General features: G+C 65.3%; 51 protein-coding genes and 4 tRNA genes (1 of these 55 only partly in view). 29 read left to right on the forward strand and 26 right to left on the reverse strand.

The features are described from left to right. Positions 1-294: 294 nt before the first annotated feature. From ABS88_RS02090 to ABS88_RS02100, 3 genes are read left to right on the forward strand one after another with little or no spacing between them, the layout of a single operon-like run. Positions 295-1,608: an amidohydrolase family protein gene (locus tag ABS88_RS02090; RefSeq protein ID WP_083675099.1), complete on the forward strand. Its 1,314-nt coding sequence runs from the start codon at positions 295-297 to the stop codon at positions 1,606-1,608. Between the two features lie 18 nt (positions 1,609-1,626). Next, positions 1,627-1,902 (forward strand): DUF3311 domain-containing protein, encoded by a 276-nt coding sequence (locus tag ABS88_RS02095; protein ID WP_076075728.1) that lies wholly within the window; start codon positions 1,627-1,629, stop codon positions 1,900-1,902. After that, positions 1,899-3,353: a sodium:solute symporter family protein gene (locus tag ABS88_RS02100; RefSeq protein ID WP_067107427.1), complete on the forward strand. Its 1,455-nt coding sequence runs from the start codon at positions 1,899-1,901 to the stop codon at positions 3,351-3,353. The genes ABS88_RS02095 and ABS88_RS02100 overlap by 4 nt, the downstream gene beginning before the upstream one ends. 6 nt (positions 3,354-3,359) lie before the next feature. On the opposite strand, the gene ABS88_RS02105 is transcribed toward ABS88_RS02100, so the two are convergent. Next, the gene (locus tag ABS88_RS02105; RefSeq protein WP_067107519.1) at positions 3,360-4,280 is read right to left on the reverse strand and encodes a LysR family transcriptional regulator; all 921 of its coding nucleotides are present in this window, start codon (positions 4,278-4,280) and stop codon (positions 3,360-3,362) included. Positions 4,281-4,405: 125 nt separating this feature from the next. Between ABS88_RS02105 and ABS88_RS02110 the strand changes: the two genes are divergently transcribed. From ABS88_RS02110 to ABS88_RS02155, 10 genes are all read left to right on the forward strand, one after another. Then, positions 4,406-5,329, forward strand: a complete 924-nt coding sequence (locus ABS88_RS02110; protein WP_234002619.1) for a dihydrodipicolinate synthase family protein — start codon at positions 4,406-4,408, stop codon at positions 5,327-5,329. A gap of 5 nt (positions 5,330-5,334) precedes the next feature. Further along, on the forward strand, positions 5,335-6,534 hold the full coding sequence (locus ABS88_RS02115; RefSeq protein WP_104959538.1) for an NAD(P)/FAD-dependent oxidoreductase: 1,200 nt from the start codon (positions 5,335-5,337) through the stop codon (positions 6,532-6,534). After that, the gene (locus ABS88_RS02120) at positions 6,527-6,823 is read left to right on the forward strand and encodes a (2Fe-2S)-binding protein (protein WP_286748929.1); all 297 of its coding nucleotides are present in this window, start codon (positions 6,527-6,529) and stop codon (positions 6,821-6,823) included. Before ABS88_RS02115 ends, ABS88_RS02120 begins: the two co-directional genes overlap by 8 nt. Further along, the gene (locus ABS88_RS02125; protein ID WP_158682150.1) at positions 6,820-8,196 is read left to right on the forward strand and encodes an FAD/NAD(P)-dependent oxidoreductase; all 1,377 of its coding nucleotides are present in this window, start codon (positions 6,820-6,822) and stop codon (positions 8,194-8,196) included. The genes ABS88_RS02120 and ABS88_RS02125 overlap by 4 nt, the downstream gene beginning before the upstream one ends. A gap of 120 nt (positions 8,197-8,316) precedes the next feature. Then, positions 8,317-8,805: a VOC family protein gene (locus ABS88_RS02130; protein WP_104959540.1), complete on the forward strand. Its 489-nt coding sequence runs from the start codon at positions 8,317-8,319 to the stop codon at positions 8,803-8,805. Positions 8,806-8,820: 15 nt separating this feature from the next. After that, positions 8,821-9,228, forward strand: a complete 408-nt coding sequence (locus ABS88_RS02135) for a RidA family protein (RefSeq protein WP_104959541.1) — start codon at positions 8,821-8,823, stop codon at positions 9,226-9,228. Positions 9,229-9,292: 64 nt separating this feature from the next. Further along, on the forward strand, positions 9,293-12,292 hold the full coding sequence (locus ABS88_RS02140; protein ID WP_286748933.1) for a TonB-dependent receptor domain-containing protein: 3,000 nt from the start codon (positions 9,293-9,295) through the stop codon (positions 12,290-12,292). A 154-nt stretch (positions 12,293-12,446) separates the two neighbouring features. Then, on the forward strand, positions 12,447-14,243 hold the full coding sequence (locus ABS88_RS02145; RefSeq protein ID WP_104960331.1) for a DUF885 domain-containing protein: 1,797 nt from the start codon (positions 12,447-12,449) through the stop codon (positions 14,241-14,243). 40 nt (positions 14,244-14,283) lie between these two features. Further along, positions 14,284-16,017, forward strand: coding sequence for a DUF885 domain-containing protein (locus tag ABS88_RS02150; protein WP_286748936.1), 1,734 nt, complete (start codon positions 14,284-14,286; stop codon positions 16,015-16,017). Next, positions 16,002-17,801, forward strand: a complete 1,800-nt coding sequence (locus ABS88_RS02155) for a DUF885 domain-containing protein (protein WP_286748937.1) — start codon at positions 16,002-16,004, stop codon at positions 17,799-17,801. Before ABS88_RS02150 ends, ABS88_RS02155 begins: the two co-directional genes overlap by 16 nt. A gap of 41 nt (positions 17,802-17,842) precedes the next feature. Here the strand turns inward: ABS88_RS02155 and ABS88_RS02160 are convergent, their stop codons facing one another. Together ABS88_RS02160 and ABS88_RS02165 are read right to left on the reverse strand one after the other, a co-directional pair. Next, positions 17,843-19,537, reverse strand: coding sequence for an amidohydrolase (locus ABS88_RS02160; protein ID WP_067107444.1), 1,695 nt, complete (start codon positions 19,535-19,537; stop codon positions 17,843-17,845). 65 nt (positions 19,538-19,602) lie between these two features. Beyond that, positions 19,603-19,797 (reverse strand): hypothetical protein, encoded by a 195-nt coding sequence (locus ABS88_RS02165; RefSeq protein ID WP_067107446.1) that lies wholly within the window; start codon positions 19,795-19,797, stop codon positions 19,603-19,605. Between the two features lie 175 nt (positions 19,798-19,972). Between ABS88_RS02165 and ABS88_RS02170 the strand changes: the two genes are divergently transcribed. The 3 genes from ABS88_RS02170 to ABS88_RS02180 all read left to right on the forward strand — a co-directional run bounded on the left by ABS88_RS02170 (position 19,973) and on the right by ABS88_RS02180 (position 24,253). Continuing rightward, positions 19,973-20,057: transfer RNA gene (locus ABS88_RS02170), tRNA-Leu, on the forward strand. A gap of 91 nt (positions 20,058-20,148) precedes the next feature. Beyond that, complete coding sequence (gene tig, locus ABS88_RS02175) at positions 20,149-21,738, forward strand: trigger factor (RefSeq protein WP_104959545.1); 1,590 nt, start codon at positions 20,149-20,151, stop codon at positions 21,736-21,738. A gap of 157 nt (positions 21,739-21,895) precedes the next feature. Next, positions 21,896-24,253 (forward strand): serine/threonine-protein kinase, encoded by a 2,358-nt coding sequence (locus ABS88_RS02180; protein WP_158682152.1) that lies wholly within the window; start codon positions 21,896-21,898, stop codon positions 24,251-24,253. A 28-nt stretch (positions 24,254-24,281) separates the two neighbouring features. On the opposite strand, the gene ABS88_RS02185 is transcribed toward ABS88_RS02180, so the two are convergent. Then, a complete protein-coding gene (locus ABS88_RS02185) occupies positions 24,282-24,899 on the reverse strand; it encodes a DNA-3-methyladenine glycosylase family protein (protein WP_067107452.1) in 618 nt (205 codons plus the stop codon). Between the two features lie 100 nt (positions 24,900-24,999). Between ABS88_RS02185 and ABS88_RS02190 the strand changes: the two genes are divergently transcribed. Beyond that, entirely contained in the window at positions 25,000-25,317 is a 318-nt protein-coding gene (locus ABS88_RS02190) for a 2Fe-2S iron-sulfur cluster-binding protein (protein WP_067107528.1), read from the forward strand. 82 nt (positions 25,318-25,399) lie between these two features. Here the strand turns inward: ABS88_RS02190 and rlmB are convergent, their stop codons facing one another. Continuing rightward, on the reverse strand, positions 25,400-26,167 hold the full coding sequence (rlmB, locus tag ABS88_RS02195; RefSeq protein ID WP_104959547.1) for a 23S rRNA (guanosine(2251)-2'-O)-methyltransferase RlmB: 768 nt from the start codon (positions 26,165-26,167) through the stop codon (positions 25,400-25,402). 80 nt (positions 26,168-26,247) lie between these two features. On the opposite strand from rlmB, the gene ABS88_RS02200 reads away from it, so the two are divergent. Then, positions 26,248-26,334 (forward strand) — tRNA-Tyr (locus ABS88_RS02200). A 173-nt stretch (positions 26,335-26,507) separates the two neighbouring features. On the opposite strand, the gene ABS88_RS02205 is transcribed toward ABS88_RS02200, so the two are convergent. From ABS88_RS02205 to ABS88_RS02245, 10 genes are all read right to left on the reverse strand, one after another. Further along, positions 26,508-26,717 (reverse strand): hypothetical protein, encoded by a 210-nt coding sequence (locus ABS88_RS02205; protein ID WP_286748941.1) that lies wholly within the window; start codon positions 26,715-26,717, stop codon positions 26,508-26,510. Then, positions 26,717-27,778, reverse strand: coding sequence for a phage portal protein (locus ABS88_RS02210; protein WP_286748943.1), 1,062 nt, complete (start codon positions 27,776-27,778; stop codon positions 26,717-26,719). Before ABS88_RS02210 ends, ABS88_RS02205 begins: the two co-directional genes overlap by 1 nt. 1 nt (position 27,779) lies before the next feature. Next, complete coding sequence (locus ABS88_RS02215) at positions 27,780-28,298, reverse strand: hypothetical protein (RefSeq protein WP_286748945.1); 519 nt, start codon at positions 28,296-28,298, stop codon at positions 27,780-27,782. After that, positions 28,295-28,903 (reverse strand): HK97 family phage prohead protease, encoded by a 609-nt coding sequence (locus tag ABS88_RS02220; protein ID WP_286748947.1) that lies wholly within the window; start codon positions 28,901-28,903, stop codon positions 28,295-28,297. The genes ABS88_RS02215 and ABS88_RS02220 overlap by 4 nt, the downstream gene beginning before the upstream one ends. Further along, positions 28,903-30,168, reverse strand: a complete 1,266-nt coding sequence (locus ABS88_RS02225) for a phage major capsid protein (RefSeq protein ID WP_286748949.1) — start codon at positions 30,166-30,168, stop codon at positions 28,903-28,905. The genes ABS88_RS02220 and ABS88_RS02225 overlap by 1 nt, the downstream gene beginning before the upstream one ends. An 11-nt stretch (positions 30,169-30,179) precedes the next feature. Beyond that, entirely contained in the window at positions 30,180-30,491 is a 312-nt protein-coding gene (locus ABS88_RS24995; RefSeq protein ID WP_353745037.1) for an HNH endonuclease, read from the reverse strand. After that, positions 30,488-31,999 (reverse strand): terminase large subunit domain-containing protein, encoded by a 1,512-nt coding sequence (locus ABS88_RS02230; protein ID WP_286748951.1) that lies wholly within the window; start codon positions 31,997-31,999, stop codon positions 30,488-30,490. Before ABS88_RS02230 ends, ABS88_RS24995 begins: the two co-directional genes overlap by 4 nt. 738 nt (positions 32,000-32,737) lie before the next feature. After that, positions 32,738-32,980 carry a hypothetical protein gene (locus ABS88_RS02235; protein ID WP_286748952.1) on the reverse strand — a complete coding sequence of 81 codons (243 nt, stop codon included), beginning with the start codon at positions 32,978-32,980 and terminating at the stop codon, positions 32,738-32,740. A 215-nt stretch (positions 32,981-33,195) separates the two neighbouring features. Then, positions 33,196-34,392 carry a hypothetical protein gene (locus ABS88_RS02240; RefSeq protein WP_286748954.1) on the reverse strand — a complete coding sequence of 399 codons (1,197 nt, stop codon included), beginning with the start codon at positions 34,390-34,392 and terminating at the stop codon, positions 33,196-33,198. A gap of 60 nt (positions 34,393-34,452) precedes the next feature. Further along, complete coding sequence (locus ABS88_RS02245; protein WP_082737179.1) at positions 34,453-34,689, reverse strand: helix-turn-helix domain-containing protein; 237 nt, start codon at positions 34,687-34,689, stop codon at positions 34,453-34,455. Positions 34,690-34,823: 134 nt separating this feature from the next. On the opposite strand from ABS88_RS02245, the gene ABS88_RS02250 reads away from it, so the two are divergent. From ABS88_RS02250 to ABS88_RS02265, 4 genes are all read left to right on the forward strand, one after another. Next, positions 34,824-35,990 carry a tyrosine-type recombinase/integrase gene (locus ABS88_RS02250; RefSeq protein WP_286748955.1) on the forward strand — a complete coding sequence of 389 codons (1,167 nt, stop codon included), beginning with the start codon at positions 34,824-34,826 and terminating at the stop codon, positions 35,988-35,990. A 272-nt stretch (positions 35,991-36,262) separates the two neighbouring features. After that, on the forward strand, positions 36,263-37,507 hold the full coding sequence (locus tag ABS88_RS02255) for a tyrosine-type recombinase/integrase (protein ID WP_234002621.1): 1,245 nt from the start codon (positions 36,263-36,265) through the stop codon (positions 37,505-37,507). 78 nt (positions 37,508-37,585) lie between these two features. Then, on the forward strand, positions 37,586-37,822 hold the full coding sequence (locus ABS88_RS02260) for a sigma factor (RefSeq protein WP_104959549.1): 237 nt from the start codon (positions 37,586-37,588) through the stop codon (positions 37,820-37,822). Between the two features lie 75 nt (positions 37,823-37,897). Beyond that, on the forward strand, positions 37,898-39,667 hold the full coding sequence (locus tag ABS88_RS02265; RefSeq protein WP_083675097.1) for a tetratricopeptide repeat protein: 1,770 nt from the start codon (positions 37,898-37,900) through the stop codon (positions 39,665-39,667). A 63-nt stretch (positions 39,668-39,730) separates the two neighbouring features. Here ABS88_RS02265 and ABS88_RS02270 read toward each other — a convergent pair whose 3' ends face one another. The 4 genes from ABS88_RS02270 to ABS88_RS02285 form a co-directional block, all read right to left on the reverse strand. Beyond that, positions 39,731-41,842, reverse strand: coding sequence for a prolyl oligopeptidase family serine peptidase (locus tag ABS88_RS02270; protein ID WP_076077904.1), 2,112 nt, complete (start codon positions 41,840-41,842; stop codon positions 39,731-39,733). A gap of 98 nt (positions 41,843-41,940) precedes the next feature. Next, on the reverse strand, positions 41,941-42,363 hold the full coding sequence (locus tag ABS88_RS02275) for a DUF4112 domain-containing protein (RefSeq protein ID WP_076075710.1): 423 nt from the start codon (positions 42,361-42,363) through the stop codon (positions 41,941-41,943). A gap of 42 nt (positions 42,364-42,405) precedes the next feature. Next, the gene (locus tag ABS88_RS02280; RefSeq protein WP_076075708.1) at positions 42,406-43,899 is read right to left on the reverse strand and encodes an ABC transporter substrate-binding protein; all 1,494 of its coding nucleotides are present in this window, start codon (positions 43,897-43,899) and stop codon (positions 42,406-42,408) included. A 17-nt stretch (positions 43,900-43,916) separates the two neighbouring features. After that, positions 43,917-44,003, reverse strand: a tRNA-Leu gene (locus ABS88_RS02285). Positions 44,004-44,093: 90 nt separating this feature from the next. Here ABS88_RS02285 and ABS88_RS02290 point away from each other — a divergent pair. Further along, complete coding sequence (locus tag ABS88_RS02290; RefSeq protein ID WP_076075705.1) at positions 44,094-45,053, forward strand: ABC transporter ATP-binding protein; 960 nt, start codon at positions 44,094-44,096, stop codon at positions 45,051-45,053. Then, positions 45,050-45,817 carry an ABC transporter permease gene (locus tag ABS88_RS02295; protein WP_067184276.1) on the forward strand — a complete coding sequence of 256 codons (768 nt, stop codon included), beginning with the start codon at positions 45,050-45,052 and terminating at the stop codon, positions 45,815-45,817. The genes ABS88_RS02290 and ABS88_RS02295 overlap by 4 nt, the downstream gene beginning before the upstream one ends. A 38-nt stretch (positions 45,818-45,855) precedes the next feature. Here the strand turns inward: ABS88_RS02295 and ABS88_RS02300 are convergent, their stop codons facing one another. The 4 genes from ABS88_RS02300 to aroA all read right to left on the reverse strand — a co-directional run bounded on the left by ABS88_RS02300 (position 45,856) and on the right by aroA (position 50,545). Then, positions 45,856-46,134 carry an integration host factor subunit beta gene (locus tag ABS88_RS02300; RefSeq protein ID WP_067107492.1) on the reverse strand — a complete coding sequence of 93 codons (279 nt, stop codon included), beginning with the start codon at positions 46,132-46,134 and terminating at the stop codon, positions 45,856-45,858. Positions 46,135-46,335: 201 nt separating this feature from the next. Beyond that, a complete protein-coding gene (gene rpsA, locus ABS88_RS02305; RefSeq protein WP_067107495.1) occupies positions 46,336-48,045 on the reverse strand; it encodes a 30S ribosomal protein S1 in 1,710 nt (569 codons plus the stop codon). Positions 48,046-48,590: 545 nt separating this feature from the next. Continuing rightward, positions 48,591-49,220, reverse strand: a complete 630-nt coding sequence (gene cmk, locus ABS88_RS02310; protein ID WP_067184272.1) for a (d)CMP kinase — start codon at positions 49,218-49,220, stop codon at positions 48,591-48,593. After that, on the reverse strand, positions 49,217-50,545 hold the full coding sequence (aroA, locus tag ABS88_RS02315) for a 3-phosphoshikimate 1-carboxyvinyltransferase (RefSeq protein WP_067184269.1): 1,329 nt from the start codon (positions 50,543-50,545) through the stop codon (positions 49,217-49,219). Before aroA ends, cmk begins: the two co-directional genes overlap by 4 nt. Before the next feature lie 125 nt (positions 50,546-50,670). Between aroA and ABS88_RS02320 the strand changes: the two genes are divergently transcribed. Further along, positions 50,671-50,991: an FYDLN acid domain-containing protein gene (locus ABS88_RS02320; protein WP_067107503.1), complete on the forward strand. Its 321-nt coding sequence runs from the start codon at positions 50,671-50,673 to the stop codon at positions 50,989-50,991. A gap of 122 nt (positions 50,992-51,113) precedes the next feature. Beyond that, a tRNA-Ala gene (locus ABS88_RS02325) sits at positions 51,114-51,189 on the forward strand. A gap of 75 nt (positions 51,190-51,264) precedes the next feature. Here ABS88_RS02325 and ABS88_RS02330 read toward each other — a convergent pair. Further along, complete coding sequence (locus ABS88_RS02330) at positions 51,265-51,711, reverse strand: RrF2 family transcriptional regulator (RefSeq protein WP_067107506.1); 447 nt, start codon at positions 51,709-51,711, stop codon at positions 51,265-51,267. A gap of 148 nt (positions 51,712-51,859) precedes the next feature. Here ABS88_RS02330 and ABS88_RS02335 point away from each other — a divergent pair, with 148 nt between their 5' ends. After that, a complete protein-coding gene (locus ABS88_RS02335; protein WP_067184267.1) occupies positions 51,860-52,417 on the forward strand; it encodes a hypothetical protein in 558 nt (185 codons plus the stop codon). Next, positions 52,401-53,114: a COG3904 family protein gene (locus tag ABS88_RS02340; protein ID WP_067184265.1), complete on the forward strand. Its 714-nt coding sequence runs from the start codon at positions 52,401-52,403 to the stop codon at positions 53,112-53,114. Before ABS88_RS02335 ends, ABS88_RS02340 begins: the two co-directional genes overlap by 17 nt. Before the next feature lie 195 nt (positions 53,115-53,309). Here the strand turns inward: ABS88_RS02340 and ABS88_RS02345 are convergent, their stop codons facing one another. Together ABS88_RS02345 and ABS88_RS02350 are read right to left on the reverse strand one after the other, a co-directional pair. Further along, positions 53,310-54,113: an enoyl-CoA hydratase-related protein gene (locus ABS88_RS02345; protein WP_067184262.1), complete on the reverse strand. Its 804-nt coding sequence runs from the start codon at positions 54,111-54,113 to the stop codon at positions 53,310-53,312. A gap of 748 nt (positions 54,114-54,861) precedes the next feature. Further along, positions 54,862-55,500 carry a hypothetical protein gene (locus ABS88_RS02350; protein ID WP_067184259.1) on the reverse strand — a complete coding sequence of 213 codons (639 nt, stop codon included), beginning with the start codon at positions 55,498-55,500 and terminating at the stop codon, positions 54,862-54,864. 77 nt (positions 55,501-55,577) lie between these two features. Between ABS88_RS02350 and ABS88_RS02355 the strand changes: the two genes are divergently transcribed. Beyond that, positions 55,578-56,835: the 5' portion of a peptide chain release factor 3 gene (locus ABS88_RS02355; RefSeq protein WP_067184256.1), read on the forward strand. Its footprint extends 338 nt past the window's final position; the window shows 1,258 of its 1,596 coding nt (coding positions 1-1,258); it begins with the start codon at positions 55,578-55,580; its stop codon lies beyond the right edge, outside the window.

A 56,835-nucleotide genomic window follows, 5' to 3' on the forward strand; every position in this document is an offset into this window, starting at 1 on the left:
GGGGGCCGTTCTTTCTTTCGGCGCCGCAAGAAGAAGGACGGTGCTTCGACAAGCTCAGCACGAACGGCAGAAAGGGTGATGCAGATTTAACGCACGATTCTCTAGAACACCGCTTTCGCCGCATCGCCGTCGTTCGCCCGCGCAGGCGTCGCGATTGTTGATCCGAAAGGCGGCCTGCATCAGGATCGTTGCATTCAGCGCAACATCATGCATCAGCCCTTGGCATTGTCTTGGCCGCGACAGGCCCTAGACTTCGCTGGTTCCGGGCGGTTCCGGACGGATCGCGGAATCCCTATGCCTATCGACACCCTTCGCCGTATCGCCCGGTATCTGACCGGTCTTGCAGCCGCCGTCCTCGTCACGGCTCCCGCCGTCGCCCAGTCGCCGGCGCCCGATGTCGTCGCGCTGGTCGGCGGCGCGGTGGTCGACGTCGAAAACGGCCGCGTCATCGAGGACGCCGTCGTCGTCATCGAGGGCGAGCGGATCGTTCAGCTCGGCCCACGCGGCCGCCTCCAGCCCCCGCCGGGCGCGCGCATCGTCCCCGTCGACGGGCGCTGGCTGATCCCCGGCCTCATGAACATGCACGTGCATTTCGGCCTGAAGCTTCCCGGCACCGCCGGGGCCGAGTTGCAGAACGAGACCGACGCGCAACAGGCGCTGCGCATGGCGCACAACGCGCGCCTGTCGCTGCGCGCCGGCGTCACCTCGGTTCGTCTGGTGTCCGAGATCCACGGCAATGATTTCGCGCTTCGCCGCGCCATCGACCGGGGCGAGGCCGTCGGGCCGCGCATCGAAACGGCCGGCGAACTGATCGTGCCCACCGGCGGGCACGGCTTCCTTGAGGTCGACGGTCCCTACGCCTTCGCGCAGGCGGCGCGCCGGCAGATCAGCCAGGGTGCCTCGTGGATCAAGATCGCCATTTCGGGCGGCATCTCCGACACGCACGGCGCCATCGCCGCCGCCCCGATGACCAACGATGAATTGTCGGTCCTCATCGACGTGGCCCACCGCAACGGCGTGCGCGTCACCGCGCACAACGGTTCGCCCGAGGCGGCGATGCAGGCCTTGACCTACGGCATCGACGGTTTCGAGCACGGCTATCACCTGACCGAGCCGGTGCTGCGCCGCATGGCGAAGGACAAGGTGTGGCTGGTGCCGACGATCGTGGTCAGCCAGCCGGGCGCGCGCACCTTCTATCAGCGCATCGGGTCGCCGGACTGGTATCTGCAGCGGGTGGACAGCGTCGGCCGCGACCATTGGGCGATGCTGCAGTCCGCGATCCGCCTCGGCGTGCCGATCGCGCTGGGCACCGACCAGTTTCCCTTCGAGGACAATGAGGGCACGACCGCCACCGTGCGCGAGGCGGAGCTTTACGTCGACGCGGGGATGACCCCGCTCCAGGCGCTGCAGGCGGCGACGATCCAGCCGGCCCGCATGATGCGCCGCGACACCGACATCGGCAGCATCGCCGTGGGCAAATATGCCGACATCGTGCTCGTCGATGCCGACCCGACCCGCGATATCCGCGCCTTGCGCTCGATCGCCTTCGTCATGAAGGGCGGACAGGTCGTGCGCGACGACCATGGCCTTTCGGGCCAGGTCCGGTGATCCGGGCGGCGTGACTCCATGACGCTCCGATCCCTGCTGTCGCCGACCCACCGGCGCTACGCGCACCGCTGGCTCCTGCTGATTCCCTTCATCTGGCAGGTCGGCGGGACCCCGCTGGTCAACACCGCCGCCGTTCGCGTCTTTTCGCTGCCGCTGCCGATGCTGTGGCAGATGTGCGGGATTCTGGTGGCGAGCGCCACCATCGGCTTCGTCTTCGTGCGCGACGAGCGCATCGAGGCGAATGACGAGCCGGATTCCTTCCCCGAACCTTCCGACGAGGCGAAGCCCTCGTGATCCTCGGCCTGACCATCGCCATCGTTCTCGGCACCATGCTGGGGGCGCTGTTCTACGGCTATCGCAAGACCCGCGCCCGGACGGTCGCCGAATGGGCGGTCGGGGGGCGCCGGTTCGGCACCCTGATCTTCTGGTTCCTGAACGCGGGCGAGATATACACGACCTTCGCCGTTCTCGGGATTTCGGGCTATGCCTGGGCCTATGGCGCGCCCGCCTATCTGGCCTTCACCTCGGTGTCGCTGGCCGCGACGCTCGGCTATTGGCTGATGCCGCGCATCTGGCAGGCCGGGCGCGAAGGGGGATTCATCACGCAGGCGGATTTCTTCGCCGCCCGCTATGATGCGACCTGGCTCGGTTGCCTGGTGGGACTGGCCGGGATCGCGGCCATCGTGGTCTATGTGCAGATCCAGATCACGGCGCTCAGCCTGATCCTTCGCCTCACGCTGGGCACCGGCGTGTCGCCGACCATGTCGGCGGTCCTCGCCGCCGTCATCATGCTGGCCTTCGTCTATGTGGCCGGCCTGCGGTCGGCCGCCTTTGCGGCGGGGGTGAAGGACATATTGATGATCGTGCTGGTGGTGGGCCTCAGTGCGACCGTCGCCGGCAAGGTCGGGGCGTCGTCGATCCTCGACGTGTTCGACCGCGTGCAGGATCAATATCCGGGGATCGGCGTCTTTCCGGGGCTGGTTCCGGAGGCAGGCCTGTCGGTCACCTGGATGATGACCGCCGCGGTGAACGTGGCGCTGGGCACGTGGATATTCCCGCACATGTTCCAGCTCTGCTACGCGGCCGGCAGCCGCAAGGCGATCCGCCGTAACGCCGTCTGGCAGCCGCTCTATTCGCTGTCCTTCTTCTTCATCATCCTGCTCGGCTTCGGCGCCCTGCTGGCGGGCGTGTCCCCGCCGGACAACGACATCAACGCCGCGCTGCTGCAATTCGTGTCGGATTCCTATCCGGGCTGGATGATCGGGCTGCTGGCCGGAACCGCCTGCCTCCTCGCGCTCGTGCCCGGCTCGGTGCTGCTGCTCACGGCCGGCTCGATCTTCAGCCGCAACGTCGTCATGCCGTTGAAACCGGACCTGAGCGACCGCGCGACCCTGCTGCTGTCCCGGCTGTCGATGGTGGCCTTCGCGGTGATCGCGGTATGGCTGACGCTCGGCGCCACGGCCTCGCTGGTGGAGATCGGCCTGTCGGCCTATGCGGCGATCGGCATGCTGACGCCGGGGGTGTTCCTCGCCTTCCTGTGGCCCCGCGCCAATGCGCTCGGCGTCGCCACGGGCATCGGCGCGGGCTATCTGGCCCTGCTGCTGCCGGCGGCGCGGGACATGTGGGCCGTGGCCCTGCCGGATTGGGACATCGGCCTCGTGGCGATGGGGGTCAACTTCATCGTCGCGGTGATCGCGATCCTGCTCACCACGCGCGCCTCTCCGGCCGTCGCCGCGGCCGCGTGACGGCGATCACGCCGCGGCGGGACCGTCGCTTTCGCTCCATCCCTTGAGCCGCGCCTCGAAGGCCGCCATCAGGCGGGCCGGGGCGCCGTCCAGCTGGCGTCCCAGCCGGTGGATCAGGCTGACCGAGGTATGTTCGAGGTCGGCCTCGTAGATGGGCCGGGCGACGAGCCGGCCGTCTTCCAGTTCGGCGGCTGCGGCGATGCGCGGAAGGATGGTCACCATCCGCCCGGCGCGCGCGGCTTCGCGCATCACATAGATCGAACTGGTAGTGAGCACCGGTTCCAGCCAGACCTGCTCGCGGCGCTCCGCCTCGCGCAATATCTGGTGCAGCCGCAGGTTGGCGTCGGGCAGGCACAGGTCATAGGTGCTCAGGTCCTCCAGCGACAGCGACTTGCGCTTCGCCGCCGGGTGATCGGGCGCACAGATGACCATCAGCGGCTGGGCGACCGTCGCGCGGACCCGGATCTTGGGCTCGGTGCAATCGTTGAAGATCAGGCCGAAATGGGCGTCGTCCTCCAGAACCGCATGCACGATCTCGGATGTCGGCAGGACCGACGCGGTCACGGCGATGCCGGGATGCTGACCCTGGAAATCCTCCAGCACCTTGGAAAAGAATCCGCCCAGGAATCCCTCGCCGATGGCGATGCTGACCTTGCCCGCCTTCAACTGCCGATGCTCGTGCAGGCGGTTCATGAAGGCTTCTTCGTTGGCGATGCAGCCCTGATAATATTCATAGGCCAGGCGCCCGGCCTCGGTCATGCGGATGGCGCGCCGGCCGCGTTCGATCAGCGCCACGCCCATCGTTTTCTCCAGCTGCGCGATCTGGCGGCTGATCGATGAAACCGCCACGCCGATCTTGTCGCTGGCCAGTCGCATCGAACCCAGGCTGGCGGCTTCGTAAAAATAATAGAGAGCGTTTCCGTGCATGGCGGCCACATTATCGATCCTTGCGTTGAACGCAATGATTTCGGCCAATCATCCCGCCTTGCGGGACAGGGAAAAATGCAGGACAGGGGGCGCCATTTACGACTATGCCTAATTTCGAGGTGCTTGTGGCAACCAAGAGAACGCGCGTCGGGTGGCGCGGCTATATCCCGGCGATCACCACCCCTTTCGATGCCCAGGGTGACATGGACCCGCGCGGTCTCGGCCTGTTGGTGGAATGGCTTCATGCAGAGGGGATGCATGGGCTGGTGGTGGCGGGCACGACCGGCGAATGGACCAGCCTCAGCCCCCGGGAACGCAAGGCGCTGATCGCCGCGGTCGGCGCGCAGATGGCGGGCAAGCTGCCGCTGATCGCCGGATGCACGGCCTTCACGGCGGCCGAGGTGCTGGAATTCGCCGCCGAGGCGGCGGTTTCGGGCTTCGAGGGGATTCTCGTGACCCCGCCGCCCTACATCCGTCCTTCGGATGACGAGATTCATGCCTTTTACAAGATGGTGTCGGATGCCAGTCCGCTGCCGATCTGCGTCTACAACTGGCCTCCGGGCACCGGGGTGGACATGTCGATCCCGCTGCTGGAACGCCTCGCCGATATCGAGAATGTCGTCGCCATCAAGCAGTCGACCGGCGACCTGCGCCGTTTCGTGCAGACCTATTTCGGGCTCAGCGATCGGGTGCACGTCTTCGGCCACAGCATGGACGATTGCGGCCTCGCCCTGTTGAAGGGCGCGGGCGGCGATGGCACCATGGGGGCGGGCGGCGTGCTTGGCCGCGCGCAACCCGACTTCTACAATCATGTGTGGGCCGGCGATTTCGAGGCGGCCCGCGCATGCGGACGGCAGGACCGGGTCATCATGGACGAATGGTATACCAAGGATCTGGTCGGGCGCTTCGGTTCGGGGCCCGCGATTCTGAAGGCCGCGCTGAACATCCAGGGGCTGCCCGGCGGTCATGTGCGCCGTCCGCTGCTCGACGTGTCCGCCCCCGACCTCGATCGCATCCGCGCCACCTTGACCGCATTGGGACGCGTCTAGCCGAAATGGACGGCGTCGATGTCCTGGTGATCGGCGCTGGGCTGGTGGGATGTGCCGCCGCCTGTCGGCTGGTCCAGGCGGGGGCGCGGGTCGAAATCCTCGAAGCGGCGCGTCCCAACGCCGGCGCCTCGGGCGCCAACGCCGGTTCGCTGCATTTCCAGCTCGAGCGCCGCTTTCTCGAAAATGGCGAGGCGCTCGCCGATCAGGCGGCCTCGATCCTGGGCCTCAACCTGCTGGCGATCGAGGAATGGCGCGGGCTGGCCGACGAGCTGGGCCCCGACATCCGCGTCCATATGCGCGGCGGCCTGATGGTGGCCGAAACCGCGGACGAGGTCGCCATTCTCGAACGCAAGGTGGCGCGGGAGGTTCAGGGCGGCCTCGCGTCGCGGATGATCGACGGCGACGCGGCGCGCGCGCTGGCGCCCGGCCTGTCGGAAACGGTCGTGGCCGCCAGCCACCTGGAGGCGGAGGGGCACGCCGACCCCAAGGCGCTGACGCTGGCGTTCGCCGCCGCCGCCGCCGCGCGGGGCGTCCGGCTGCGCCGGCGGTGCCGCGTCGTCGCGGCGCGGCCGGTGCGGGGCGGCTATCGGCTCACCGTCGAAACGCCCGACGGTCCGGAGGATCTTACGGCGCCGAAGATACTGATCGCGGCGGGCGCGTGGAGCGCGCGGATCGGCGAATTGTTCAACCTGCACCTGCCGCTCTACCCCGTCGCGCTGCTGATGAGCGCGACCGAGCGGACGGCTCCGCTGCTCGATCCGCTGATCCAGCATGTCGGGCAGCGGCTGTCCATGAAGCAGGCGCATGCGGGGAATGTGCTGATCGGCGGCGGCTGGCCGTCGCGGATGCGGCTCGACGCCGCCGGCCGCTTCGATCTCGACCGGCCCGCGGAGATGCTGGCCTCGTCGCTGAGGGGCAATCTGGCCGTGGCGGCGCGGGTGTTCCCGCGCGTCGCCGAGCTGAACCTGATCCGCAGCTGGACCGGGATCACGGCGATCACCGCCGACCAGCTGCCCCTGGTCGGAGCGATTCCGCAGGCGCCGGGCGTTTTCGTGGCGGCGGGCGGTTCGGCCTTCACGCTCGGCCCCACCTTCGCGCGCCTGCTCGCACGGCGCATCCTCGACGAGCCCGAGGAGCGGCTGGAGATATTCTCGCCCGCGCGCTTCGGCCATCTCAACAGCTTCATGGGGGCGGCGGGTGCGTAGCGACGGCGATGTGCGGCGCGGGGCGCCCCTGACCCTGCTGGTCGACGGACAGGCGGTCGCGGCTTTCGAAGGCGAGACGATCGCGACCGCCATGCTGGCCCGCGACCTTCTGGCCTTTCGCCTTGATCGCGGTGGCAGGCCGCGGGGCCTGTTCTGCAACATGGACGTCTGCGGCGAATGCCTCGTCACGGTGGCGCGCGGAAGCGCGTCGCCGCGCCGGCTGCGCGCCTGCCTGACCCCGGCGGCCGACGGCATGATCGTCACCACGCGCCCGGACGAACGGCGATGAACGACGACGCTCGCCCCGACTATGACCTCGCGGTCGTCGGCGCAGGCCCCGCCGGGCAGGCCGCCTGTCTGGCGCTGCCCGACGGCCCGCGCATCGTCGTGATCGACGAGCAGCTTCGGCCGGGCGGCCAGATCCTGCGCCAGCCGCCCCGTGCCTTTTCCGTGCGCGGCTGGCTGGAGGGCGCCGAATACCGCCGCCTCAAGGCCCGGTTGGCGGCCTTCGAATCGCTGGAGTCGGTCGAATGGCGCGGCGGCTGCTCGGTGCTGGGCGCGCGCGAAGCGGGGGAGGGGTGGCGCCTCGCCCTTTCGGACGGCGGCGGCGTGCGGGAGGTCACCGCCCGGCGCGTCCTGATCGCCACCGGCTGTTACGACATGGCCGTGCCCCTGCCGGGCTGGACGCTGCCGGGGGCGATGAGCGCGGGGGGCGTGCAGGCTTTCGTGAAGAGCCAGATGCTGGCACCCGGGCACCGCATCGCCTTTGCCGGATCGCACCCCCTGCAACTGCTGGCGGCCGATCAGCTGCGCAAGGCCGGCGGAACGGTGGCGGCGGTCGCGTTCAGCCAGCCTTTCCGGCGCTTCGTCCTGAAGGCGCTGGGGCGGCCCTGGACGGCGCTGACGAACCTGCCGCGCCTGATGTCGGTCCTGCTGATGGGATGGCGGCTGCGCGCGGCGGGCGTGCCGATCCATTTCGGCCGCGCGCCGACGGCCGTCGAGGGCCGCGACCGGGTGCAGGGCCTGCGCCTCGAGGACGGAGCGGTCGTGGCGTGCGACGCGGCGGCCTTCTGCTTCGGTTTCCTGCCGCAGTCGGACCTGCCGCGGGCGATGGGGCTGGCGGTCCGTCCGGCACGGCCGGGCGGCTGGAAGGCGTGCCATGACGCATGGATGCGGGCCTCGCGCCCCGGCGCCTATGTCGCCGGAGAGACGACGGGGGTGAAAGGCGCCGATGCCGCCGCGGCCGAAGGCGCGCTGGCCGGCCTCGCCGTCGCCGTGGACATGGGCGTCCTGCCCCTGCGCGAGGCCGTCCGCAGGGCGGCGCCGGTGCGGCGTGCCCGCGCCCGCGCGCTGCGCTTCGCCGCGCTGCTGGAGGCGGTCGCGGACCCCGGGCCGCTGCCCGACCGGGACCTGCCCGCCGACACCATCGTCTGCCGCTGCGAAGACGTGACGATGGGCGACATGCGCGCGGCGCTCGCCATCGGCGCCGACGCCGGCGGCGTCAAGCTGGCGACCCGCTGCGGCATGGGGGTGTGTCAGGGCCGCAATTGCGAACATGGCCTGCTGGCGCTGCTCGGCGACGTGTCGACCGAACCCCATGGATTCACGCCGCGATTCCCGGCGCGCCCGATCCGGATAGGCGATCTGCTCGCCGAAGATTGATTGCGTCCAGCGCAACGAACTTTGCAAAACCTGTCATTGTTCGCGACAAAGGGCGGACATAAAACCTGTCTCATTCAATGACGCAAAGGCGCGTTGCGAGAAGGGGAGAGGGTGGCGGAGATGGTGAAACAGGCGCGCAAGCCGTCTTTCCTGGTCGTCGATCATGTTTCGCGCACGGTGCCCGATCTGGTTCGCGCGCTGGCTTTCTATTGCGATGTGCTGGGGGGCCGCGAGCTCTATCGCATGGGCCCGATGGACGCGGCCGACATTCCGGTCGGCACCGATGGGCGCGACTGGATGGAATCGCATGTCGGCGTGGCGGGTGCCAGCCTGACCCTGGCGATGATCGAGTTCGACGGCGGCGCCCGTATCCAGCTCGTCCAGTACGACAAGCCTTCGGACCGCAGCGCTTCGCCGCCGCGCAATTGCGACCTCGGCGGGCATCATCTGGCGTTCCGCGTCGACGACGTCGAGGCGGCGGCGGCCTGGCTCGCGGAGCATGGATGCACGCCGATGGACGTGATCGAAATCGACGCCGGCCCGCTGGCCGGAAAGAAGAACCTCTACATCCTCGATCCGTTCGGGCTCCAGCTCGAACTGGTGGACTGAACCGGGATCCGCATCATGGGCAGCACGAAGATCAATCCGCCGAACCTTTACAAGAGCACGCCGTTCGGCTTTTCCCACGCCGCCGTTCAGGACAGCGGCCGGGTCCTGCATCTGGCCGGGCAGGTCGCATGGGACGCGCAGTGCAACGTGATCGGCGAGGGCGACCTTGCCGTTCAGGTCGAGGCCGCGCTCGCCAACCTCACGGCGGTGCTGGAGCATATGAAGCTGACGCCCGCCGACCTCGTTCGCCTGCGCACCTACATCGTCGACAACGATCCCGAAAAGCTGGGCGTGGTGGTCGCCGCGATTCAGCGCTTCTACGGGGGAGCGACCCCGGCGCCGAATACCGTCGTCGGCGTTCAATCGCTCGCCCTTCCCGATTTTCTCGTCGAGATCGAGGCCACCGCGCAACTCGACGCCTGACGTTCCGTCCAACGCGTCGAAAGAACGCGATTATCCTTCAACATCGAGTCCATGGAGCTTCCTCTTGACCTTTAGCATCACCCGTGAACGCCTTCTGGCGTCAACCATGATCGGCGGCTTCGCGGCCCTCGTTCTCGCCGCGGCGCCGGCGGCTGCTCAGGATGGCGCGACCGCCGCCGCGCAAGCCGCCCCGTCCGAAGACATCGTCGTCACCGGTTCGCGCATCGTCCGCAAGGACTACAGCTCGACCAGCCCCATCGTGACGGTGGGGCAGTCCGACCTGCAGGCGACCGGCTCGGTCACGGCAGAGACGCTGATGAACGACATGCCGCAGTTCATGCCCGGCACCAGCAATGGTTCGGTGAACCCCGGCAACGGCGGTCAGGCGAACCTGAACCTGCGCGGCCTGGGCAGCAACCGGACGCTGGTGCTGATGAACGGCCGCCGCATCGTGCCGTCGAACGCCAACGGCACCGTCGACATCAACCTGATCCCGTCGGCCCTGATCCGCAACGTGGAGGTCATCTCGGGCGGCGCGTCGGCGACCTACGGTTCCGACGCTCTCGCGGGTGTGGCGAACTTCATCCTCAACGACAATTTCTCGGGCGTTCAGCTCGACGCCCAATATGGCGTGACCGAACAGGGCGACGGCGCGACGCAGAGCTACACCATGACGATCGGCGGCCGATTCGACGACGGGCGCGGCCACGCGGTCTTGTCGGTCGGTCGCTCGACGCGCGAAGCGATCATGAGCAGCGCGCGCGGCTTTTCCGCGGTTTCGGGCCGCAACAGCGTGTCGCCGCTGGGCGTGACCACCTTCGACTCGACCAATCTGCCCAGCCAGGCTTTCATCAACAATTATCTGGGCTGCACCAACTGCGTCACGCCGACGGGCGAGTTCGGCTACAATACCGACGGCTCGCTGTTCAGCCATGTCGGCGCCTATAATTTCAAGAGCCCCGGCGGCCCCGAGTGGGACGCCTATCATCAACCCGGCGTGGCCTGGGCCTATAACACCGGCGCGACCGGCATGCTCAGCATTCCGCTGGAGCGTTGGAACGCTTTCGCGGCGGCGCGTTACGAACTGGCCGATTCCATCGAGCTCTACAGCAACGTCCTGTTCACCCAATATAGCGCGGACACCATCCTGTCGCCGACGCCCATGCCGGGACCGTCGCCGACCTACGGCTTCCGCGTGCCGTCGACCAATCCGTTCATCACCGCGGACCTGCGGGAATTTCTGGATGCCCGTCCCGATCCGACGGCGTCGTTCGGCCTGAACAAGCGCTTCAACGCGATCGGCGGCCGTCTGGCCCGCGACAGCACCACGGTCTTTCAGGTCACGGCCGGCTTGCGCGGCGATCTGCCGTTCGGCGACTGGCGCTACGACCTCAGCGGCCAGTACGGCCGCGTCGACAACTCGTCCGAACAGTCGGGCAACGTCTCCCGTTCGGCCGTCCAGCGCCTGCTCGACGACCCGACCGGCGGCGCCAGCCTGTGCGAAGGCGGCTTCAACCCGTTCGGCCTGACGACCCTGTCGAAAAGCTGCATCGCCTACATCAACCGCAACAGCAAGAACTCGACCCTCAGCGAGCAGACCATCTTCGAAGGCACCGTCCAGGGCGGCCTGTTCCAGCTCCCCGCGGGTCAGGTCCGCGTCGCGCTCGGTGCGCAGTATCGCGAGGACAGCTTTGCATTCCGTCCGGACTCCGGCCTGTCGCAGAGCAATCCGATCGTTCCCCACCTCGGGGCCGACGGCCTGCCCGACGGCGGCCGGATCGGCGGCGTCGAGGTGGCGGGCTTCAACCCGGTTCAGCCGCTGACCGGCTCGACCAACTCCACCGAATTCTTCGTCGAGGCGCTGATCCCGGTGGTGACCGACCTGCCACTCATCAAGCGGCTGGAACTGACCCTCGGCTATCGTTACTCCGACTACAGCACCATCGGCGGCGTTCAGGCCTACAAGGCCGATGTGGACTGGACGGTGTTCGACAGCCTGCGGGTGCGTGGCGGCATTCAGCGCGCCGTGCGCGCGCCCTCGATCGGCGAACTCTACGGCAATCGCGACATCAGCTCGCCCCAGATCGGCGGGCCGGTGAACGCGCAGGGCGCTCCGGTCTTCGGCGGCGACCCGTGCGATATTCGCGGCGCCTATCGCAACGGTCCGGATGCGGCTCAGGTGCGCCAGCTCTGCCTCGCTCAGGGCCTGTCGGCCGCTGCGGTGGACAGCTATGTCTTCAACAGCACGCAGATTCAGGGCTTCGTCGGCGGCAACGTCAATCTGAAGGAGGAAACGGCCGATACCTGGACGGTCGGTGCCGTCTATCGCCCCAACTTCGGCAGCGCGCTGTTCTCCCGTCTTTCGGCTTCGATCGACTATTACAGCATCAAGATCACCGACGTGGTCGGCAGCATCACCGCGACGAACCAGCTTCAGGGCTGTTTCAACGCCACGGGTGTGACCAATCCGACCTATGACGTCAACAATGGCTATTGCCAGCTGTTCGAGCGCGATCCGCTGACCGGAAACGTGATCAACAGCCTGGGCCTCCAGCAGAATCTGGCGACCCTGAAGACGTCGGGCATCGATCTGCAGGTCGACTGGAGCTTCGATCTCGCCGATGCCGGTCTGGGCAATCTGGGCTCGCTGAACCTCAACTATGTGGTCGGCTGGCTGCGCGCCTGGCAGCGTCAGGACGCGGCGGGCGGACCGTTCAACGAGCGGGCTGGCACCATCGACTCGACCAACGGCTTCACCTTCCCGAAGTGGAAGATGCTGGGTTCGGTCAACTACAGCAACGGCCCGTTCGGTCTTGGCCTGCGCTGGCGCCGGGTCGGCAAGATGGACATCTACAACACCGCCAACAGCCTGCCTGCGATCAACTATTTCGATCTGCTCACCAGCTGGAACGTCAGCGACAGCTTCGTGCTGCGCATGGGGGTCAACAACCTGACGGACAAGGCGCCGCGCACCTGGACGCCGGGCATCCAGTCCAACACCGATCCGTCGACCTATGACATCCTGGGTCGCCGCTTCTTCGTTGGCGTGACGAGTCGCTTCTGATCCGCTCGGGGCGGCGACAGGTCTTTTTGTCCCGAGGGCCTGTCGCCGCTTCACCATGGATGGCTATGGTGGGGTGACGATATGGGCGCACGGTTCGCCCATCTGGATAAACCGCGCGGCCTTCGGGCGGGCGAACAAGGAACGAGGACGGACGATGAAAAGACGTGAACTCTTTGCGGGAGCCGCCGGCGTAGCCTCTCTGGCCCTGATTTCCCGGTCGCCGGTCGCGGCGGCGCTTGGTCAGCCGGCCGCGCGGGAACGCTTCGCCCAGCTGGTCCGCGACAGTCAGCAGGCCGACGATCTCCTCAACCCCATGCGCCTTGCCCGCCGCGGCAAGCGCCCGCTGGGGCCGGTGTTCGTCGATCCGCAGGGGGAGGCCTATGCCACCGGGCTCGAAGCGAACAAGCGCGCCGAACTCGCCGGCCTCGCCCGGATCGACCGGGCGGCGCTGCCGGAGGGCGACCAGATCGCCTATGACGTGTTCCGCTATCAGGCCGAAAAGGCGGTCGGGGAGTTCGACAGCGGCGTCAACGCCATCCGGCGCAAGGCGCCCCTGAACGCCTCCTTCGGGCTGCATGTGGAGTTTCCGGACTATATGTCGGCCAGCGTGTCGCTGGCGAGCGTCGAGGATTACGAGATCGCGCTGGAACAGCTCGACGGCTTCACGGGGTTCATGAACGACACGGTCGCGCGCCTGCGTCAGGGCATGGCCGACGGCTATCACCAGCCGAAGGTCGTGGTGAACAATGTGCTGAAGCAGGTGGAGGCGTTCCTGGCGCTGCCGGTCGAGCAGAACCCGCTCTATTCGCCCGTCACCCGCTTTCCCGAAGCGATCGCGGCCGCGGACCGCGCGCGTCTGGAGGCCGCCTATCGCAAGGCGGTCGAGACGCGCGCCTATCCGGCCTATGACCGGTGGCGCACCTTCCTGCGCAACGACTATCTGCCCACCGCCGCCGACGGCGCGGGCCTGTGGTCGATGAAGGACGGCGACCGGGTCTATGCGGCCGATCTGGTGCGGCACACCACCACGACGATGAGCGCGGAGGAGATCCACCGCGTCGGCCTGTCCGAGGTGGCGCGCATCCTCGAAGAGATGGAGGGCGCGCGTCAGGCCGCCGGCTTCACCGGCGATCTTCACGCCTTTTTCGAACATATCCGTACCGAGCCCCGTTTTTATTACACCAAACCTCAAGACCTTATCGACCATTTCGAGAGGATCGAAGCAAAAGTCTGGCAAAAAATCCCCACCCTCTTCTCACGGCGCCCGCGCGCCGAGTTCGAGGTGCGTCCGCTGCCGGCGCTGGGGGATCAGCGCGGCACGGGCTATTACCGCTCCGGCCCGCCCGACGCGTCCGAGCCGGGCGTGCTCTATTTCAACATGGCGATGCTCAACACGCGGCCGATCCCGACGCTGGAAACGCTCCAGCTCCACGAGGGCGTGCCCGGCCACCATTATCAGTCGTCGCTGGTGCAGGAGGATGAAAGCCTGCCCGACATGTTGCGTTTCCGGCTGGCGCCGGCGACGGCCTACACCGAGGGGTGGGGGTTGTACGCGGAGTCGCTCGGCAAGGATCTGGGCCTGTTCACCGATCCCTATCAGTGGTTCGGCCATCTCGACATGGAGATGCTGCGCGCCGTGCGTCTGGTGGTCGACACCGGCCTGCACGCCCTTCGCTGGGAGCGGCAGCAGGCGATCGATTATATGATGGCGAACACTTCCATGGCGCCGCGCGACGTGGTTGTCGAGATCGACCGCTACATTACCAACGCCGGGCAGGCGAGCGCCTACAAGGTCGGCGAGTTGAAGATTCAGGAACTGCGGCGCCGCTCGACCGAGAAGCTGGGCAACCGCTTTGACATCCGCCACTTCCACGACCAGGTGCTCGATACCGGCGCCTTGCCGCTCGACGTGCTGGAAGCCAAGGTCGACCGCTGGCTGGCATCGGCTTGAGGGTCGCCACCGGCCGGAGATGGGAATGAACAGAAGGCAGATGCTTCTGGGCGCCGCCGCCGGCGTCGCGATGATCGGGACGGGCGCGGGACCCCTGTTCGCGAGCGAAGGCGCCGACGCCCGGTTGAAAGCTCTGCTCGAGCGTCACGCGAACGCCTTGCGCCGGTTCGGCGCGGAGCCGGGCAATCCGGTCGGAGATCGGTCGCTGGCCGGTCGTGCGAGGGCGCATGCGGAGAATGCGGTCCGCATGAAGGAATTGGCCGGGATCGGCCACGGCGCGCTGTCACCCGCCGCACGGATCGACCACGATACGGCAGCCTTCGTCTACGGGGTTCTCGACGACCAGTTGGCACGGCCGGGAACGGTCGACCTCGACCTGCGTCCCAGCCCTTATGTGGTCAGCCAGATGAACGGCGCCTATTACTGGCTGCCGTCCAGGCTCGGCACGGGTGGGGCCAGTCCCGAAGCGGAAGATCGCCGCGCCTATCTCGACAATATCGAGGCCTTGGCCCAAGGCATCGACGAGGAAAGCGAGCGTATCGCACACGATGCCGGGCGGGGCGTTGTTCCGCCCGATTTTATCCTTGACGCGACCTTGTCCCAACTGCGTGCGTTGCGGGACAGCGCGCCCGCGGCCAATCCTCTTCTGGCGCCCGCTATCACGGCGTCGGGCACGGTCGGTGCGCAGGCGACCGAGCGCTTCAACCGCCTGATGAGGCCGGCACTCGACAGGCAGGCTCAGGCGCTCCAAGCACTGATGCCCCGCGCTTCCTCGAAGGGGGGGGTCTGGGCTCAACCCGACGGCGAGGCGACCTATGCCTCCTCGCTCCGCGCCAACACCACTGCCAATATCGGGCCGGGCGATCTGCACCGCATGGGGCAGGATTGGGTGCGGGAACTGAGCGCTGAGATCGATCACGATCTGCGTGCCCTGAATCTGACCCGCGGCTCGGTCGGCGAGCGCATTGCGGCGCTGAATACGGATGCCCGCTTCATCCAGCCGGACACCGACGCGGGCCGGGCCGAAGTCCATCGCCAGGCCAAGGCTTATCTGGTCGCTGCGCGGGGCCGCGCCGCCCGCGCCTTCAACCATTTCGTGGACGACCCCGTCGAGGTCCGGCGCATGCCGCTGACCAGCGAGGACAGTTCGCCCATCGCCTTCTACAACGGCCCGCGAGATGGCACTTCCGGCGCGGTCCTACTCAACCTCAAGAAGCCCAGCGACCTGCCGTCATGGCGCCTGCCGACGCTGGTCCACCATGAAGGCGTGCCAGGTCATCACATCCAGGCGGCGGTGCTGAGGGACACGGGCGGCCTTTCGCTTTTCCGGCGCACGGTGCGTTTCTCGGCCTGGACCGAAGGATGGGCGCTCTACGCCGAGGCACTGGCGGACGAGATCGGCGCTTATGCGGACGATCCCCTCGGGCGGATTGGCTATCTGCAGGCCCAGCTCTGGCGCGCGGGGCGCGTGGTTGTCGATACCGGTATCCATCACGAGCGCTGGACCCGCGAACAGGCTATCGCCTTCATGGTCGATACGGTCGGCGAATTGCCCGGGCCTACCGCGCGCGAGGTGGATCGCTATTGTGTCTACCCAGGGCAGGCTTGCTGCTTCATGGTCGGCAAGCAGCAGATTCGCGCCTCGCGCGAGGCAGCGCGACATGCCATGGGGCCGCGCTTCTCCCTTGGCGACTATAATGATCTTATCCTGCGGTCCGGCTCTCTGCCGATGGAGGTTCTGGACGCCCTGGTGCAACAATGGAGCGCTACCTGATGCGTCGTCGAGATCTTCTGACCGGCGCGGCTGCGCTGGGCGCCACCCTTTCTCTCACCGGCTGCGCCTCCGCAGGCCGTGCGGTGGGAACGTCCGCCGATGTCCGTCTCGCCGCCATGCTCGAGCGGCATGCCCAGGCCTTGCGGGACGAAGAGAGCGGACCGGACAGGCTGGGCGATTATTCCCTCGCGGCGCGTGCGCGGGCACGCCAGACCAATGCGGCGCGCCTGGCCGAACTGAACGGCGTCGATCGCTCCGCCCTCTCGCCCGCGGCCGCGCTGGACTATGACACCGCGCGCTTTGTCTATGGAGCTATGGACGATCAATATGGGCGCTACGGTTTCTCGGACATCAATCTGCGCCCCAGCCCCTATGTCGTCAGCCAGATGAACGGTGCCTATTATTGGTTGCCGGACGGCATCGCCGGTCGCTCCCCCCTGGCGAACGAAGCGGATGCTGAGCGGTATCTCGACAAGCTGCGGCAACTGGTGGTCGCCCTCGATCAGGAAACGGAGCAGATCGCCCATGACGCCGGTCTTGGCGTCGTGCCGCCGGCCTTCATTCTCGCCAAGACGGTGGCGCAGATCGCGACGCTGCGTGATATGCCCGCTGCTTCGAATCCCCTAATCGGGCCTGCCGTGGCCCGCGCCCGTGCCGCCGGCCTGAACGATCTGGAAAGCCGTGCCGCGGCGATCTTCGCCGCGCAGGTCGCACCGGCGCTTACCCGTCAGATGGCGGCGCTGGACGCCCTGCGTCCGCGCGCCGACGATCGGGCAGGCGTGTGGGCAAAGCCGGACGGGGAGGCTTATTACGCTTCGGGTCTCCACTCCAACACCACGGCCGGCTACGCGCCGGCGGAGCTTCACCGGCTGGGGCTGACGTGGGTGGCGGAACTGACCGCCGAGATCGATCGCCTGCTGCGCGCGCAAGGGCTCACCGAAGGCAGCGTCGCCGCACGGATGAGCGCGCTGGACCGCGACCCGCGCTTCCTCAAGGCGGACAGCGACGCGGGGCGGCGAGAGATCATCGACTATGCGACCGCGCGTCTGGCCCGGATAAGGAACCTCCTGCCTAGGGGTTTCGCTTTCGTGCCCGATCTTCCCGTAGAGGTCCGGCGGGTATCACCCGCGATCGAGAAAGGTGCGCCAGGCGGCTTCTACAGCGCCAGCAGCGATCCGGCCCAGCCATCGGTCATCTACATCAACCTTCGGTCGGTCGAAGAGAACGCCCTGTGGCGGATCCCCACGCTGTTGCATCACGAAGGTATCCCCGGCCACCATTTTCAGGCCAGCGTCCTGAAGGAAGCTGGCAAGCTTTCGTTGTTTCGCCGCACGGTGCGCTTCTCGGCCTGGACGGAAGGCTGGGCGCTCTATGCCGAGCAGTTGGCGGCCGAGATCGGTGCCTATGACGACGATCCGACGGGACGTATCGGCTATCTTCAGGGGCAATTGTTCCGCGCTTGTCGCGTGGTCGTCGATACCGGCATCCACCATGCGCGCTGGACGCGCGAACAGGCGATCGACTGGATGGTCGCCAATGCGGGCGAGAATCGCGATGCGGCCGAGCGCGACATCGACCGATACTGTGTATATCCGGGGCAGGCCTGCAGCTTCATGGTCGGCAAGCAGCAGATCGTGGACCTGCGGGAGAAGGCCCGGGCAGACCTGGGCTCCCGATTTGATTCGCGGGCCTACAATGACATGGTTCTGGCCTCGGGGCCGTTGCCGATGGAAGTCCTCGGCGCGGCGGTGGACCAATGGACGACGTCGCTTCAGGGGGCTTGATGGCTTTCAGCTATTATGCCGGTGCTTTCCGGTAGCCGGGATCAGCCGGCCTTCGCCTCCCATACCGTCTCGCCCTCCTTCACCGTCTCCAGCACCTTGATGGCCTTGATGTCGTCGACCGGGGTGGTCAGCGGGTTGCGGTCGAGGATGACGAAATCGGCGAGTAGGCCCGCCTTGATGCGGCCCTTGCGATCCTCCTCGAACGCCTGCCACGCGGGGCCGGTGGTCAGCGCCTGGAGTGCCTCATAGGCGCCCAGCCGTTCGTCGGGTCCGCTGACCACCCCGGTCGGCGAGACGCGGGCCATCGACGTCCACAGCATGAAGCGCGTGTCGAGCGGCGTGACACTGAAATCACTGTGGTTCGATGCGATCAGTCCCGCGGCGCGCGCCGAGCGGAAGGGGCTGATGAAATCGACGACCTCCTTTGGAAAGTTGGTGCGGTGGACGTCGGCCCAATACCAGGCGTGATTGGAGAAATAGGCGGGCCCGACGCCGATGCGCCGATAATCGGCGAGTTGATCGGGGCGCTGGAACTGCGAGTGGATGACGATCGGCCGGCGGTCGTCGGCGGCGGTGATTCCCGCGGCGTCGAATCCCCTGATCGCCATGTCGATCGCAGCGTCGCCGTTTGCATGGACGAACAGCTGCCAGTCGCGGGTCGTTACCTTGCGGGCAAGATCGTCGAACGCTGGCTGGTCCATCGCGGGATGGCCATGCCACGGATGGATGCCGTCGGGGCTGCCGCGCTCGTAATCGCGGGTGAAATAGCCCGTGCGCGCCTGCACCGACCCGTCGAGGATGACCTTGATCCCCTGCAGCTTCACATGCCGGTCATAGGTGCCGAAGTGCAGGTCCGGCTGCGCCAGCAGCGCGTCGAGCCCCATGTAGATCGGCAGTAGCGCCAGATCGATCTTCAACTGGGCCTTCGCGTCGGGACCGGTGAAAAAAGCAAGGTCGGCGGGCATCGTCGCGCCGTCCTGCGCGTGGGTGTAGCCTTCGGCGAAATAACGCTGCTGCGCGGCGACGAGGCGTTCGAGCTTCTGCTCGGGTGTGAGCTGCGGCATCGCGGCGAGCATCAGGAAGGTCGATTTTTCGAGCAGCACGCCGTTCAGATGCCCCTCGGCATCGCGCAGCATCAGGCCGCCGGGGGGCGGTTCGCTGGCGTCGGTCAGCCTGGCCGCGTTGAGCGCGGCGCTGTTTGCGACGAGCGCGTGCAGCGACTGGTGCAGCACGACAATCTTGTGATCGGGCGACACCGCATCCAGTTCCGCGCGGGTGATGTGACGCTTTTCGGCCAGCTTCTCATTGTCATATTGCCAGACGACCACCCAGTCGTCCTTCGCGATGCCATGGCGCGCGATATGGTCGCGGATCACCCCCTGCAACGCGGCGATGTCGGTGATGGGAGGCAGCGCTGTATCCCACAGGTCGAGCCCACCCGCCATCTGCATCGCGATTCCGAAATGCGAATGGGCGTCGATGAAGCCGGGAAGCATCGTTGCGCCGCGCAGGTCGCGGATCGCGGCCTTTCCGCCGGCGGCACGGCGCGCGCGCGCCTCGTCGCCTGCGAACAGGATCTTTCCGCCCTTTGCGACGACTGCCGGCACGGTTTGCGGCGCGTCGCCGTCCATGGTGATGATCGTGCCGCCGCGATAGATGGTCGGCCGTTCCTGTGCAGTCGCAGGTAGCGCGAGCAGCGCCGCGAAAAGAGCCGTGGCCCGGATTCTGGATGTCATGCGTCTCTCCCGCCCCTACCGTGCGGATAGTCGGCGGGCGGGTCAAGGCCGGATTGGCGGGCCGGTCAGGGTTGCGGTGGCAACTCGTCGGGACCCCGGCCGGGCTGGTCGAGGTCGCCGCCGCCGGGGCCGTCGGGCAATTCGACGGGCCGGCCGGCCGGGTCTTCCAGTGGGTTCGGCTGCACCGGCTGCTCGGGCGGCGCCTGCGGCTCGATGGTATCGGGTTTGGGTTTGGGCAGCGGGTCGGGATTGGTCGCCATCATGCATCTCCTTGTCCTTTCAACGAATGGGATGATGCCATGTTCCGTTCCCCCGCATCCATGGGAAAAGGCGGCGTTCACCCTTGCTCTCGGCGTCCCGTCTGCTATAGCCCCGCGCGGCCCGCACGGGCGTGCGCGGCAGCGCGCGATTTCGTGCACCCGGCCGACAGCTCCTGCGGGCGTGGCGGAATTGGTAGACGCGCTGGTTTTAGGTACCAGTATCGCAAGATGTGGGGGTTCGAGTCCCTTCGCCCGCACCACCTCCGCGAGCTTCGATCGGGATATGGGGAACGCTGCCTTTCGGGCGGGGTTCATCGTTACGAGATTTTGAGCAAGGATAAGACCAAGGCAATGAAGACCGTCGAAACGCTGAACGAAGGGCTGAAGCGCGAGTATCGCCTGATCATCACTGCGAATGACATCGACGCGCGGGTCGATGACGAAGTGAAGAGCATCGCACCGACCGTGCGCATGCCCGGCTTCCGCCCCGGCAAGGTGCCGCCGAACCTCATCCGCAAGATGCATGGTGAGGCGCTGTCCGCTGATGCGCTCAACAAGGCGATTGACGAAGGCGTCAAGGTGCTGATGGCGGAGCAGAAGCTGCGCCCGGCGCTGCAGCCCGCGGTCACCCTCGCCGACGGTTACGAGCGCGGCAAGGATGCCGAACTGACCGTCGCGCTTGAGGTGCTGCCCGAAATCGAGGCGCCGTCGATCGACGGGCTGACGCTCGAACGGCTGACTGTCCCCGCCGACGACAAGGCGGTAATGGCGAAGATCGAGGAATTCGCTGTGCAGATGAAGCGCTTCGAGGACGCCCCCAAGACGAAGAAGGCCGCGAGCGGCGATCAGGTGATCATCGATTTCGCGGGCAGCGTCGACGGCGTCGCTTTCGACGGCGGCACGGGTGAGAACATGGCGGTCGAAATCGGCTCGGGCCAGCTCATCCCCGGCTTCGAGGATCAGCTCGTCGGCGTGAAGGTCGGTGACGAGAAGACCGTCAAAGTGTCGTTCCCCGAGGACTATCCGGTCGAGAATCTCAAGGGCAAGCCTGCCGAATTCGTCGTGACGGTGAAGGAAGTGAAGGTTCCCGCCGACACGAAGATCGACGACGAGTTCGCCAAGTCGCTCGGTCTCGAAAGCCTCGACAAGCTCAAAGAGCTGATGAAGGATCAGGTCGAGCAGGAGCATAACGGGCTCACGCGCACCTATATGAAGCGCAAGCTCCTCGATCAGCTCGCGGCGAGTCACGATTTCGAAGTGCCGCCGACGATGGTCGAGGCCGAATTCAACCAGATCTGGCAGCAGCTCGAACATGAAGCGAGCCACGAGGAAGACCCCGAGGCGGCAAAGGCCGAGCTGGAGAAAGATCGCGACGAATATCATGCGATCGCGGTGCGTCGCGTCCGTCTGGGCCTGCTACTGTCCGAGATCGGGCAGGCGAACGGGGTTCAGGTCAGCGCGCAGGAAATGCAGCGGCTGGTGACGCAGGCGGCGCAGCAGTATCGTCCCGAGGATCGCCAGCGCTTCGTCGAATATGTCCAGCAGGACGCGCTCGCCGCCGCGCAGCTCCGTGCGCCGCTTTACGAGGACAAGGTCGTCGACTTCCTGTTCGAGAAGGCCGAGATCAGCGATCGCGAAGTGACCCGCGACGAACTGGAAGCGGCGATCGAGGCCGATGACGACGGGCATGTCCACGGCCCTGGCTGCGGCCACGACCATGATCACGACGCCAAGCCGGCCAAGAAGGCGGCGGCGAAGAAGCCCGCCACCAAGAAGGAAGAGGCCGCCGAAGCCGCGCCCGCCAAGAAGGCGCCGGCGAAGAAGGCTGCGGCCGCCAAGGCCGATGACAAGCCGGCTGCGGAAAAGGCGCCCGCCAAGGCTGCCGAGGACAAGCCCGCTGCGAAGAAGGCTCCGGCAAAGAAGGCCGCCGCGAAGAAATAAGCTTCTTCGCGTCGCAAGAGACCGAAAGGCCGGGTGGGGAATGCTCCGCCCGGCCTTTTTCGTCGGTGTTCCCATTCCGGGACGCAGGGCGATCCAAAGGATCGACCTGCCGCGAAAATATACTAGGATCGACCCGGGCGAGATCGGGGGGATCAGCATGAACGAGCGCGAACGCGAAATACGGGTGCTTCGATTTTTCGAGGAATTGCTCGCGGTTGCCCCTGAGCGACGGGTTGTGTGGATCGACGCGCGAACGGCGGGTGAACCCGAACTGCGCGCGCGGCTCGAGTCGCTGTTGGCCGCAAGTGGCGACCCCGGTCTGCAGACCGGCATGGCTGCGTCGATGATCGACGACGAACCGGTTCCCGAACGGATCGGGCAGTATCGCATCATCGACGTCATCGGTCGGGGCGGCATGGGCACCGTCTACAAGGGGGAGCGGGTCGGCGGCGATTTCAACCACGTCGTCGCGATCAAGCTCATCAAACCGGGGCTGCTGTCCGAAGCGCTGATCGAGCGGTTTCAGCATGAACGCCAGGCGCTGGCCGATCTGGGCCATCCCAATATCGCAAGGCTTTTCGATGGCGGACAGACCGGCGGCGGCCTGCCCTATATCGTGATGGAATATGTCGACGGCGATTCGCTGGGCGACTGGCTGTCGAAGGAAAAGCCCGGCCTCGACCGGCGGCTCGATCTGTTCGAGAGCGTGTGCGACGCGGTCGCCTTTGCCCATCGCAACCTGATCATCCACCGCGACATCACGCCGTCGAACATATTGGTGACGCGCGACAGCGTCGCCAAGCTGATTGATTTCGGCATCGCCAAGCCGGTATCGGCGCTGTGGCAGGACCGCGCCGGCGTCGGCCCGTCGCTGGCGACGCTCAGCCTGACCCCCGGCTATGCCGCGCCCGAACGGATGACGGGCGGCGAGGCGACGACGCTGGTCGACATCTATTCGCTCGGCAAGGTGCTGGCGTTCCTGATTGACGGCGCCGAACGCGACCCGGAACTCGATGCCGTCATCGCCCGGGCGACGGAGGCCGATCCCGGCAAGCGATACGAGACCGCGCAGATGCTGCGCGGGGACGTCGCCGCGTGGCGCGCCGGCCGGCCGGTGTCGGCATATGGCGGCGGCAAGCGCTACCTGCTCGCCAAATTCGTCGGGCGCAATCGGTGGCCGGTCGCGTTCGCATCGGTGGCGCTGCTGGGGTTGACGGCGGCGCTGATCGCCGTGCTGGTCGCCAACGCCCGCGCCGAGGACGCCCGCCTGCGCGCCGAGGCCCGGTTCGACGACGTGCGCGCCTTGGCGAAGATATTGCTGTTCGACGCCTATGACGCCATCGACGCGGTGCCCGGAACGACCGATGCCAAATTGCTGCTTGCCGATAGCGGCAAGACCTATCTCGACAAGCTGGCTGCGGACCGCGACGCGCCGATCGATGTGCGGCTGGAGGTCGGCGAGGGCTATTTCCGCCTGTCGAAGCTGATCGGCTTCACCGGCGGCGGATCGCTTGGCAAGCGCGAGGAGGGGAAGCGGCTTCGGCAGCATGCGCTGAACCTGCTCGGGCAATTGCATCGCGACTATCCGCGCCGCGATGACATATCCTTGTCGCTCGGCCACCTGTTGGCGACCGCGGCCGGAGAAAGCTTGTACGGCGACGGCGATGCCAAGGTCGCGCGTGCACAGGCCCAGGAGGCGCAGCGGCTTCTCGGTGGGCTGGCGCGGCAGACGCCGCGCAGCGCCGGCGCCCTGGCCGGTGCCTATCTGTATCTGGGCGACAGCTATGGCTGGGACAATGACCTGCCGAAGGCGGGAGCGACCTACGAAGCGGGCATCAAGTTGGTGCAGACGATGCCGCCGGCTCTTCGCGACGAGCAGGCCACCCGCATTGCCCTGTCGGGCCTGTTGCGCCAGAGCGGCGAAGTCTACCGCTATGCCGACAAGCCCGACCAGGCGATCGCGCGCATGCGCGAAGCGGTGGCCCTCAACCGTGACATCGTTCGCGCCTCGAAGGGCGACCCCGCCACGGTCCGAAAGCTGGTCGCATCGCTCTGGTCGCTGGGCGACATGTACCGCGTCGCCGGCCGGCTGGACGACGCATTGGCGACGATCAACGAAGGGCAGAGCCTCGCGCGGGCGCAGCAGGCGGCGAACCCCAGGGATGCGGGCTGGCCCGAATCGGTGGCGCTGACCGGCATGGTGCTGGCCCAGATTCAAAGCGCCCGCCGCGACAGGCCGGCGGCGATCGCCGCGGCGCGGGAAGCGATCGCCATTCGCCGTTCGCTGGCCGCCAAGAGTGGCGGCAACAAGGGCGCTCGGTTGCATCTCGCCGTGGGGTTGAAGGACGGCGCCGGAGTCTATGCCGTCCTCGGGCGCCCGGATCTGCAATGCCCGGCCTTGCGCGAATCCCTGGCCATCATGCAAGCCTATCAGAAGGACGGAACGCTGTCGGAATATGACCGCGAAAACAATCTGAAACCGGTTACGCAGGCGTTGGCGCAATGCGCATCCTGACGGAGATTTCGGGGTAGGGGTAGGGACGTTAGATCACGTCCATGTTATAGCAGTGCCAACTGAAGATCGCCGCCGCGCCGCGGTGCGGGCGCCAGGGTTCGGCGAGTTCACGTACCCTTTTCTCGCTCGGCCGCGCGTCGAGGCACAGGATGCGGCCGACTGCTTCCTGCACCGCAAGGTCGCCCGCAGGCCAGATGTCGGGGCGTCCCTCGGCGAAGAGCAGGTAGATTTCGGCCGACCAGCGGCCGATGCCCTTGACCTTGGTGAGCAACGCGATCGCCTCTTCGTCGTCGGCGGGGAGGGCGTCGAAATCGAGCGCGCCGTCGAGCACGAGCTGCGCGAGGCTCTTGGCATAGCTCTGCTTCTGCGCCGACAGGCCGCAGGCACGCAGCGCGTCGAACTCGGCCGCGGCCATCACGTCCGCCGGGCAGCCTTCGCCGAACCCGGCCTCCAGTTTGTTCCAGATCGAATTGGCGGCGGCGACGCTGACCTGCTGGCCGACGATCGTGCGCAGCAAGGTCGTGTAGCCGGGCTCGCGGATGCGCGGTTCGGGATAGCCGGCGTTGCCGAGCGCGCGCGCGAAATTCGGTTCGACCGCCGCCAGCGCGTCGATTCCCGCGGTCAACTGCTCATGGCTCAGGCCCATTCGATATTCCCTTTTTGTTCCTGTCGTTTCCCTAGCAGCGCTTGATTTGCTGTGCAACGCGCGACATAGGCCAGCCGACTCGAAAATTATGGGGATGAGCATGGCCAAGCTGATTGTCGTGACGCGTGACGGGACCGAGCATGAGATCGAAGGCGACACCAGCCTGACCGTGATGGAGAATATCCGCGATGCGGGCTTCGACGAACTGCTGGCGCTGTGCGGCGGCTGCTGTTCGTGCGCGACGTGTCATGTCCATGTCGAAGAAGGCAGCCGCGATGCGATTCCCGCGATGAGCGAAGACGAGAACGACCTGCTCGATTCGACGAGCGACCGCGACGGCAATTCGCGCCTGTCGTGCCAGATTCCCTTCACCGCCGAACTCGATGGTCTGCGGGTGCGGATCGCCGAAGAGGATTGAGCCCGAAAGTCGCCCTAGCGAACGCTGGGACCTCTGGCCTTCTGTATAGCGATAGCGATCCCGGCTTTCGCCGGAACGCCGATCAGGCCGTCGTGGTCGCGACCGCGTAGAGCGCGACCGCCGCGGCGTTCGAGATGTTCAGGCTTTCCATGCGCGGCGAGATCGGTAGCCGCGCGAGCACGTCGCAATGCTCGACGACATTGTGGCGCATGCCATCGCCCTCCGACCCCAGCACCAGCGCCACCTTGCTGCCGTCGAGCGCCTCGCCGAGCGTCGTCCGGGTATCGCCGGTCAGACCGATGCGCCAATATTGCGCCTCGGCGATCTCATCGAGCGCGCGCGACAGGTTGACGACGCGTATCCACGGCACGGTTTCGAGCGCACCCGACGCGGCGCGCGCGATGACACCGCTTTCGGGCGGGCTGTGTCGGTCCTGCGTGATGATGGCGGCAGCATCGAAGGCCGCAGCCGAGCGAAGCACCGCACCGATATTGTGCGGGTCGGTCACCTGGTCGAGCAGGACGAGCGGGCGCCGGCTATCGGCATCGACCTCAGCCTGCAATATGTCGGCGAGGAAGATATCGTCGAGCGGATCAACTTCGATCACCAGCCCTTGGTGCGGCGCATCGCGTGCGACGAGTCGCGCAAGGTCGGCGACATCGGCATAGCTGATCGGAATCACCGGCGGCAGGTCGAGCTGACCGAGCGCTTCGCGCGTGCCCCAGATGCGCCGGACGCGGCGCTCGGGATTGGCGAGTGCGGCCAGCACGGCGTGCCGGCCCCAAAGCCGGACGCCCTGACCGCGCGGATTGCCACCCTGCGGGCGGCGATGACGGGAAATTTGTCGCATAGCGCGCGGCCTTTCCCACGACTGCCATTGACAGGCAAGCCTCGTTTCGCCATGGCACCGCTTCCCCGCAGGGGCCCCATGGACAGGTGGCCGAGTGGTTAAAGGCAGCAGACTGTAAATCTGCCCGGGTTTCCCGTACGCTGGTTCGAATCCAGCCCTGTCCACCACAAAAAATGACTGAATATCAAAGACTTATAAGAGGCTCGGTAAATCAGTCAGTTTTGAGCCGTGTTACACCGTGTTCCACGCAATTCCGCAGATTTCCGTCGGTTTCAAACCGGTGACGGCGACTCCATGCAACATGGATGCAACACGGCGTGACATGGGAAACGGCAGAAACTCAGCCCTTGTGGGGCGATTCGCCGACCATCTTCGCAAGGTTATATCCCTTGCTGGCCTTTTTGCCGCTGAGGGCTTCCCGGCAAGCCGCCACGAGGACAAGGAACGATTCGGCGTCCGACGCTTTAGGGGGGTGTTTATGTTCCTCTTCCCACAAGCGGAACGCCATATCGGATACTGCGGCTTCTAAGTTGTTTTTGATGTCAGTCATCACTCTGCCCAATCAATGAAGGATAGCGCATCTTCCACCGCTTGCGGATCGAGACCCGCCTCCTTGGCCTGTGTCAGTGCCTGAACCATCGCGCCAAAAGCACGGGCACGACCGCCCGCATCAAAGGCTTGCGCTGGACGCACGACGTCAATGGAGATTTGGCTGGCAAGCTTGTCGCTCGCTTCTTCTGCCATCATAACGGCCATTGGCTGCAAAATCCATTGCGCGAGATGACGCTGCGCTTCCCTCACAAGCGGACCTTGGGCGTTGGGAGCAAACATTGCGGGCAAAACACCGAACGCGGCAAAGATCGCTCCCCTTGCTTCAGAAAGGCTTTGCACGGCCTGCGACGGCTGAAGGTCTGGAGTGACGCCCTGAGGCTTCCAGTCCTGTTGCGGCGTTGGCCCGCCAGCAGCAGTCACGTTCACAGACTCACGGAGCATGACCCGGCCCCGGCGAGCGCGAAAGCCTCGGCCCAGCGTGTCGAGGTCCACGTCGGGGGATTCGGGAAACGGAACGACTTGCGAGCCGAGCGGCGCGTTTTCGTAAACCTCAGCCAGCGCCGATTCCAACGTGTGAAGCAACCCAGCCGTAAGCTGTGCCCGGCGCAAGGGAGCCTGTCCTGCCCACGGTGCACCCGGATCAGGGGCTACGCGAAAATGCAGCACCTCGGCAGCCAGCACGGTTTCGTTCCGCCCCCCGCCAATCTCCGGAATAGCCACGCGATACGCCTTGGGCACCCCGTCACGGGTCGAAAGGTCATAGTCTATGATCGGGATCAGCTGATCGCGGATCAGAAAGACAGCCTCGCCCCGCAGCGCCATCGCCCGGGCAGCAATCGCCATATCCTGCCGCCTGAGCATGTCAGTTCCGGTGATGTCGGCCAGCGCAAAGCCGGATTCCCAAAGCGAGACACACGTTTGAACCGTGGCAGTCAGATCGCCCAGACCGAGCCGCCCAGCGACATAGGCCTCGCGGGCTGCCATGACCTGAGAAGTATATCCCGCATTCGACGCGGAACGGGTTTCCGCCTTGTTGAATAGACGTTGAAGCAGGTTCATTTTAGAAGACCCTTCTAAAGGGACGAAGCAGATCGCCAGCGCCAGAGTTCGCCATTGCCATCGACGGTGAAACCTGATCGCCACGGATCGAGACATCGGCATCGCCGGAGCTAAAGCGATTCACGCCCACGGGCAGTTTGCTTCCAGATTCGATATATTTTGCGTATCGGCGGACGGCTTCCAGAACGGCAGCGGGGGCAGGGCCAGCGCCGACCGAGCCGGTGATCGTCACCAGACCGCAGGGGAGAATATAGCCTCCCAGAGGGCCAGTTTCAGGCGAATAGGGCGCATCGTCGCCGACCTGAATCTCGATACCCGTTACCGGAGCCAGTGGCGGGATAAACTCGCAGCCAGTGGACAGCACGCGCCACTCCACCGAGCGCGGCGTATAGCGAAAGGCGATGTGATACTCGATCCTTTGCCACGCGACGGCCAACGCTGAGCCGGTCACGCCCTCGACGGCGGGGTAGCTTGCTGGGATGCCTTCAAGCTGAGTGAGGATTGCCTGCTCTTTTCTCATGCGCGCCACCTTCGCAAGGCGTTGAGATAGGACGCCGGGGGAGCATCTGGGGCAGGATTGAACGAGCGCAGATCGGCCTCGGTGTCGTGATATGCAGGCCGCGTCACCATCGAGAGCTCGAACAGGATCGCCGCGAAAATGGTGCGGATCAGGGCGTTACCTTCCGCCGGATTCTCTTCCGTTGTCTCTTCCGGTTTGGCGACCGCTTCCGGTGGCGCAACCCTGAAGCCAGGACTGATTCCACCGATAAGGCCCGCTTCAAAGGCTGCGATAAAATCCTGCGCCCATGTGCTTCGTAAGATTTCCGGGGTTAAGATCGCTTCAAAGTTCAATGCCGCCGACGTGTCAGAAAGCAGCAGCGTTCCGGCTTTCCGCGATGCCAGCGGCTTGTCGAACGAATGGCCGATTAAGAGGTGGATGTCACGGTCGGCATCGTTTACGGCGTAGGAAAAAGCTTTTGGGGCGAATTGCTCTTTCTTAGGCCGACGCCCATTGCCGCCTGCATCCATCACCGCGCGCTTGCGATAAGGAAAGCTGCCTTTGAGCCGCCGGGTTCCATCCCCAGCGGCTCGCAGTTCCAGCCCCGCATCAAAGACGGGGGCCATCAGCTCGGGTCCGTGATCTCAAGGCCGGTCACAACCTGAAGCTGCGCCGGTCGAGCCACCGTAACGTCGGCAGTCGTGAGGGCCGTGAGCCGGAGACCGCCCGATTGCGCGTCCGAGAACGGATCGCGGATCAGATCGACCGCACCCCACAGGCCGACGAACACCGGGGCGACGCCGCCTGCATTCGTGGTCAGCAACGCCACCGGCGGCGTGCCTCCCGGCGTCGGCAGGGCATTGGCGGTCTGGACGATTCCCCCGAGCTGCGCCTTCGCGCGATCAAACTCGGTGACGCCGGAGCCGGTGAAGGCCTCGGTACCATCCATGTAGCTCCACATTTCGGGACGAATCAGCGCCTTCACCGCCTCGGGGCCAGATGCCGCGTTCGCCGCCATGAACCGCACCACCGCAGCCCGCAGCGCTGCCCACGTTGCCGGACCCGCCGCGCTCGTGCTCGTAATGCCATAGGTGCCAGCGCCCGCGACGACGCCGAGGGGCTGACCGTTCGCACCCGTGCCGAGGAAAATCGCCTTGTCGAGTTCGGCGCCCATGGTGCCGTTCATGTCGCGCCGAATGGCCTGTTCCAGCGCATCGCCCGATTGCAGCATTGCTTTTCGGCTGACACGCATATGGATGCCCAGCGTCTGTTCGGGTTTCAGGGCCTTGTCGGTCGTCGCATAGGTCGTCGGACCGGCCACATTGGCAAGTTCACCGTTCGCCCAGCCTGCCGTGACCGCGCTGGTCGTCACCGGCCATTCGACCGCGCCGCTGCCAATCTGGATAAGCTGCGCGCCCATTTGCGCCGCGACGGAGCCGGGGAAGAGACGGTCGATAATCGGCCGCGTCTGGATCGGATCGGGCGTGCCGCTGGCAATGGTTTCGCCCGCCCGTGTTTCAAGGGCCATGAGCGGAACGGGAACCCCGCGATAGCCGCCGGCCGATCGCAGTTCCTGCACGACCTCAGCCGTTCGGCCCTCAAGGGAGCGGCCTTCGTCCAGCGCAAGCATGACCTGGCGCATTTCAAAGCCTGCGACCAGATCAGCAAACTCGCGGTCTGAGCGGGTTTCCAGTTCAGTGCCAGCTTCCCGGCGCTCGCCATCTTCAGCGATCAAAGCGGCGCGATAGCGGATTTCGTTGCTGCGATACTCGCCATCAAGCGTTTCCATTGACCTAGTTTCGTCGGCGGTGGGGGATTCTTTACCGGCCAGTTCAGCCAGCGTCTGCCGGATTTCGCTTTGACGGCGAGAGATTTTAACGGATTCAAGCATTCAGGGAGTCCTTACGTGTGGAGAGTGGAGGGAGGAGAGAGGCGCATAAAATCGCGCCATTGCTGTCTTTCCGGGGAAAGCTCGGGATGCCCGCATTCCACGCGGGTTTTCTTGCTGTGGCAGGTGCCGCAGAGGGTTTGCAGATTCGTCAGGTCGAAGGCGCGATCCGGATCGGACCGAAGCGGCTGGATATGATCGACCTGCAATCGCTGGCACGAACCGCATTTTACGCACGCGAAACCGTCGCGCCGCTTGGCCGAGTGTCGCAGTGCTTTCCACCGGGCAGTTTTGTAAATGCTGGCCCCGTGACGTTCCCACCTCATGCCCAGCCTATCCGAGCTTTTTGGCGAGCAGGCCGGGCAACCTGTCTGGCACCTTCCGCGACGGCAAGCACCGTAGCAGCAGCGGCGTCAATGCGACCCAGTGAACGGCCCTTGGCGAGCTTGGCGTTGCCTGCCGGATCGACCAGCGTGATTGCATCCGCGAAGGCAGACCGGAGCAAGAGGGAGGGAAGTGTCTTAACTTGCCCGTCAAACAAGGCCCGGCGAAACCGCTCAATATCCTCCGCGCCGTCTTTCCATCCGAAACCGCGCCAAATGAAGGGGACGCGCGATAAACCAGCCTTTGCCATGGCCTCGGTAAACTCGGCGTGCCGGAACCGGTCGCCGACGATGCAAGTCACCGGATAGCCGTCGAGTTGCCGCACAACGCTGGCCAGCCACGGGCCGGGGGGCACGGTATTTTCGCCCAGCACGGATAGCTCGCCGCGCTCGTGCATCTCCGAATAGCGACCAGAAACGCCATCCGCTGCACCGCGATCCACGAGGCCGGGAATAGCCGGGAAGGTGCCGATAGACTCAAGGCGTCCCGTCATCGGCCAAAACATCGCTGCTGCCGACATTGAGCGAGAGCCGCCCAGATCGACACCCAGCACGCACGGGCCATCCCGTTCGGGGAGTTCAGAGACCTCAGCCGATAGCCATTCGTCCACGGTGATGAGAACGGAACGGTCCTCGGTGCTAACCCGCTCGTTCCGGTTGAGATTACGGAAGGACGCAAGGGCCGAGCCGCCCCGCGCAATTGCCCGCTGAGCCTGCGCTTCCAGCCATTCCAGCGACGCACCGATGCCCTCGAGCGCACCCGGGTTAGCCTGAAGCAGCGATTCTCTATCGTCAGCAGGGAGGCCAAACGGGGGCCGATGCTCTTGCACGAAGGTGCCGGGAGGAGGTTCGTCGAGCCAGCGCGAGAAAGTGTTCGCATCGTCCGGGGCAGAGGTTGAAATGATGAGAGCTTTGCCGTTGCGCTTGCCCAGACCTGACAAAATCGCGTTTTCGAGCAGATCGCCTTTGTCGCGCTCCCACGCTGCCCGCTCGTCGAGGATAGCCAGATTAGGTGCCCCGCCCAGAATCGAACGCCCGTCGGCGGCAATGCAGCGCGCAAGGCCGGTGCCGTTATTGTCGTATTCAATTTCGAGCCGGGAGCCGCGCCGGATCGTGAAAAGTTCGCGCTCCTCCTCAGGCAGGCCGTCGATGAAGCCGACCATGAAGCCAAATGCCGTTTTGGCTTGATCGCGGTTGCGCGCCGCCATGATGATCTCGCGCCGGGGCTGGTCATCCCAGACACCCATCACCGCACCAAGTGCTATTCCAGCAGACAGCGCCGTTTTCGCATTGCCGCGACCGATGCTTAGACACCCGACCATGACATCGGGGGCCATCGCCCCGCGAACAAAATCACGCTGGTATGAAGCCAGCCGAAGAGGCTCTCCCGCTTTCGGACCCTCGGGAATTTTGAGCGTTTCGAGGAAGGAAATGACGGCCTCAGCGGTCATATTTTTCCCCGATTTTTTTGGGAGAGAGAGAGGAAGACCCCCGCCCCCGAAGCCCCCCCCCACAGGGATGCCTACTATTGGAACCAAGTCCGAGGGGGGTGTCCCCCGCCCGTTCCGCCCGTTTGTGACACCGGACGAGCGAGCGAGGGACGGGTCGGCGCTTTGGTTCTGTTGGCCACATGGGCCGCGCCGACGTAACCCGCTCAGCGGCGTTCACGCTGTCGGGTATCTGGGTTTTCGAAACTGTGCTGGGTGTCGAACGCATGCAAACGATATGCCCGCAGCGCAGTGCCAAAGTTACCGCCGCACCTTAGCCTATCGCCCTGCCCCGGCATTCCCATGCGAAACCCAATGTGTCGCGTGACACCGAACGGATCGAGTATAGCTGCCCCGAGAATGGCCCAGCCGTCACGCTCACGGTCGGAACGGCGTCGAGCGTATCAGGGCCAAGGATCAGCAACCGCACGTCGCGTTCCTGAAAGTCAGCGTCTGCCCGCATGTCTTCCGTTACGTCATCAACCTGAACGTGAACGTCAACGCCATATGGAGTGCCGGGGTCGATGATACTCCCGCCCAGATCGTAAACGGGTTCGCCCGGATAGTTGAGCGAGCCGGGGTGATATGGCCCGCCAACGGCAGCACTGATCGATAGGGCAATGTCACGGAAAGTATCGTCAAGCATGGTGCCCAGATACGATACCGTGGCTCGTGGCTTTACGTCCGATTTCCGGTGCAGGATTAGGATGGATCAAGCGGGCAACGCGAACCATCATCGCCAACTTCTACCGCTCGCGCCAATTCTAGAAAATAGGGGATGTCTGCTTTACTGTAAGATACGCTCTTACTTTGCTTGGCAGCATCCTGCAAATTCCTAGCGATTGCCGCTATGGTTTTGTCGCTGAGCTGACCGCCCTCGCGCAGGCCATTAACAATTGCCATGAGCGTCATCCGAAATGCACGATTGCTTATATCTAACGACATAAATTAATCCTCCCGAAAATTCTCTATCATTTTGCAAATTTATAGAGATACCCCGGAGCAGGGCAATGTAATTGTGAGCTGTGGAGAAGAAAAAAGTCCCGACGAAGCGAAAAATCCCCCCCATTCACCATCATCCATCGTCCATCGTCCATCATCCATATAAGTCCATCTACCATAGTAAGGCATTTTTACGTTTTTCCTAAGATTTCTGCCATTTATTCGCTTTTGAATGCTATCTCATTCGGGGCGGTTTTTTGCTCCACTCGCAACCCACCGAAGCCACATATTTCTGCCGCTTCTTGCATGAGTTCGGTTAGCTCATCGGCTCGCGATGCCACTGTGATGAAGCTGTCATGAACCGGAAAAACGAAAAATCCTCGCCTCAGAGATTCCGAGATGACGGTTTCCGCAATGCGGCTATCTTCGAATTGGAGATTAAGTCCGACACCTTGAAATAGCATGTGCCGGATTGGATCATGAGCTTCGCGCAGGGCGTCAAGCAAGCGCCAAGAATATTCGCCAACACCCCGGCCGATTTCCTTGTATAACTCGTTCTGCACCGCCTTCTGGGCCGTTCGGATGCATTTGGTGTTGAGCGCGCAGAGCATGGCAAGCTTGCAATGCCCTCGATTAAACTGCTCCATCGCTCCCGCAGAATATGCATCCGGCGGCGCAATAAGGCCGCTTTGGATATAAAGCATTGATGGATGCACGGCTTTGAAGTCGACTTCGCAAACCAGCTCGCCGTTAATATCAATGGCCAGTCGCTCATCGGCACTGAATCCTTGCCAGCCACCTTGTGAAAAGAGTCGGCCGCCGCACCTCCATTTGCCGTTCAATATTGAGCGCATTGGCGCATCGGCAGCGGCTGGCACCTTAAAATCTGTTTTCGCCTCATGCCACTCATTTAATGTCCGCCATCGCCGCCGAGGAGCCGGACTGTCGCGCAGCGCGGTCTCGATGTATTTTTCGTCGCGGACTATGACTAGCGGGCCAATGTCATGGGCCGGCCTCCGCGAGCCGAGATAGGCATGCAGTTCCATGCGCGGCATGATGATACTTTCGCCCCGATTGTCATTGGCGGGATACTGGGCTGCCGTTACACCATGCGCCAGTCCCGCCGCGATCAAAGCATCAGCAGCGGTCGCGTTGTTTCGTCCGCCTTTACGCGCCTTATTTCTAGTGTAGTGTCCCGGTCGTTCAGCCGGAAAATCTGCGACAGCGTAAATAAAAGGCATGTGCTGGTCGCCTAGGCCGAGTCGCCTAAGCTCGGGGAAATTGTCTATCTCACCCTTTGATTTCTTGTATTTGTCACCGATGGGGCGATGCCGAATTTCCTTACCGATATGTATGACAGCGCGATCAGCGGCGGTTGTTTGCGCGGCGCGGGCCGCTACATTTGAAAATGTCAATCGTCAATGACTCCCGCCGGGCTGACGCACTAACGTCGGCCCGGCATTTTTTGTTGCTGATTAGGCCGCTGCTGCCGTGAAGGCGCGTTCAAGCTCCGATTTCCGAAACAAAAGCTTTGCGCCCATCCGAATCGCTGGAATCCGGCCCTCTGCTGTGAGGTGGTAAACGGTTCTCGCGGGAAGCCCGAGATAGTCCGCTGCCGCCTTGGCTCCGTCGAGCAAGTCGTTCTTCAATTCACTCAATTCTTCGACCTTTCCACAAGATTTAGCCACCCCCGATGGATGACCCACCACCATAGTATTGCGCGGAATTCGCGCGGCAAGGGCGTAGCATCCGAAGTGAAACGCAATACCGCCGTATGAGCACGTCTTGACGCAATTAGATTGACTTGTTCTGGATCGGTCGGACCGATTCGACGTAGGAGAACGGAATGGCAACGATTAGAAAGCGCACCTGGCTCTCCCCCAAGGGCGAGGAAAAGACGGCCTGGATCGTGGATTACCGCGACGGCAGCGGGGCGCGGAGGTTTAAGCAGTTCAGCCGCAAGCGCGATGCAGACGCGTGGCTGACAAGCGCGGCGTGGCAGGTTTCGCAGGGCACGCACACCGCTGACAGCCAGAGCATCACCGTTGCCCAAGCCTGCGAGATATGGATTGCAGCGGCGGAGAGCAAGGGGCGCGAAAGGGGGACCCTGAGGCAGTACCGGCAGCTTGCCGACCTCCACATCGCGCCGCTGATCGGGGCCGAGAAGCTGTCCCGTCTCACCCAGCCCAAAGTTGCGGCGTTCCGGGATGAGCTGATTAAAACGCGCTCCCCCGCCATGGCCGCCAAAATCGTGCGCGCCCTGTCGTCAGTGCTTCGCGAGGCCCAGCGGCGCGGTTTAACGGCCCTGAACGCAGCGGCTAATGTGAAGGTCGAGAGATCAACACGAGATAAGCCCAAGGCTGAAATTCCGACGGCTGCCGAATTGCGCGCGATGCTCGATCATGCCCCCGAAAATTTCAAGCCGCTGCTGTTGACGGCAATCCTGACTGGCCTGCGCGCGTCTGAACTGCGCGGCCTCCGCTGGGCGGATGTCGATTTCAAAAATGCCACAATCAGCGTTAATCAGCGAGCTGACCGATACAATGACCTTGGACCGCCCAAGTCAAAAGCCGGATATCGCACAATTCCAATTCCCGGCGCACTTGTAGCGGTTTTACGCGAATGGAAATTAGCGTGTCCTTTGAGCGAGCACGACTTGGCTTTTCCGAACCGCAAAGGCGGCGTGCAGAATTACAACGACTTGCTCCGGGATAAGTTTGCTCCCGTCCAGATCGCAGCCGGCGTCGCCGATCCGGTCGTCGAGAATGGCGAACCTAAGTTGGACGATAACGGCAATCCGGTGATGGTGGCGAAATATGGTTTCCATGCCCTACGCCACGCCTGCGCCAGCGGCTGGATTAAACAGCGCGTTGATCTCAAGCGGCTCACCACCTGGCTGGGGCATAGCAGCGTCCAGCTTTCGATCGACGTTTACGGACACCTGCTGGCGGACGCCGAGGGTGATGCCGCGCTCGTCAACGCCGCCCATGCGTCGCTGCTAGGTGGAACATAGATGTAACACAGAATAGAAAATACTAGAAAAACCTTGCGTTGTGTAAGACTGTAAATCTGCCCGGGTTTCCCGTACGCTGGTTCGAATCCAGCCCTGTCCACCATTTTTCCTTCCGGGGACTTCCGTCAAAGTCCCTAGAAATCCCAGAAAACCTAGCATATTATGCCTGCGGCTTTCCGCTCGCATCCGCTGCCGTTCGTGTGCAGCCGAAGCGTAGTGTGGGGAGAAATGTGGGGAGAGATCGGCTTGCTCCCACATTTTGACGCCTCAAAGTGTGGGGAGAGAATCCGATGGGTAAACTCACGGCGATAGCGGTCAAGGCGGCCCTGACTAATCCCGGCACCTATCAGGACGGAGACGGGCTGTTCCTGAAGGTGGACAAGCACGGCGGGGCCTATTGGCTCCTGCGCTTGCAGCGCGACGGCAAGAGGCAGGACATGGGGTTGGGCAGCGCCAAGCTGCTGACGCTGGCGGAAGCCCGCGAGAAAGCTGGCGGGCTACGCAAGGCGGTCAAGGTCGAACGGCGCGACGTTCTGGCGGAACGGAAAGATGAAGCCGCCGCCAAGGTGACGTTCCGCGAAGCAGCTAAGCAGTATCATGCCGAGAACAAGGCGGGCTGGAAAAGCGCCGTTTATGCTCGCCAGTGGCTCGCTAGTCTCGAAAACCACGCCTTCGCGAAATTGGGTGATATTCCGACCGGCGGCATCACCTCGCCCGATATCATCAACGCGCTGTCGCCAATCTGGCAGGACATTCCCGAAACAGCGCGTCAGGTCCGCAACCGGATTTGCGCCGTTCTCGACTATGCCCATGCGAAGGGCTGGCGTTCTGCCGAAGCCCCATCGGGTAATGGGAGCCTGAAAGCCGGGCGCGGCCTGCCTCGGCAAGTGAAGGAACGCGCGAACCGTAAGGCGATGCCCTATGTCGCGGTGCCTTCCTTCATGGTGGCGTTGCGGCGCAAGCCGTCGTTTGGGCGGATGGCGCTGGACCTACTCATCTTGACTGCTGTTCGTTCGCAGGAAGTGCGCCTCGCCACATGGGCAGAATTCGACCTTGAGAGCCGTCTATGGACCATTCCCGCCGATCATATGAAGCGGAGCAAGGCACACATGGTTCCGCTCTCCGACGCGGCTCTGTCGGTGCTTGCGAAGGCGGCGGCGTTCAGGATGGCAGGGAGCGATGTCGTGTTCCCCGGGGTGGCCGGCAAGCCGATGTCGGACATGACGCTGCTGAAAGTGATGCGCGACATGAGTGAGCCATATCACGTCCACGGCTTCCGTTCGGCCTTCACCGACTGGGCGGCGAACGAAGGCTTTGCCGATGCGGTGGTCGAGGCGGCGTTGGCCCACAAGACGCCAGATGCGGTGCAGGCCGCCTATCGCCGCACAACCTATCTTGGCACCCCCGACCAGCCGGGCGCGCGCGTGAAGCTGATGGCCGCATGGGGGCGCTATTGCGCGAACGGAGCGGCTGGCACGGGCAATGTCGTGCCCCTTCCGGGCAAGAAAGCGGGATAGTCTCCGCCTCCGATTCCCAGCGTCTTGACATAGTCCGATTTCCGCACACCCTCGCGCGAGGGAGGATTCGCGGGCGCAATGGACGATCTCGATCAATGGTTTGCCGAGCAGATATTGCCCTATGAAGGCGCGCTGACCGCCTATCTGCGGCGCGTCTGGCCCGATGCGTCGGAGGTCGCCGATCTGCGGCAGGAGGTCTATGTCCGCGTCTATCAGGGCGCGGCCAAGCAGCGCCCGCCCGTTGCCCGCTTCTTCCTCTTCACCGTCGCGCGCAACCTGCCACCAAGACCTTCGCCATCCCATCGGCTGAAATGACACCGCCACTCTTTTGAGCGGCCCCCCTTCGTGATAGATTGCTGCGATATTCACCTTCGGGGGGAGGGGATCGGGATGCGTCATCCGTTCAAGGCGGCCGCGATCGTCGGCATCGGCTTTTCGCTCGCCAGCTTCGCGCCCCTGCCGGGCTTTTCGACCGCGGCGCTCGACGCGCTCGACCCGAGCCGGCTCGCCGGACTGAACTGCGGGGCGCAGCGCGCGGGGTCGGCGCTGGCGCAGAATCTGCTCGTCGCGGCGGCGATGGCGGCGCCCGCCAGCCAGGTGCGGCCGATTCCGCTCTATCCCGATCTTGCCGCATCACCATTTCCCGTCTCGACACGCGATGCGCAGGCGCGAAGTTATTTCAGCCAGGGCCTGCTCCTCAATTACGGCTTCAACCATGCCGGCGCAGTGCGTTCCTTCCGCGAGGCGCAGCGCCGCGACCCGGACTGTGCGCTCTGCTGGTGGGGCGAGGCGGTGGCGCTGGGGCCGAACATCAACGCGCCGATGGACGAGCGCGACCGCACGGCGGCGCTCGATGCCATGGACCGGGCGATGGTGCTGCGGGCCGCGGCGTCGCCGATGGAGCGGGCGCTGATAGAAGCCGTCGCGCATCGCTATTCGCGCGATGCCGGCGCGGATCGCGCCGCGCTCGACGCCGGCTACGCCGATGCGATGCTCGGTGTCGCGCGCGCTTTTCCGGGCGACGACGATGTCGCGGTGCTCGCGGCGGAGGCGGCGATGGATACGACGCCGTGGAACTATTGGGAAGCCGACGGAAAAACACCGGTGGGCCGCATTGGCGAAGCGGTGCGGCTGATCGAAATCGTGCTGCGCCGCAACCCCGACCATGTCCAGGCGAACCACCTCTATATCCATCTGATGGAGGCGCGCGATCCGCAGCGGGCCGAGGCGGCGGCGGACCGGCTGGCGAAACCGCTGGCGCCGAGCGCCGCGCATCTCGTCCACATGCCGGGGCATATCTATCAGCTGCGCGGCCGGCACGCCGATTCGATCCGCGTCAACGTCGCCGCGGCGCGCGCGGACGAAGCCTTTATCCGCAGCGCGGGCGACGACGGTCTGGTGCGCTATGGCTATTATCCGCACAATGTTCACTTCATCGTCACCTCGGCGCAGATGGCGGGCGACATGCGCACCGCGGTCCGCGAGGCCCGGCGCCTGCGCAGCGTGCTCGACCCCGCGACCTCGGCGCGGATCGGCTGGATTCAGGCGATCGATGCGGCACCCTATTTCGCGATGGCGCAGTTCGCCGATCCGAAGGCCATATTGGCGATGGTCGCGCCCGATGCGCGCCTGCCCTATCCGACCGCGATGCGCCATTATGCGCGCGGTGCCGCCTATGCCGCGCTGCGCGATCGTGCCGGATTCGAAGGCGAAATGGCCGCGATGGCGAAGCTGCGCACGTCGGGCGCGCTGGCCGACCTGATCGAGCAGGGCCTGCCCGCGACGGATTTGGTGATGCTGGCCGAACGGGTCGCGCGCGGCCGGTTCGCGGCATCGCTCGGCCGCCATGACGAGGCGATCGCTTTCTATCGGCAGGCGATCGAAATCGAGGACGGCCTGCCCTATCAGGAGCCGACCTTCTGGTATTATCCGGTCCGGCAATCGCTCGGCGCGGCGCTGTTCCAGGCGCGGCGGTACGACGAGGCGAGCGAGGCATTTCGCGGCGCGCTGGCGCGGACGCCGAACAACGGCTGGGCGCTTTACGGGCTCGGTCGGAGCGAGTCCGCGCGCGGTCGCAGGCTCGAAGCCGCGGCCGCGGACCGGGCGCTGTCGAAGGCGTGGCTCGGCGACCGGCGCTGGCTTCGCATGGATCGTCTGTAGCTGGCGTCCGCCTCCGCAGCGCGCAGTCGGTTCCGGAAAGCGCGCCAGGCGGCGTTTCCGGCTCTATTTCCTCTCCTCCAGTTCGCGCAGCAGAAAGGCGTGGAGCATCGCCGCGCGCACGGCATCCTCGGCGTGATCGGCACCGACCGAATGACCGCCCTCCAGATATTCGTGGTAATAGACGCGGTTGCCGTATTCCTCCAGCTTCGCAGCGAACTTGCGCGCGTGGCCGGGGTGGACGCGGTCGTCCTTGGTTGACAGGTAGAGGAAGATCGGCGGATAGGAGACGCCGTCGCGCACATTCTGATAGGGCGAATATTGCGCCATGAAGGCCCAGTCCTCCGCCTTGTCGGGATCGCCATATTCGGCGACCCACGATGCGCCCGCGAGCAGGTGCGAATAGCGCTTCATGTCCTTGAGCGGCGAGCCGGAGATCACCGCGCCATACAGGTCGGGACGCTGCGTCATCGCCGCGCCGACCAGCACGCCGCCGTTCGACCGGCCCGAAATCGCGATCCCACCCTTTGCGCTGACCCCGGTCTTCACCAGATCCTCGGCGACCGCGTGGAGGTCATCGAAGCTGTTCTGGCGCTTCTCGCGCAGCGCCGCCTGATGCCAGGCGGGGCCATATTCGCCGCCGCCGCGGATATTGGCGAGCACATAGGCGTTGCCGTCCTCGACCCAGAACAGGCCCAGCGGTCCTGCGCGATAGGGCTGGCCGGTCAGATAGCCCGGCGTCTGCGCCGCGCGAAAGCCGCCATAGGCATGGACCAGCGCCGGGACCGGCCCCTTCGTACCGGTCTTGCGGACGAGGAAATAAGGGATTTTCGTTTCGTCCTTCGAGGTGGCGAAGCGCTTTTCGACCGTCATGCCCGCCGCATCGAAGGTGGCGGGCAGGCTTTGCACCGTTTGCGCCGCGCCGGTCTCGGCGACGGCATACAGCGTCGGCGGGTCGAGCATGGTCTCGCTGGTCGCCAGCGCGATATCACGCTTGCCGATCGTGCTCACGAGGTTGACCGTCGCATTGGTCGCGAGCGGCACCTCGCGCTGTGACCAGGCGCCCGTCGCCGCATCGCGGCGCACGGCGAAGAGCTTGCCCTCGACATCGTCGAGCGCCTTGACCCACAGCAGGTTATCGCTCGCCGCGACCTCCTCGATCGCCTGCGCGCGCGTCGGGGTCATCACTGGCACCATCGCCGTCTGGCGCCCCACTGCCATGTCGGCAAGCGACATCGCGACCAGTGAGCCTTCGGCGATCGCGCCCGCCGACTTGTTGAGGAAGACGATCGCCTGTCCGCCGAGCACGTCGCGCAGGTCGGCGGTGTCGGGGATCGGCGCGGTGACGAAGCGCGATCCGTCGGCGCTCGGGATCAGATAGTCGGTCGTGTAGAAGCTCTTGCCGCGCCGGATCAGCGTCCACAGCCGGTCGCCGTCGACGAGCGTGAAGGGCGCCATGCTGACGTCGCTCGTCTCGCCCTCGGCCACCACGGCGGCATCGGACAGCGGCGTGCCGCGCTTCCAGCGTTTGACGATGCGCGGATAGCCCGAAGCCGTCATGCTGCCCGCGCCAAAGTCAGTCGCGACCAGCAGCGTGTCGGCATCCTCCCACGCGACATTGCTCTTTGCTTCCGGCAGCGCGAAGCCGCCGTCGACGAAGCGGCCGGTCGTGCGGTCCCATTCGCGCACGACGTCGGCATCGGTGCCGCCGGGGCTCAGCGAGACGAGGCAGCGGCGATATTCGGGGGCGAGGCAGTCGGCCCCGTGCCAGACCCAGCTTTTTCCTTCCGCCTTGCCGAGTGCGTCGACGTCGATCAGCACCTGCCATTCGGGCTTGCCCGCCAGCCAGGCGTCGAGCGGGCTTTGGCGCCACAGGCCGCGGGGATTCTTCGCATCGCGCCACAGGTTGGTGACGACATCGCCGATCACCTCGTCGGGCATGGCGATCTGGCGTTCGTCGTCGAGGATCGCACGGGCGCGCCGGCGATCCGCCTCGAAGCCAGGGCGCGACAGGATCAGTTTGTCGGTGGCGGCATTTTCCGCCTTCACCCAGTCGAGCGCCTTCGCCCCCTCGATCTCCTCGAGCCACAGCCAACGATCCTCTTCTTCCGCCGCGGCCGGGGCGGCGGCGGACAGCGAACAGGCTAGGGCAAGCGCGGCAAGGCTGGCGCGGATCATCATCATCTCCCCTGAAGCATCCTTTGGCTGATGCTGTGCTAGCATCATCACACACCGCGAGGGAAGGGGCGACCGATGCGTCGGATCAGTTACCGCTCTTACTGGTCGATGACGACCGTGCCCGGATGATGCTTGTCGAGGTGCTTCTTGATGATCTTCAGGTTGCGCGTGTTCGACCGGAACAGCAGGTCGAAGGCGTCGCCCGCGAGCGGGATCGCGCCAAGCGCAGTGTCGACGCTCAGATTGCCGATCATCCGCCAGATCTGCCATTTCGACATGCCGAGGTTGCGCGCCTCCCATATGATATAGGCGCCCATCACCGCGGTGATCGCGTCGCCGACCACCGGAACGAGGCCGACGATCGCGTCGAGCCCGACCGGCCGGTTGATACCGGGGATGGTGAAGCTGCGTTCCAGAATGATTTCCAGCGTCTCGACGCGCTTGCGCAGCGCCGCCGGATCGCGCCGGTTGGGGATCAGCGCCTCGAAGATCGCGTCGGTATTCGGGGACGAAGGGGCCATCGGGGTCCTTTCAGCAAGCGCCCGAAGCTGGGCGCCGTCCGATCAGGTGGGGGCGGCGATCAGGCGATTCAATGGGTGCTGGGCGCGGGCGTTGGCGCGCAGTCCGGTGGTCCGCTGCGACGCGACCGACCAGCGCAGCGGCGTCGCGAGCGGGATGAAGGGGACATAGCGGGCGAGAACCGCCTCGGCCTCGGCGATCTGCGCCGCGCGCAGAGCGGGGTCGTCGTTGAGCGCGGCACGGTCGATCAGCGCCTGCGCTTCGCGATTGCACAGCGTGTCGCTGCGGCACGACAGTCGGCGCAGCGGCCACAGCGCATCGTCGTTGGGCGTCACCTCGTCGATCAGCTTGAGGTCGGTTTCGGCGTCGGCGTCGACGCGGCGGCTCGGCACCCCGATCGCCGCGAAATCGGCGGCGACATAGGCGAAGAGGATGCGCCCGCCGGGCGAATCGGGCACGGCGATGCGCAGCGGCGCGATGTCGCCGCGCGCCGCGCGCCAGCGGTCGACGACGCGCCGCGCCTGGATCAGGCGCGAATCGTCGTCGAAATCGGCCCACGCGGGCAGCAGCGGCGCCGGGCCGCCGTCGCGACGGTAAAGCGCCGGGCGCAGCGTCATCTGCGGCTGCCATTCGGTGAGCCCGAAGGCATCGACGAGCCGCTGCCGCCGGATCGCGCGCACCAGCGCCTCGCGGTTGGCGTCGGTGGCCAGAAATCCCTCGGCGCGCACGAACGCCAGCCCGAACAGGCCGGGAACCGGATCGACGACAAGGCGCGAGCGCCCGATATTCGACGCGACGAAATAGGGCAGCGTCGAAAAGCGCCCGCCGATCACCGCGTCGGCATAGCCGTTCTTGAACCGCGCCAGCGCGCCTGCGGGCGACGTTCCGACGAGTTCGATCGAGGCGGCGGGATCGTTGGCGGCTTCTTCGGCCTCCTCGGGGTCCTCCGCGAGCGGATCGGGAACGGGCGACAACAGCATCGCGCGGCCATGCCGTTTCGGTCGCATCGGTCCCCAGCCCATATCCTTGTCGACGATCGCCATCGACGGTTGGGCGAGCAGTTCGAGAATCGCGGGCTGCGGCGCGGCGAGGCGGATTTCGATGACGCTGTCGGTCATCGCCTTGATCGTCTCGATCTCGGGGAAATCGTCGCGCAGGACATGTCGGCTGCGCGGCGACAGATAGGTGCGCAGGATCGCGGCGACGCGTTCGGCCGTCACCTTGCGGCCGTTGCTCCATTTCGCCTCGCGGATGCGGAAGATATAACTGAGCCCGTCGCCGGTCACCGTCCAGCGCTCGGCGAGGCCGACGTCGATCTGCCCCTCTCCATCATAGCTGACCAGCCCCTGCGCGGTCGCATCGAGCAGTGCGGCATTGGCGGCCGACAATTCGCCGTTCGCCGGATTGGCGGCGGGATTGAGCGGCCCGATCGCCGCGACGCGGACCGGCCCGCGCTCGCCGAACAGCCCGCAACCGGCAAGCAAAAGGGCCAGAAGCCCGGCCGGGACGAACCGCGCGCCGTTGCCGCCAGCCTTCATGACCTGCCTCTCCTCGCTGGTGCGGACGGCGGGACTCGAACCCGCACACCCAGATGGATAGCAGATTTTAAGTCTGCTGCGTCTACCGATTCCGCCACGTCCGCGTGCCGTGCGCCGGTCAAGCCGAAGGGGGAGGGGAGGTCAAGCGATCTTTGCCGCTTCACCCGGCGAACGGGGTCGGCTAGACCGGCGCGATGACGGCCGTGCTCCAGATTTCCAACCTCGGCAAAACCTACAAGAGCGGCCACCGCGCGCTGAGCGGCGTCGACCTGACGATCGACAAAGGCGAGATCTTCGCGCTGCTGGGACCGAACGGCGCGGGAAAGACGACGCTGATCGGCATCGTCTGCGGCATCGTGACGCCGAGCGAGGGGGCGGTGACCGTCGGCGGGCACGATCACCAGCGCGACTATCGTGCCGCGCGGTCGATGATCGGGCTGGTGCCGCAGGAACTTCATACCGACGCGTTCGAAAAGGTCATCACGACGGTCAGCTTCTCGCGCGGGCTGTTCGGCAAGCCGCGCGATCCGGCGTTCATCGAGCAACTGCTGCGTGACCTGTCGCTGTGGGACAAGCGGAACGCGAAGATTCTCGAACTGTCGGGCGGCATGAAGCGCCGCGTGATGATCGCCAAGGCGCTGTCCCACGAACCCGAAATCCTCTTTCTCGACGAACCGACCGCGGGCGTCGATGTCGAACTGCGCCGCGACATGTGGAACATGGTGCGCGGCCTGCGCGACCGCGGCGTCACCATCATCCTGACTACCCATTATATCGAGGAGGCTGAAGAGATGGCCGACCGCGTCGGGGTGATCAGCAAGGGCAAGCTCATCCTCGTCGAGGACAAGGACGCGCTGATCAAGAAGCTGGGCCGCAAGACGCTGACGCTCAACCTGTCGGAGCCGCTGGCCGCCCTTCCCGCCGGGCTCGACGACTGGTCGCTCGAACTCGCGGGCGAGGGGCACGAACTCGTCTATGAATTCGACAGCCAGGCCGAGGCGACCGGCGTCCCGTCGCTGCTGCGGCGGTTGAGCGATCTTGGCATTCCCTTTCGCGACCTCCACACACGGCAAAGCTCGCTCGAGGAGATTTTCGTCGGGCTGGTCCACGAATCGAAAAGCGACGACGCGGGCGCGCAGGGGGCCACGGCATGATCGGGAATTTCCGCGGCATCCGCGCCATCTACGGGTTCGAAATGGCGCGCTTCGGGCGCACCTTCTGGACCAGCCTGCTGCTCCCGGTGATCACTACGACGCTCTATTTCGTCGTCTTCGGCTCGGCGATCGGCAGCCGGATGAGCGCGGTCGGCGACGTGCCCTATGGCGCCTTCATCGTGCCGGGGCTGATGATGCTGACGATGTTCACCGAAAGCATCAGCAACGCCAGCTTCGGCATCTACATGCCCAAATGGACGGGGACGATCTACGAGATGCTCTCGTCGCCCATGTCGCCGCTCGAACTGCTGATCGCCTATGTCGGGGCGGCGGCGACGAAGTCGGTTATCATCGGTGCGATCATCTTCGCGACCGCGCACCTGTTCGTCGATGTCCAGGTTGCGCATCCGTTGCTGATGGCCGCCTTCATGGTGCTGATGGCGGTGACCTTCTGCCTGTTCGGCTTCATCATCGGCATCTGGGCGCAAAGCTTCGAGCAGTTGCAGGTCATCCCGCTGCTTGTCGTCTACCCGCTGACCTTCCTCGGCGGCGCCTTCTATTCGATCGACATGCTGCCGGCCGCGTGGCGCGCGCTGACCTTGTTCAACCCGGTCGTCTATCTGATAAGCGGCTTCCGCTGGACCTTCTTCGACCGCGGCGATGTCGGCATCGGCGTCAGCATGGGCGCGGTCGCGATCTTTCTCGCGCTGTGCCTTGCGGTGATCTTCTGGGTGTTCCGGACGGGATATCGGCTCAAGAATTGAGGCAAGCACATCGCCAACCGCCGTAAGATGTGACCCCCTCAGTCGTTCAACCGTTCGCGCATTTCCTTGCCGGGCTTGAAATAGGGGACGTTCTTCGCCTTGACCGCGACCGGCGTCCCGGTGCGGGGATTGCGCCCCGTTCGCGATTCGCGCGCGCGCGTCGAAAAGGCGCCGAAACCACGCAATTCCACCCGTCCGCCCGCAGCGAGCTGCTCGATGATGGAATCGAAGAAGGCGTCGACGATCCTCTCGACCTCCTCCAGGCGCAAATCGCTGTTTTCGCTCGCGATCTTCTGAACCAGTTCTGACCGGATCATCTGCTTCCCCTAAATGTGCCACGCGCATCCCGCGGACGCGGGTTATCCGGCCGTTGCCGGCGACGATGCGTAGGACCCCTCCCGACGCGGCGCCGAGATTATCACGAATCGCTATCCCGTCAAAATCTATCGCCGAAAGAAAAAGGCCCGCAGAGGGACACTCTGCGGGCCTTTTCTTCGCTCTGGCGCGAAAGGAGGAAATCAGTCCTTCTTGCCGGCCTTCAGCGCCTCGCCGAGGATGTCGCCGAGCGACGCACCCGAGTCCGACGAGCCGTACTGCGCGACGGCCTGCTTCTCTTCGGCGATCTGCAGCGCCTTGACCGAGAAGGTCGGCTTCTTCGAACGGTCGAAGCCGGTGACCATCGCGTCGAACTTCTGCCCGACCTGATAGCGCTCGGGGCGCTGCTCGTCGCGGTCGCGGCCCAGGTCGGCGCGCTTGATGAAGCCCGTCGCGCCGTCGTCGCCGGCCTGCACTTCCAGCCCGTTGTCGCGGACTTCGAGCACGGTGACGGTGACGGTCTCGTTCTTCTTAAGCGAGCCGGAGCCGGCGCCGGCGCCGACCGCCGGAGCACCCTTTTCAAGCTGCTTGATGCCGAGGCTGATGCGTTCCTTCTCGACGTCGACGTCGAGAACGACGACCTGCACCTGCTCGCCCTTGCGGTGGAGATGCAGCGCTTCCTCGCCCGAGATGCCCCAGGCGATGTCCGACATATGGACCATGCCGTCGACGTCGCCGGGCAGACCGACGAACAGGCCGAACTCGGTCGCGTTCTTGACTTCGCCTTCGACGACCGAACCGATCGGATGCGCTTCGGCGAAGGCACCCCAGGGGTTCGACTGCGCTTGCTTGAGGCCCAGCGAAATGCGGCGCTTGTCGCTGTCGACTTCCAGGACGATGACGTCGACTTCCTGACTCGTCGAAACGATCTTGCCGGGGTGGACGTTCTTCTTGACCCACGACATCTCGCTGACGTGGACCAGCCCTTCGATGCCCGGCTCCAGCTCGACGAACGCGCCATAGTCGGTGATGTTGGTGACGGTGCCCTTCAGTTTGGCGCCGACCGGATATTTGGCGGCGACGCCTTCCCACGGATCGGCCTCAAGCTGCTTCATGCCTAGGCTGATGCGCTGCGTGTCGCGGTTGATGCGGATGATCTGCACCTTCACCGTGTCGCCGATATTGATCACCTCGCTCGGGTGGTTGACGCGCTTGTAGCTCATGTCGGTGACATGGAGCAGGCCGTCGATGCCGCCGAGGTCGACGAACGCACCGTAATCGGTGATGTTCTTGACCGCGCCTTCGATGATCTGACCTTCTTCCAGGTTCTGGATCAGGCCCGAACGCTGTTCGGCGCGCGTTTCCTCGAGGATCGCGCGGCGCGACACGACGATGTTGCCGCGGCGACGGTCCATCTTCAGGATCTGGAAGGGCTGCGGCAGGTCCATCAGCGGGCCGACGTCGCGCACGGGGCGGATATCGACCTGCGAACCCGGAAGGAAGGCCACCGCGCCGCCGAGGTCGACGGTGAAGCCGCCCTTGACGCGGCCAAAGATGACACCCTCGACGCGGGCTTCCTTGTTGAATTCTTCTTCCAGCCGGTCCCAGGCGGCTTCGCGGCGAGCACGGTCGCGGGACAGCATGGTTTCGCCATTGGCGTTCTCGACGCGGTCGACATAGACTTCGACCTCGTCGCCGACCTTCAGGTCGGCCTTCTGGCCCGGCATCGCGAATTCGCGAAGCGCCACGCGGCCTTCGCTCTTCAGGCCGATGTCGATCACTGCCAGGTCGTTTTCGATCGCGGTCACGGTGCCCTTGACGACGCGGCCTTCAAAGCCGCCGTCGGCGCCGCCCAGCGATTCATCGAGCATCGCGGCGAAATCGTCGCGCGTCGGAAAAGCCGTAGAGGCCATAGATGATTTCCTTACTTCACATGTTTCCGGCCAAGCGGTTGGGTCCGCTGGTCTTGTGGCCGAACCGTCCTGCCCGCCGAATGCGAAACAGGACGTCGTCGGGGCGCCTCGCAAGGTGAGCCACGGGCAAAGCAAAAAGGGCGCGACGAGGGTGCCCCGTCACGCCCGACGCTCCGGTGGGAGCGACGGTTCATCCGTGCCTCGACCGGCAAACCGCCCGTCGGACGGCGCGCATATAAGCGGGGAGGCGGTTTTCGGCAAGGAAAAAGGGCGTGCCGGTCGAGACGGCTGAGCCTTGAATGGTGGAGCAGATGATATTCGCGCAGAGGCGCAGAGATCGCAGAGGATTTTGGTTCACGCGGAGACGCGGAGGCGCGGAGATTATGGTTTGGGCCGATAGGCCCTTCTTGCTCCCCCGCATCGCGGTTCCAGATAGGTTGCAGAAGAAAGCCGCTTCGCGGCAAGCGCCATCTCTCCGCGCCTCCGCGTGAATCCTTTTCACTTTACCCTCTGCGATCTCTGCGCCTCTGCGCGAATATCTTCTTTCAGCCCCGCTTCCCGACTTTATCCTCGACAAATGCGATCGCTGCCATGATGCCCGCATCCCGGTCCAGCGTCGTATTGTCGAGCAGCAGTGCATCCGCCGCGCGGCGCAGCGGTGCGTCGGTGCGCCCGGTGTCGCGCGCGTCGCGGGCATGGATGTCGGCGAGCACCGCGTCATAGGTGACTTCGACGCCGCGCCCCAGCATCTCTGCATGGCGCCGCCGCGCCCGCTCCTCTGGCGTGGCGGTCACGAACAGCTTGGCGTCGGCGTGCGGCGCGATCACCGTGCCGATGTCGCGTCCGTCGAGCACCGCGCCGCCCGGCTGGTTGGCGAAATCGACCTGCCGCTGGAACAGCGCCGCCCGCACCGCGGGATGGATCGACACACGGCTCGCGAGGCTGCCGGTGCTTTCATAGCGCAGCGCCGGATCGTTCAGCAGACTGTCGGGAAAATCGCACGCGGCGAGCGCATCGTCCGCATCGTCGGGATCGCCATGGTCGAGCTGCGTCTGATAGCCGACGGCGCGATAGAGAAGCCCCGTGTCGAGCACCGGCAGCCCGAAATGCGCCGCCAGCGCGCGCGCGATTGTCCCCTTGCCCGAAGCGGTGGGACCATCGACGGCGACGATCATGCCTGCAGGCTTTCGAGCAGCGCCTCGAAATTGGGAAAGCTGGTCGCGACCGGGCCCATATCGTCGATCGTCACCGGTGCCTTGCCGACGAGGCCCGCGACCGCGAAGCTCATGCAGATGCGGTGGTCGAGGTGGCCGGCGATGGTCGCGCCGCCGGGCAGCGGGTCGCCGCCGGTGCCGTCGATTGCCAGCCCGTCCGCGCTTTCCTCGACCTGCGCGCCGATGGCGGTGAGACCGGCGGCCATCACCGCCAGCCGGTCGCTCTCCTTGACGCGCAGTTCGTCGAGGCCGGTGGTGACGGTGCGCCCTTCGGCAAGCGCGGCGGCGACGAACAGGATCGGATATTCGTCGATCATGCTCGGCGCGATGGCGGGATCGACCTCGATCCCCTTCAGCGCGCTGTGACGGACGTGCAGGTCGGCGACCGGCTCGCCGCCGACTTCGCGCGGGTCGAGCAGTTCGATATCGCCGCCCATTGCCTGCAGCACCTCGACCAGCCCGGCGCGCGTGGGGTTGAGGCCGACATTGGCGATGACGACGTCCGATCCGGGCACGATCAGCGCCGCGACGATGAAGAAGGCCGCCGACGAGGGGTCGCCGGGGACGGCGATCGTCTGCGGCCGAAGCTCGGCCTCGCCGCGGATGTGGATGCGGCGGGTGCCGTCGCCGTCGGTCTCGACGTTCAGGTCGGCGCCGAAGCCCTTCAGCATCCGCTCGCTATGGTCGCGCGTCGGGATGGGCTCGATCACCTCGGTGATGCCCGGCGTGTTCAGTCCCGCGAGCAGCACCGCGCTCTTCACCTGCGCCGACGCCATCGGCAGGCGGTAGGCGAGGGGGATCGCCGGCGCGAGGCCGCGGACCATCAGCGGCAGGCGCCCGCCGGGCGAGGCCGATATGTCCGCGCCCATCTGCGACAGCGGGTCGATGACGCGTCCCATCGGGCGGCTCGACAAGCTGGCGTCGCCCGTGAAGGTGACGGTGATCGGATGGCTCGCGACAAGGCCCATCAGGAGGCGCGTCGAGGTGCCGCTGTTCCCCATTTCAAGCGCTTCGCGCGGCTGGAGCAGGCCGCCTACGCCTACGCCGTCGATTACCCATTCGCCGTCGCCCGTCCGCTCGATGCTCGCGCCCATCGCGCGCATCGCCGCCGCCGTCGCGAGCACGTCATGCCCTTCGAGTAGCCCCGTGACGCGGCTCGTGCCGACCGCCAGCGCTGACAGCATCAGCGCCCGGTGCGAAATGCTCTTGTCGCCGAGAATCGCGATCTTACCTTTCAGCGGAGCGGAAGCGGAAAAGGCGCGCGGGCTGGGGTTGGGGTCTGTCATGGCGTGCGGCTTTTGACAGCGGGCAAACAATCTGGCAAGGCGCACGCCGATTTGGCGGGTGGCTGTTCCGGTGCCGCCCTTTCTCCGAAATTTATCTTATTCCTTCAAAGGGTTACGAGGCTTCTATGGTAAAGGCTGAATGGGGCGCGAAGCGAAGCTGCCCGAAATGCGCGACGCGATTCTACGATCTGACCAACGACGACCCGGTCACCTGCATCAACTGCGGCTATGCCTGGATTCCGGAATCGGTGCTGAAATCGAAGCAGCCGATGCCGTTCGAGGAAGTCGAGAAGCCCGGCAAGGCCAAGGAAGAGGCGGCCGACGACGATCTGGATCTGGACGTCGATGTCGACGAGGACAGCGATTCGCCCGACAATGACGTCGATCTGGGCGGCGACGACGATCTGGGCGTCGCGACCGGCGACGACGAGGACGACGAAAACTGACAATCGGACGCATGGGGCCAAAAAAGCATCGCGCGATGCATTTGGCCCCTTGCATATGGGACACGCGCTGGTAAAGGCGGCGTCCCGATCGCATCACCCAGAGCGATCGTCCGAAATGGCGCGGGGCCTTAGCTCAGCTGGGAGAGCGCTACAATGGCATTGTAGAGGTCACCGGTTCGATCCCGGTAGGCTCCACCATTTCGACAACCCGACCCGGAAACGGCCCGATGCGACAGCATGCGGGTCTTTTTCTTGCGAAACTGACAGGGGACGTCAGAGCGCGAGTTCCTCTTTCTCGAATAGCGGTTCCAGCATGATCGGATCGGCGAGCGTGATGCGGTCGAGGATCGAGGCGGTGTCGTCGCGCACCCGCAGCATCAGGCTGCGCAGCCGGCATTCACTTTCGGGCAGGCAGTTCTTGCAATGCTCGTGCGCGTTGCGCGCCGCGCAGGGCACGAGCGCTAGCGATCCGCGCGTCAGCCGGACGAGGTCGCCATAGCTGATGTCGACCGGCGGCAGCGCGAGCTGGTAGCCGCCATCGCGCCCCCGCTGCGAGATCAGCAGCCCCTCGCGCGCCATCTCGGACAGGATGACGGTCAGGAATTTGGGCGGGATGTTCTGCGCGTCTGCAATATCCGCAAGCTGCACCTGCCCCTTGCCCCAATGGTCGGCAAGATGCTGAAAGGCGCGGATCGTGTAGCGGGTCTTTTGCGAGAGCATGGCGGCGTTACTGTGACATATTCCAGCTTAATTCAACCTGTCTGGATGAGATTCGGGAAAGGTTGATGAAAATCACAGTGGGTGGCATGAATCGACGCCAATGGGATCGCGCAGTTTGCCCGTTTCGGGCGCGACAAGGAATAGGGCGATGCGGAAGCTATTCGAAGGCCCGGCGGTTCTCGCGGCGTGCATGCTGGTCGCTGGGCCGGCCCAGGCGCAGTTCGGCGGCCTGCTGCGCAAAGTGACGACGCCGGCACCGAGCCCGAGCAGTGACGACAATGGCGGTTGTCCCAAGGGCAAGAAGGGCAGCGGCGTCGGGCGCAGCATATTGGGCGGAGTGATCCGCGATGCCGTCGGCGACGCGGCGAGCAGGGCCGGCGTCTACAGCTATGTGCCGATCGCGGAGGTGAGCGGGACGCTGACAGATGCGATCGCCTGCCGGCTCGATCCCGCCGAACAGGTGCAGGCGGCGCAGGCAACCGAAGAGGTCACGCGCGGCGAGGCGGTGGGCGCGACGTCGAACTGGACCAGCGAAACGCGCGAGAATGTCAGCGGTTCGTCGACCGTCGCGTCGATCAATCAGGAGGACGGCGGCCGCAAGTGTATGACCGTCAACGATTTCATCATCGTCGACGGGGAAGAGACGCGCGTCACGAAGCGGATGTGCAAGGGGCCGGACGACGCGCGCTATGTCCTGGCTGCCTGACCTGTCCCGCGTGCTGGCGGGGGCACTGGCGCTGACCTCGCTGACCGCGGCGACCGAGCGTGACCCACTGAACCCCACCTGTCCGCTCAATCCCAACTGGTCGACCAATGCGACGATGACGCTGACCGTCGAGACGCGTGGTCGGATGAAGGTCATGCTGGCCGAAGGGCGGGTCGATCCGGGCCTGCCCGAACGCCTCGCCGCGGCGCTGAAGGCCAACCCCGACGTCAGCGAGATCTGGCTGCGTTCGCCCGGCGGCGACGCGCGCGCGGGCAATGCTGCGGGGCGCATCATCCGGTCGAACACCGGTCTCGGCACGCGCATCCCCAGCGGTTGGGCCTGCTTCAGCGCCTGCAACTTCGTGTTCATGGGCGGCGCCCCGCGAATCATCGAACCCGGCGGCGAGTTCATCGTCCACATGTTCACCAGCACCGGCGACCGCGCCGCGATCGACCAGAGCGTGGCGATGGGCACCGATGCGACCACCGAACTGATCGGCGACGTCGAACAGGACAGCGCGCTGCTGGCGAGCGAGGACAACGACTTCCTGATCCGGATGGGCGTGTCGCGCAAATTGCTGACCGAGGTGATGTATCGGCAAAAGGCGGTCAAGGGCAGCGGGGCGGACAAGTCGACCCGCCGCTGCCTGACGCTGGAGGAGGCGCTGAAATATGGCGTGACCTACGCGGTCGAGTGACGGGGGCGTCGCAACGGACGTTATCCCGCCGAAGTATCAGGCGGCATCACGATGAAGCGTCCGGAATCTTTCACTTCTCCGTCATTGCTGCCCCGGACCTGATCCGAGGAAAGCAACCCAGAGTGTGCGTAAACCGCTCTGGATTGCTTCGCTGCGCTCGCAATGACGACAATGCCGGATTCGGTGGTGAAGGGCTTACTGCCCCTTGAACGCGGCCTTGCGCTTCTGAAGGAAGGCCGCGACGCCTTCGACCGCATCGGCGCTGTTGCCGGCGCGATACTGGCCCATCGCCTCCGCATCGAGCGTATCGGAATAGCTTTGGGTCAGCCCGCCGCGCAGCACCTGGCGCATCGTGCCGAGCGCGACCGTCGGGCCGCTCGCAAGGCGCTTCGCCAGTGCCTGGGCTTCGGCCATCAGGGCGTCGTCCGCGACCGCCTTGTAGATCAGGCCCCAGTCTGCCGCCTGCTCGGCCGGAATCTTTTCGCCCAGCATCATCATCTGCGTGGCGCGCGGTAGGCCGATCAGCCGCGGCAGCAGCCACGACGATCCGCCGTCGGGGATGAGTCCGATGTTGACGAAGGCCTGGAGGAAATAGGCGCTCTTGCCCGCGAGGGTGAAGTCGCCCGACAACGCGAAGCTGCATCCGACGCCGGCGGCGGGGCCGTTGACCGCGGTGACGACGGGAATGTCGAGGTTCGCGAGCGCGAGCAGCATCGGATTGTAATGGTTGCGCAGCGCCTTGCGACTGTTAGCGCCGCCGCCGACCGCCGACGCGCTGCGGTCGCCTGCCAGGTCGGCGCCCGAACAGAAGCCGCGCCCTTCGCCGGTGATCAGCAGCGCCCGCGCGCCGAGCACGCCCATCCAGTCGAGCGCCGCGCGAATATCGTCGGCCATCGCCGGTGGCATCGAGTTCAGCCGCTCAGGCCGGTTCAGCGTGATGGTCGCGACATCGTCGGCGACGGCAAGCTTGATCGTGTCGAAGGTCGGAAGGTCGGTCATGGGGAAGAAATCCTCTCGGGGCTGCTTTACCTTTACGTTCACGTAAGGATGTGACCCATTTGTGGGGCGAGTGCAAGGGGGAGGGGAGATCGGATGGCGACGGCTGGAAACGACCGATAGCGGTCATGGGCGCCAACCTTGAATCGGATTCGCGCAGAGGCGCAAAGATCGCAGAGGCGCGCGCGCTTCATCTCTGCGATCTTTGCGCCTCTGCGCAAATTTCGTGGAATGCCAGGTATCGGCCGAAGCGCGATATTCCTTTTCTCGTCACCCTGAACCGGTTTGGCAATTATCCCTTTTCGACAAGTCACTGTTCCCCGGCGAAAGCCGGGGTTCAGATGGCACAACGCTGCCCCCCGTGGACCCCGGCTTTCGCCGGGGAACAGCTCCCTACTTGCCTGAAGGGTACATATCCCAACCTGTTTCAGAGCCTGCCCCGGACCCGATCCGGGGGTCCATGGTCTGCCGTTTCCTTCGGCGCGGCGCCGATTTCGAGTCCCGGCCATGGATGCTGAAACAAGTTCAGCATGACGAAGGTGAAGGGCGGGCGCTACTCCCGGAACCGCAGCGCTTTCCTAATATCGGGGCATGATAGCCCTTTCGCGATGCGCCGCTCCGTTCGCCCTCTCTCCTCCCTTCCGCCACGGCTTCAGCCCGGCTCAGGAGACGAAATGGAGGGGGACGTCGTGTGACTTTCGTATACTTTGAAATAAAATGTCGCGGGTGATTCGCCATATGTCGATAGGCCCTATTCGTCACCCACCCGCACGAACCGCATGGTGCCCTCGGCGCGATGCAATGTCAGGCCGCGCTCGGTGCGCTCAGCGCACGCACCCTCGAAATCGACGACGCCGATGTCGTTGGGTTCGATGATCACGCGCAGCTTGCCGCCGTCGGCTCCGGTCAGGTCGAAGCGCGGCGCGGTGATGCCGTAAATCGGCTCGCGCACCTCGATCCAGCGCGGGATGCGCGGGTCGTCGTCGGGCATCGTCCAGCCGTCATATTGGGTGTAGCCGTCGATCGGCGCGCCGCTGTCGAAACCGATCGTGAAATCGACGCCTGCGATGGTCCGGCCGTTCGGCCAGGTGACGAGGATGGTGGGCACCGCGCCGTCGATCTCGCCGGTCGTGCCTTTCGACATCGTCGGCGGCACCGGCTTGGGGTCGGTGGTCAGGCAGATCATGGCCCCGCGCGCTTCCCAGCGCCCCTCGGCGCGTTCGTCGAGCGCGCCCGCAGCGAGCCCATATTGGAAACGCCCGTCGTTCCTTATCAGCAGGCCGCCGCCAACGTCGGGGCCTTCGGCAAGGCCGTATTCGCCGATGAACGGTGAATCCTGCGCGGCGACGGGCGCGCCGATCAGCGCGAGGGCAAGAAGGGAGTTTCGCATTGTCCGCTCTTGCCTATGCGATGGCGGCGGCGCCAGCCCCTTTCCACTCGCCCCGCACCCTGCTAACCGCCCGCGCCATGTCCCAGAACCGTCCCGACCGCCGCACCTTCGCCATCATCTCGCACCCCGACGCGGGCAAGACCACCTTGACCGAAAAGCTGCTCGTCGCGGGCGGCGCGATCCACATGGCGGGCGAGGTGAAAGCGCGCGGGCAGGCGCGGCGCGCGCGCTCCGACTGGATGAAGATCGAGCAGCAGCGCGGCATCTCGGTCACATCGTCGGTGATGACCTTCGAGCATGCGGGGCTGGTCTTCAACCTGCTCGACACGCCGGGGCACGAGGATTTCAGCGAGGACACCTATCGCACGCTGACCGCGGTCGACAGTGCGGTGATGGTGATCGACGCCGCCAAGGGCATCGAGCCGCAGACGCTGAAGCTGTTCGAAGTGTGCCGCTTGCGATCGGTGCCGATCGTCACCTTCATCAACAAGGTCGACCGCGAAGGTCAGTCGCCCTTCGAACTGCTCGACGAGGTCGCCGACCGGCTCGCGCTCGACGTCTGCCCGATGAACTGGCCGGTGGGGATGGGCGGAACCTTCTCCGGCCTCTACGATCTCGTCGAACCGTCGCTGGCAGTCCCGGGCAAGGAAGCTTCGCGCGCATTCGAGGGCGAGCGGATCGCGCTCGCCGGCCATGACGATCCGAAGCTGGCGGCGGCGGTCGACTCGCGCGCGCTCGACCAGTTCAACGAAGAGATCGAACTGGCTTCGGCGGGTTATGCGCCCTTCGACGCGGCGGCTTATCGCGGCGGCGACCTGACGCCAGTCTATTTCGGGTCGGCGCTCAAGGAATTTGGCGTCGTCGACCTGCTCGCCGCACTCGCCGCGCATGCGCCGGGGCCGCAGCCGCAGCCCGCCGAGCCTGCGCCCGTGCGCCCCGACGACGATGCCGTCACCGGCTTCATCTTCAAGGTGCAGGCGAACATGAACCCCGCGCACCGCGACCGCATCGCCTTCATGCGCCTGTGCTCGGGCAAGTTCGAGCGCGGCATGCGATTGACGCAGGGCGGGACGGGCAAGGCGATCGCGATCAGCCGCCCGATGCTGTTCCTCGCGCAGGACCGCGAAATGGCCGAGGAAGCGTGGCCCGGCGACATCATCGGCATTCCCAACCACGGCACGCTGCGCGTCGGCGACACGCTGTCGGAACGCAGCGACGTTACCATCACCGGCCTGCCCAATTTCGCGCCCGAAATCCTGCGCCGCGTCGCGCTGGTCGATCCGACCAAGACCAAGCAGCTCCGAAAGGCGCTCGACGACATGGCGGAGGAGGGGA

The sequence above is a fragment of the Sphingopyxis sp. SCN 67-31 genome, from assembly GCF_001725095.1.

Coding starts and splice junctions, on each gene's coding strand:
- ABS88_RS02190 (WP_067107528.1), top strand. CDS start 25,000: ATGGCCAAGCTGATTGTCGTGACGCGTGACGGGACCGAGCATGAGATC.
- ABS88_RS02270 (WP_076077904.1), bottom strand. CDS start 41,842: ATGATCCGCGCCAGCCTTGCCGCGCTTGCCCTAGCCTGTTCGCTGTCC.
- ABS88_RS02215 (WP_286748945.1), bottom strand. CDS start 28,298: ATGAGAAAAGAGCAGGCAATCCTCACTCAGCTTGAAGGCATCCCAGCA.
- ABS88_RS02345 (WP_067184262.1), bottom strand. CDS start 54,113: ATGACCGACCTTCCGACCTTCGACACGATCAAGCTTGCCGTCGCCGAC.
- ABS88_RS02090 (WP_083675099.1), top strand. CDS start 295: ATGCCTATCGACACCCTTCGCCGTATCGCCCGGTATCTGACCGGTCTT.
- ABS88_RS02295 (WP_067184276.1), top strand. CDS start 45,050: ATGATCGGGAATTTCCGCGGCATCCGCGCCATCTACGGGTTCGAAATG.
- ABS88_RS02125 (WP_158682150.1), top strand. CDS start 6,820: ATGAACGACGACGCTCGCCCCGACTATGACCTCGCGGTCGTCGGCGCA.
- ABS88_RS02265 (WP_083675097.1), top strand. CDS start 37,898: ATGCGTCATCCGTTCAAGGCGGCCGCGATCGTCGGCATCGGCTTTTCG.
- ABS88_RS02330 (WP_067107506.1), bottom strand. CDS start 51,711: ATGCTCTCGCAAAAGACCCGCTACACGATCCGCGCCTTTCAGCATCTT.
- ABS88_RS02335 (WP_067184267.1), top strand. CDS start 51,860: ATGCGGAAGCTATTCGAAGGCCCGGCGGTTCTCGCGGCGTGCATGCTG.
- ABS88_RS02235 (WP_286748952.1), bottom strand. CDS start 32,980: ATGTCGTTAGATATAAGCAATCGTGCATTTCGGATGACGCTCATGGCA.
- aroA (WP_067184269.1), bottom strand. CDS start 50,545: ATGACAGACCCCAACCCCAGCCCGCGCGCCTTTTCCGCTTCCGCTCCG.
- ABS88_RS02230 (WP_286748951.1), bottom strand. CDS start 31,999: ATGACCGCTGAGGCCGTCATTTCCTTCCTCGAAACGCTCAAAATTCCC.
- ABS88_RS02245 (WP_082737179.1), bottom strand. CDS start 34,689: ATGGTGGTGGGTCATCCATCGGGGGTGGCTAAATCTTGTGGAAAGGTC.
- ABS88_RS02280 (WP_076075708.1), bottom strand. CDS start 43,899: ATGAAGGCTGGCGGCAACGGCGCGCGGTTCGTCCCGGCCGGGCTTCTG.
- ABS88_RS02260 (WP_104959549.1), top strand. CDS start 37,586: ATGGACGATCTCGATCAATGGTTTGCCGAGCAGATATTGCCCTATGAA.
- ABS88_RS02105 (WP_067107519.1), bottom strand. CDS start 4,280: ATGCACGGAAACGCTCTCTATTATTTTTACGAAGCCGCCAGCCTGGGT.
- ABS88_RS02135 (WP_104959541.1), top strand. CDS start 8,821: ATGGGCAGCACGAAGATCAATCCGCCGAACCTTTACAAGAGCACGCCG.
- ABS88_RS02180 (WP_158682152.1), top strand. CDS start 21,896: ATGAACGAGCGCGAACGCGAAATACGGGTGCTTCGATTTTTCGAGGAA.
- ABS88_RS02225 (WP_286748949.1), bottom strand. CDS start 30,168: ATGCTTGAATCCGTTAAAATCTCTCGCCGTCAAAGCGAAATCCGGCAG.
- ABS88_RS02320 (WP_067107503.1), top strand. CDS start 50,671: ATGGTAAAGGCTGAATGGGGCGCGAAGCGAAGCTGCCCGAAATGCGCG.
- ABS88_RS02205 (WP_286748941.1), bottom strand. CDS start 26,717: ATGACTGACATCAAAAACAACTTAGAAGCCGCAGTATCCGATATGGCG.
- tig (WP_104959545.1), top strand. CDS start 20,149: ATGAAGACCGTCGAAACGCTGAACGAAGGGCTGAAGCGCGAGTATCGC.
- ABS88_RS02165 (WP_067107446.1), bottom strand. CDS start 19,797: ATGGCGACCAATCCCGACCCGCTGCCCAAACCCAAACCCGATACCATC.
- ABS88_RS02155 (WP_286748937.1), top strand. CDS start 16,002: ATGGAGCGCTACCTGATGCGTCGTCGAGATCTTCTGACCGGCGCGGCT.
- rlmB (WP_104959547.1), bottom strand. CDS start 26,167: ATGCGACAAATTTCCCGTCATCGCCGCCCGCAGGGTGGCAATCCGCGC.
- ABS88_RS02145 (WP_104960331.1), top strand. CDS start 12,447: ATGAAAAGACGTGAACTCTTTGCGGGAGCCGCCGGCGTAGCCTCTCTG.
- ABS88_RS02220 (WP_286748947.1), bottom strand. CDS start 28,903: ATGGCCCCCGTCTTTGATGCGGGGCTGGAACTGCGAGCCGCTGGGGAT.
- ABS88_RS02185 (WP_067107452.1), bottom strand. CDS start 24,899: ATGGGCCTGAGCCATGAGCAGTTGACCGCGGGAATCGACGCGCTGGCG.
- ABS88_RS24995 (WP_353745037.1), bottom strand. CDS start 30,491: ATGAGGTGGGAACGTCACGGGGCCAGCATTTACAAAACTGCCCGGTGG.
- ABS88_RS02150 (WP_286748936.1), top strand. CDS start 14,284: ATGCTTCTGGGCGCCGCCGCCGGCGTCGCGATGATCGGGACGGGCGCG.
- ABS88_RS02290 (WP_076075705.1), top strand. CDS start 44,094: ATGACGGCCGTGCTCCAGATTTCCAACCTCGGCAAAACCTACAAGAGC.
- ABS88_RS02250 (WP_286748955.1), top strand. CDS start 34,824: ATGGCAACGATTAGAAAGCGCACCTGGCTCTCCCCCAAGGGCGAGGAA.
- cmk (WP_067184272.1), bottom strand. CDS start 49,220: ATGATCGTCGCCGTCGATGGTCCCACCGCTTCGGGCAAGGGGACAATC.
- ABS88_RS02350 (WP_067184259.1), bottom strand. CDS start 55,500: ATGCGAAACTCCCTTCTTGCCCTCGCGCTGATCGGCGCGCCCGTCGCC.
- rpsA (WP_067107495.1), bottom strand. CDS start 48,045: ATGGCCTCTACGGCTTTTCCGACGCGCGACGATTTCGCCGCGATGCTC.
- ABS88_RS02130 (WP_104959540.1), top strand. CDS start 8,317: ATGGTGAAACAGGCGCGCAAGCCGTCTTTCCTGGTCGTCGATCATGTT.
- ABS88_RS02275 (WP_076075710.1), bottom strand. CDS start 42,363: ATGGCCCCTTCGTCCCCGAATACCGACGCGATCTTCGAGGCGCTGATC.
- ABS88_RS02115 (WP_104959538.1), top strand. CDS start 5,335: ATGGACGGCGTCGATGTCCTGGTGATCGGCGCTGGGCTGGTGGGATGT.
- ABS88_RS02095 (WP_076075728.1), top strand. CDS start 1,627: ATGACGCTCCGATCCCTGCTGTCGCCGACCCACCGGCGCTACGCGCAC.
- ABS88_RS02340 (WP_067184265.1), top strand. CDS start 52,401: ATGTCCTGGCTGCCTGACCTGTCCCGCGTGCTGGCGGGGGCACTGGCG.
- ABS88_RS02300 (WP_067107492.1), bottom strand. CDS start 46,134: ATGATCCGGTCAGAACTGGTTCAGAAGATCGCGAGCGAAAACAGCGAT.
- ABS88_RS02210 (WP_286748943.1), bottom strand. CDS start 27,778: ATGAACCTGCTTCAACGTCTATTCAACAAGGCGGAAACCCGTTCCGCG.
- ABS88_RS02160 (WP_067107444.1), bottom strand. CDS start 19,537: ATGACATCCAGAATCCGGGCCACGGCTCTTTTCGCGGCGCTGCTCGCG.